Source organism: Streptomyces coffeae (assembly GCF_016741875.1).
GTDB lineage: Bacteria > Actinomycetota > Actinomycetes > Streptomycetales > Streptomycetaceae > Streptomyces > Streptomyces coffeae.
On the sequence record NZ_JAERRF010000006.1, the window covers coordinates 341546 to 397672 of the forward strand.

Below are 56127 nucleotides of genomic sequence, written 5' to 3' on the forward strand. Positions count from 1 at the left end.
CGTTCGGCCTAGCGTGGAGACATGGGACGGGGAACGGAACGACCGGCCCCGGTGCCCGGCGGGCAGCGCGCCGGGCACCCGGTGTCCGCGCACTCCGACAGCGACCGCCGGTGGCGCGGGGACGCCCGGTGCGCGGCATACTGCGCGCTGACGTTCGTGGTGCTGACCACCCTCCTCGACTGGGGCTCGGGCGGGCTCACCGTCGGCCGTGCCGATCTGTGGGCGTTGATCGGCGCCGTGGTGTTCATGGTGCTCCGCCCGGCCCGGGTCACCGCCGGCGACGGCTGGCTCGCCGTCCGCGGACTGCTGTGCGAACGCCGGGTGCGCACCGACGCCCTGGTCTCGGTGATGGAGTACGGATCCATTTCCACCCGGCTGGTGCTGCGTGATGCGCACGGCCACGCGGTGGAGCTCGACCCCGATGTGCTGGTGGCCAATCCCCTGCTGTGGCACCGGCTGGACGCGGGCGCCCGCCGCTCCCGTCAGCGCGGCACCCTGCGGCACGGCGCCGCCGTACTCGACCGGCTGGGCGAGCGCATCGACGGCGGCACCGCCCGCGAGATCCTCAAGGCGTCCGGACTCGACTGAGACGCGCACCGTGCCACGCGGCGGGGGAGACCCGGTCGCGTGGCACGCGCTCTCCGCGTGGATCAGTGCGCCACCGGCTCCGTGTCCGGCTCCGCGGCGGGCAGACTGTCCATGAAGGAGCTCACCGAGAACACCGCCCGGCCCGGCCCCGGCGGACCGTAACCGGGAGGCGAGGTCAGCCCGAAGTCCTCCAGCGTCGCCCGGTAGGTCTCCAGCAGGCGGATGTGGTACTCCAGCGGGGCGCCCTGCGGATTGGCCTTGCCCAGTGGTGTGGTCGGCTCCGGACACCAGGTGGTGAAGCGGGGCACCACCCCGTGCGACATGAAGAACCGCAGTCCTTCGGCGGTCGATTCGATGGCCTCGCCCACCGAGGTGAAGCCGAAGGGCTCGGCCATCTCCACGCCCGCCACGAAGTTGGGGATCACATTGCGGGCGCCGAACACCTCGGTCGAGTCCAGGATGCGGCGGTGCCACTCGTCACGGCCGACGTAGCGTTCCTTGCCCGGGCAGTACAGCTCGAACAGACGCCGGTCCCACACCTCGAAGTTGGGGTGGTAGATCCGGACCCCGTAGTCGTGGAACCGCTGTACGTCCGCCTTGGGCAGCGCCTGCGCCACCACCTTGCCGATCCACCGGCCGGGGAAGCGCTCCTCGATGGCCTTCGCGTACCGGCCGTAGAAGTCGGCCTCGTCCCGGCCGCCCACCTGCGAGGTGATGGCGCCGCCGGTGAGCGTGTACGCCTGGGAGGTGCGGCCGGTGTCATGCCGGTCGATGATCTCCAGCGCCTCCAGCACCTCCTCGACCGGCTTCACCCCGGTGTACGGGCGCCCGGCCGCCTTGTGCTGACGCCAGTTGTGGTTGATGTCGCAGTACTGGCACTCCTCCTTGGCGCCGAAGTACTGGCACACCCGGAACACCGTCAGATAGACGAGGTAGCCCCACTGGATGGTCGGCGCCACCTCCATCACCGACTTGCCGTTCGCCAGCGTGTGGCGGTAGTAGTCCGGCATCGGCGGCAGACCCACGTCCGCGATCCGGCGGCCGTCCAGATACAGGCCCAGTGCCCCGTCCTCCCCGGCCCGCACCACATACGGCGACGCCGGATTGACCCGCACGGACACCACGGTGCGGCGCAGCTCGTAGGGCCCGCCGGTGAGCACGATCTCCTCGGGCGGCCGGTTGAGGGCCGCCGCGCCCAGCTCCGGCAGGGTGCGGTGGTCGAAGGAGAAGATGAAATACGACTTCGGCTTGACATCGCCGTCCTCGTTGCCACTCAGCGCCGACTCGTCGAAGGCCATGCCACCGCGCAACAGGTCCTCTTTGAGGACGGCTTCCCGGGGCACCTGGGGGAAGCGCTCCATCAGGTCCTCGACCAGCGCGGTACGTCCTCGGCTCTCCATCAACTGCACCATCCCTGACTCTGCCTGGCCTCGTCCGGTCCCAGTATCGACGTGGTGGTACCTGCGCAGGTCTCTGTACTCAACACCTTAGATCAGAACATCCGTTCACCTTCGGGAACCCCGGTGTGGCGTCGCGCACCCGGACAGTCGACCCCGCCCAGGACGCCGACCGGGGCGCGCTCCGCGGCGCCCCGCTCTACGGTGGAAGTCATGGCTGTCACCCGGCTCGGCCTGGTGATCCACCGGGCCCGACCCGCTGCCGTCGCGGCGGCCCGTGCCGCGAGTGCGTGGGCCGCCGCCCATGCCCTCCCCTGCACCGAGATCGACGTATGGCGCGGCGACCACCCACGGCGCAGCGCCCAGGAGGAGGCCGACGCGGCCGGGCACCCCGATCTGATCGTCACCTTCGGCGGCGACGGCACCTTTCTGCGCGGCGCCCGCATCGCCGCCAAGGACGGGGGCTCCGCGCTGGGGGTGAACGTCGGCCGGGTCGGCTTCCTCACCGAAATCACCCCCGACCAGGTGGAAACCGCGCTGGACACGGTGCACGCGGGCGGCGCCACGGTCGAGGAACGCATGCTGCTCACCCTGCGCGCCTCGCGGCTCCTGGAACTGCCCGTCGGCATGGAGGCGCTGCTGCGCTATGGCCGCGGCCCCGTCCTGCCACCACCGAAGGTCCGCCCCGGCAGCCCGGAGGAGGTCGGCTGGGGCGTCGCCCTCGATGTGGTCGCCGTCAACGATGTGGTCTTCGAGAAGCTGGCCCGTGACCGGCAGGCCAGCCTCGGGGTGTATGTGGCCGGTCAGTTGCTCGCGTCCTACTCGGCCGACGCGATCATCGTGGCCACGCCCACCGGCTCCACCGCCTACAGCTTCGCCGCGGGTGGCCCCGTCGTCTCCCCGTCCATGGACGCGCTGGTGTTCACCCCGGTGGCCCCGCACATCGCCTTCGACCGCACCGTCGTGGCCGCTGTCGACGAGGCCGTCGCCGTACGGGTGCTGCCCCATTCGGGGCGGGTGGCGGTGAGCATCGACGGCCAGTTGCGCGGTGTTCTGGAGCCGGGGGACTGGGTGGCGGCCTACCGGGCGCCGGACCGGCTGCGGCTGGTGCGGCTGGAGCCCATGGAGTTCTACCGGCGGCTGCGCGAACGCTTCCGGCTTGCCGACTCGCCCGCGGCCGACCCGGCCCCGCCGTTCTACCGCCCGCGCACCCCGGTCCCCGCCGACCTGGCTCATCTGCGGCTGCCCCCGCCACCCGAGGCATGACCGTGGGGCGGCCCGCTGGAGATGCGGGGCCCTCACCCCGGTGCCACGCTGAAGGGTGTGACAGCGCACACGTATCACACCGATCTCACCCTGCGTGTCAACGGTGCTGACCGGGCCCTCACGCTCGACAACCGGGTGACGCTGCTGGACGCCCTGCGCGAACACCTGGCGCTGACCGGGGCCAAGAAGGGCTGTGACCACGGGCAGTGCGGAGCCTGTACGGTCCTCGTCGACGGCGAGCGCGTCAACAGCTGTCTGGTGCTGGCGGTGGCGGCGGCCGGTCATGACATCACCACGATCGAGGGGATCGCCGCCCTGACGGCGACCGGTGAACTCCACCCGCTCCAGCAGGCGTTCCTCGATCACGACGGCTTCCAGTGCGGCTACTGCACACCCGGCCAGATCTGCTCGGCGATCGGCGCCCTCACCGAGGCCGCACGCGGCTGGCCCAGCCATGTCACCGAGGACGTGGCCGCCGGTGTCCCCGCGGCACAGCCCCTGGACACCGATGAGATCCGGGAGCGGATGAGCGGCAACCTCTGCCGCTGCGGCGCCTACCGGGGCATCGTGGACGCGATCCGTGAGGTCTCCGGGGGCAATGGCGGAAGGGCCACCCGCGCCACCGCACCGGGCGGTGCCCGATGAAACCCTTCGCCTACGAACGCGCCACCGCGCCCGAGGCCGCCGCCACACGTGTCACGGACACCGCCGACGCCATGTATCTGGCCGGTGGCACCAACCTGGTGGACCTGATGAAGCTGGGCGTGGCCGAACCCACCCTGCTCGTCGACATCACCGGTCTGCCGTACGACAGCATCGAGCACCGCGCCGACGGCAGCGTGCTGATCGGCTCGCTGGTCTCCAACAGTGTGCTCTCCGGCGACCGCGGTATCCGGAGGCGCTTCCCGGCGGTGGCCGAGGCGGTGCTCGCCGGAGCCTCCGGACAGTTGCGCACCAGAGCCACCACCGGCGGCAATCTGCTCCAGCGCACCCGCTGTGTGTACTTCCAGGACGTCACCAAGGCGTGCAACAAACGCGAGCCGGGGAGCGGGTGTTCGGCCCTCGAGGGCAGCCACCGCGACCTCGCCGTCCTGGGCACCTCCGACGCCTGCGTGGCCACGCACCCGTCCGACATGGCGGTGCCGATGGCCGCGCTCGACGCCGTCGTCCACCTCCGGCGCGCCGGAGGAGACACCCGCTCGGTGCCGCTGACCGACTTCTATCTGCTGCCCGGCGACACTCCGGAGCGGGAGACCGTGCTCGAAGCCGGGGAGCTGATCACCGGTGTGGAGCTGCCACCGCCACCCGCGGGGGCCGCCATGTGCTACCGCAAGGTCCGCGACCGCTGGTCCTACGCCTTCGCCCTGGTATCCGTCGCCGCCGTGGCCGCCACCGGGCCCGACGGCACGCTGAGCGAGATCCGGCTGGCACTCGGCGGAGTGGCGCCGCTGCCCTGGCGGGCCCGCCGGGCCGAGGAGCAGCTCGCCGGCCGCCGTCCGACCGAGGAGGCGCTGCGCTCGGCGGCCCGGGCCGAGTTCGCGTCGGCGCGCCCGCTGCCGAGGAACGCGTTCAAGATCGACCTCGCGGTGGACCTCATCACCGCCACCGTGCTGGAGCTCGTCGGAGGGGAAGGGCGATGACCACGCTCGAAAGGTCCGTGGGCGCCGACGTGACCCGGATCGAGGGACGCGACAAGGTCACCGGCGCCGCGCTCTACGCGTACGAATACCCGGTACGGGACGCCCTCTACGCCTGGGCGGTGCAGTCCACCGTGGCCCGCGGCCGGGTGCGCGGTGTCGACGGCGGCGGGGCGCTGGCGCTGCCCGGTGTGGTGGCCGTACTCGACAGCGGGAACGTGCAGCGGCTGCACCCCACCGAGGACCCCGAACTCTCCGTGCTCCAGTCCACCGACATCGCCTACCGCGGCCAGATCGTGGCGGCCGTGGTCGCGGACACCTACGAGACGGCATGCCAGGCCGCGGCGGCGGTGCGCGTGGAGTACGAGGAGAACGGCCACGACGTCGAACTGCGCGACGACGATCCGAACGCCTTCGTCCCGGACACGGTCAACGCGGGCTACCCCGGGCTGCGGGAGAGCGGCGATGTGGACACCGCCTTCGCCACCGCGCCGGTCACCGTCGACGCCACGTACACCACACCCCCCGAACACGCCGCCCCGATGGAGCCCCACGCCACCATCGCGGTCTGGGACGGTGACGCGCTCACCCTCTACAACGGCGACCAGGGACCCTGGATGACGGCCGAGGCGCTCGCCGAGCTGTTCGGCCTGCCCCGGGGCAGCGTACGGATCGTGGCCGACCACGTCGGCGGTGGCTTCGGCTCCAAGGCGGTGCCCCGGCCGCCCACGGTGCTCGCCGCGCTGGCCGCCCGCGCCGTGGGCCGCCCGGTGAAACTGGCGGTGACCCGGCAGCAGATGTTCAGCATGGTGTCGTACCGGACGCCCACCGTGCAGCGCGTCAGACTCGCCGCCGAGCGGGACGGCCGTCTCACCGCCATCTCGCACAACGCGCTCCAGCAGAGCTCCCGGCTCACCGAGTACTGCGAGCAGACCGTGGCCGCCACCCGCATCATGTACGCCGCGCCCCACCGCCGCACCATCCACCGGCTGGCTCAGCTGGACGTACCCACCCCCTCCTGGGTGCGCGCCCCCGGTGAGGCACCGGGGATGTTCGCGCTGGAGAGCGCGATGGACGAGCTGGCGGATGCGCTGGGCATGGACCCGGTGCGGCTCAGGGTGGTCAATGAACCCGCCGTGGATCCCGAGTCCGGACGCCCGTTCAGCAGCCGCAATCTGGTGGCGTGTCTGCGCGAGGGTGCGGCCCGCTTCGGCTGGGAGGGACGTGACCCGGTGCCCGGCCGCCGCCGGGACGGGCGATGGCTGCTGGGCAGCGGAGTGGCGGCGGGCAACTACCCCGTCTACACCATGCCCGCCACCGCGACCGCCCGTGCCGAACCCGACGGGAGCTTTGTGGTGCGGATCGCCGCGGCGGACATCGGCACCGGCGCGCGCACCATGCTGACCCAGGTGGCCGCCGATGAACTCGGCGTGGCACTGGACCGGGTCACCCTGGACATCGGCCGCAGTGTCTACGGCAACGCCCCGATGGCGGGCGGCTCCATGGGCACCAGTTCCTGGGGGTGGGCGGTCAGCAAGGTGTGCCGGGCGCTCGCCGAACGGCTCGATGAGACCTCCGGCGCCGTTCCGCCCGAGGGACTGGAGCTGAGCGCGGACACCACCGAGGACGTCCAGGCGCAGAAGAAGCTCGCCCGTTGCTCGTTCGGCGCCCAGTTCGCCGCGGTACGGGTCGACGCCGTCACCGGCCAGGTGCGGGTCGACCGGCTGCTCGGGGTGTTCACGGCCGGACGGATCATCAACCCCCGCACCGCACGGTCCCAGTTGCGCGGCGGAATGTGCATGGGATTGTCCATGGCACTGCACGAGATGCTCGACGTGGACCCGCACTACGGCGACTTCGCCAATCACGACTTCGCGACCTACCACGTGGCGGCGAACGCCGATGTGCGCGATGTCGAGGCGTACTGCCTCGAGGAGGAGGACGGCGAACTCAACCCGCTGGGCACCAAGGGCGTCGGTGAACTGGGGATCGTCGGTACGGCCGCGGCGGTGGCCAACGCCGTGCACCATGCCACGGGCGTCCGGGTCCGCGATCTGCCGATCACCCTGGAGCGAGTGCGGGCGGGGCTGCGCAACTGACCGTGGCCCGACCGGTGTTCCGCGGCGGAACGAGTGGTGGGCCGATGTCATCCGGGTGTCCCGCGGTGACGGCGCGGGACACCCGGTGTGTCCGGGGTACGGAGATCAGCCCTTGTCGCCCGCGCCGCCCTGCTTCTTACCCTTACCAGCCGCGCCACCGTTACCGGCCGCGCCGCCCTGATCGTCCGCCGCACCACCGCCGTTGCCGGCCGCTCCGCCGCCGTCGCCTCCGGCAGCGCCGCCGTCGTCACCGATGGTGGCGCCGACCGCCTTCAGCGCGGTCGTCACCGGCTGGAAGAAGGTCTCCCCACCGGAGGTGCAGTCGCCGCTGCCGCCCGAGGTCAGACCGATGGCGCTGCCGTCCTGGCTGAACAGGGGGCCGCCGCTGTCGCCGGGCTCGGCGCACACATCGGTCTGGATGAGCCCGCTGACCGTGCCCTCCGGGTAGTTGACGGTGGCGTCCAGACCGGTGACCGAGCCGTCGTTGAGGCCGGTGGTGCTGCCCATCCGGGTCACCTTCTGACCCACCGTGGCGTCGGCCGCCTTGGCGATGTTCACCGTGTTGCCGTCACCGGTGTTGACCGTGCTGGGGGCCTCGGTGTTGGGGTCGTCGTAGGTGACGAGCGCGAAGTCGCCGTCACCGGGGAAGGTGGCGTCCTGCACGGTGCCGATCGGGGCACCGTTCTGGGAGTCCGACCACTCCTTGGCGGCGACACCGCAGTGTCCGGCGGTGATGAAACCGGGCGCGCCACTGTCCGTGGTGACGTTGAACCCGAGCGAACACCGCGACCCGCCGCCGAAGATGGCGTCACCGCCCTCGGCGAACGGCTTGAACGTGCCTTGGGACTTCTTGATGGTGGCCACGCCCTTGCCCAGCGAGTTGACGGTGGACTCGAGCGTGTCCCACTTCCCGCCGGTGACGGTGCGGTCCGCGGTGACCCGGATCTCGTTGGTCTGGGGATCGACGGACCACGCCGTGCCGGGAATGGTCGCCTTCGTCTTCAGCGTCTTCGCCGCGGACTCGAGGTCGGCGGTGCTGTTCTTGACGCTTCTGGCCACCGCCCCGGCCTTCTTGACCTCCACGTCCACATCGTTGCCGTCCCCGACGACATTCACGATGACCTGCTGCTTGTCCTTGTCGTAGTAGGCCCCGGCGAACGCCTCGCCCAGCGTGGACGCCAGTTGCGAGGCGATGTCCGCCGCGGATGCCGCGTTCACCTTCTTGGGCTGGAGGTCGGTCTTGTCGCCGTCCTGGGAGGCGTTGGCGTTCGGCAGCAGGATCGCCGCCGCGACGACGGCGGCCGCACCGGCCCCCGCGAAGACAACCTTGCGCTTCGGTACGCGTTTATGGCTCAACTCATGACCTCCAGTCAGGGGGGCACCGAGTTCGCTCGCCCGCAACGGACGAGGCTCGACCCGGCAGTTGATACGCGCGGTGCGCGAGTTGCGTTCAGAGTGACGTTGGCCGGGCTTCCGGCGGCGTCCCCGGAACCGCCGCGACCAAGCGGTTTCCCGCAGCGGATCGCGACCGGACGATACGCAGCGTGAGCAATATGGCGCGCTTGCAATTAATTTTCCATGCAAGTATTGTCGGCGCGCATAAGACGCGGATGCCCTCGCTTGGAGTGAACCCCCTATGCCCCTCGCCCTGCTGGCCCTGGCCATCGGAGCCTTCGGGATCGGAACCACCGAGTTCGTGATCATGGGCTTGCTGCCCGAGGTCGCCGGTGACTTCGGTGTCTCCATCCCCACCGCCGGCTTCCTGGTGACCGGCTATGCACTCGGTGTCATGACCGGTGCGCCGCTGATGACCGCACTCGGCACGAAGATCTCCCGCAAGCGCATGCTGATGCTGCTGATGGGCCTGTTCATCCTGGGCAATGTGGTCTCGGCCGCCGCCCCGGCCTTCGGTGTGATGGTCACCGGGCGGATCGTCGCCTCCTTCGCCCACGGCGCGTTCTTCGGCATCGGATCGGTCGTCGCGGCCGACCTGGTCGCCCCCGAGAAGAAGGCCGGAGCCATCTCGATGATGTTCACCGGTCTGACCGTCGCCAATGTCGTCGGCGTACCCCTCGGCACCTCCATCGGCCAGTCGCTGGGCTGGCGGACCACCTTCTACCTCGTCGCCGCCCTCGGTGTGATCGGCCTCGCGGGCATTGCCAAGCTGGTCCCCGAGGTCCCCAGGCCGGAGGGTGTGCGCCTCCGCCACGAGCTGGCCGCCTTCCGCAATGTGCAGGTGCTGCTCGCCATGGCGATGACGGTGCTGGGCTTCGGCGGTGTCTTCGCCGCGATCACCTACATCGCGCCGATGATGACCGAGGTCGCCGGATTCGCCGACTCCTCCGTCACCTGGCTGCTGGTCCTCTTCGGCCTCGGCATGGTCGGCGGCAACCTGGCCGGGGGCAGGTTCGCCGACCGTGCCCTGATGCCGATGCTGTATGTCTCGCTGGGTGCCCTGGCCCTGGTCCTGGGGCTGTTCACGGTCACCGCGCACCACAAGTTCGCGGCCGCGATCACCATCGCCCTGGTCGGCGCGCTCGGCTTCGCCACCGTCCCCCCGCTCCAGAAGCGGGTGCTGGACCAGGCGGCGGGCGCCCCCACCCTCGCCTCCGCCGTCAACATCGGCGCCTTCAACCTGGGCAACGCGCTCTCGGCCTGGCTCGGCGGGCTGGTGATCTCCGCCGGGCTCGGCTACACCGCCCCGAACTGGGTCGGCGCCGCCCTCGCCGCCGCCGCACTGGCGCTCGCGGTGCTCGCCGGTGCCCTGGAGCGCCGTAAGGCCCACCACCTCGCCCCGGCCGTGTCCGGTGCCGTCCCCGAGCCGGTCCGTGTACCCGCCGGACACCGCTGACGGGGCCGTCCGCGCCGCCGCCGCTCTTCCCCGCACCCGCCGTTTCCTGATGTAGTCGGCGGATGAGCATCGCATTGTTCACCCTCGGGGGCACCATCGCCATGGCCGGACAGAGTGGCAGCGGTGTGGTGGCCCGGCTGACCGGCGCCGACCTCACCGCCGCGGTGCCCGGCCTCGCCGAACTCGGTGTTCCGCTGGAGATACGGGATACCCATGCCGTGCCCAGTGCGCATCTGACGTTCCCGCAGCTGTTCTCGGTGGTCGAGGCCGCCTCGGGTGCGGTGGCCGAGGGGGCGGAGGGTGTGGTGGTCACCCAGGGCACGGACACCCTGGAGGAGACGGCCTGGCTCGCCGATCTGGTGTGGGCCCATGACGCACCGCTGGTGTTCACCGGCGCCATGCGCAATCCGACCCTCGCGGGAGCGGACGGCCCGGCCAATCTGCTCGCTGCCGCCCGTGTCGCCGCCGCGCCCGGGGCCCGTGGCCTGGGGGCGCTGGTCGTCTTCAACGACGAGATCCACGCGGCGCGTTGGGTGCGCAAGACCCACAGCACCAGTACGGCCACCTTCGCCTCCCCGAACACCGGCCCGGTCGGCCATGTCATCGAGGGCCGGGTCCGTCTGCTCACCAGGCCACCGCGGCACGCCCCCTGGCCGGTCCCGTCCGGGGCGGCGGTTGGCGAGACCGCCCGGGTGGCGCTGTACACCGTGTCGCTCGACGACGACGGTGTGCTGCTCGACGGGCTCGCCGAGACCCACCACGGCCTGGTCGTCGCGGGGTTCGGCGTCGGTCACGTACCGGGCACCCTCGCACCGGTGCTCGGCGCCCTGGCCGAGCGCATCCCCGTGGTGCTGACCTCGCGGTCCGGCAGCGGTTCGGTCCTGCGCAACACCTACGGCGCGGTCGGTTCCGAGATCGATCTGCGGCGACGCGGACTGATCGACGGCGGACTGCTCGATCCGTACAAGGCACGGGTGCTGCTCCGGCTGCTGCTGGCCTCGGGTGCGGACCGGGACGCCATCACCGCCGCCTTCGCCCAACACGGCTGAGTCTTGCCAAGGAGCGGTCGGGCCTTCGCCACCGGGATGCCGCTCCGGACGGGGTACGCGACCATGTGCGGGGGCGCGGCCGTGCATCGGTGCGGATGCGCTGGGTACGGGGGTGATATGCCCTTGCACATGCCGAGGAGAGGAGCGGCACCAATGAACCAGGACCGTCGACGCGAAGAGCCCGGAGAGGACGGCCGCGCCATTCCGCGGGACCTGCCCGACCAGCAGGCCCAGGACGGACCCGATCCGCTGGACGTGGAGGGCGCGGACCCGGCGCCGGACCACGCCGAGGACGTCCCCGACCTGGACGAGTCCGGCACCGGACGCCGGGGGAAGCCGCAGACCGGAAGTGTCCACCCCGAACAGCCCGTCCCCGACGAACCCTCGGGCTGAGCACCCGCATTCCGGTGGCGGTGCGCGTCAGCTGGCGGAGGGGCGGGCCCGGACATGCATCCGCTCGCCCTGCGCCCCGAACAGGGAGAGGAATTCCACCGGCTGGTCTCCCGCGTTGCCGAAGCCGTGTGGTGTCCGGGTATCGAACTCGGCGGCCTCGCCCGAGGTGAGCACGAGATCATGCTCGCCCAGCGCCAGCCACAGCCGCCCGGAGAGCACATACAGCCACTCATAGCCCTCGTGCACCCGCTGCTCGGGGCGGCCGCGCTCGGCGGGCGGCCGGGGCGGGAGAATGAGCTTGTAGGCGTTCAGCCCGCCCAGATAGCGGGTGAGCGGCACAAACGTCTGGCCGTTCCGGGTGAAGGGCCGGGGATGGACCCGAGGATCGCCGGTGGCGGGCGCGCCGACCAGCTCGTCCAGCGGCACACCGTACGCCTTGGCCAGTGGCAGCAGCAGCTCCAGGGTCGGTTTGCGCTGCCCTGACTCCAGCCGCGAGAGGGTGCTCAGCGAGATCCCGGTGGTCTCGCTGAGCCGCGCCAGGGTGAAGTCACGTGTCCGCCGCAGCGCACGCAGCCGGGGTCCCACGGAGGTCAGCACATCGGCGAGGTCGTCGTCAGCCATACCGTCCATTTGCCGCCTCGGCAAAGACGTTTGTCAAGCGGTCGCCGTGGCGCGCACGCTCCTTCCACGAACGGAGGTACCGCGCATGAACGGATATGAGGAACACGGCGAGCGGGCTTACGACGTCGTGGTGGTCGGCGGTGGCGCGGCCGGGCTGAGCGGGGCGCTCACCCTCGGCCGGGCACGGCGCTCGGTGCTGGTGATCGACGCCGGGCAGCCGCGCAACGCCCCCGCGGAAGGGGTGCACGGCCTTCTCGGACACGAGGGCACACCACCCGCCACCCTGCTGGCCAACGGCCGTGCCGAGGTGCGCGGCTATGGCGGCGAGATCGTGGACGGCACCGTGGTGGCGGCCGAACGCCGGGCCACCGGCGGCTTCCGCGTCACCCTCGCCGACGGCACCGCGGTCCGCGCCGAACGGCTGCTGGTGACCACCGGCCTCGTCGACGAACTGCCCGCGGTGCCCGGGGTGGCCGAGCTGTGGGGCACCGATGTGCTGCACTGCCCGTACTGCCACGGCTGGGAGGTCCGCGACCAGGCGATCGGCGTTCTGGCCGGCGGGCCGCACGCGGTGCGTCAGGCACTGCTCTGGCGGCAGTGGAGCGAGAACATCACCCTCTTCCTGCACACCGGGCCCGAGCCGGGGGACGAGGAGTACGAGCAACTCGCCGCACGGGGCGTCGCCGTGGTGGACGGCACCGTGGCCGCACTGGAGACGGCCGGTGGCAGGCTCTCCGGGGTGCGGCTCGCCGACGGGCCGGTGATCGCCTGCCGCGCGCTGGTCACCGCACCGTACTTCGCCGCCCGCGCGGACTTCCTGGCCTCCCTCGGTCTGGAGCCGACCGGTCAGGAGATGGCGGGCCACGAGATCGCCCGCAGGATCGAGGCCGACGCGACGGGCGCCACCGCCGTCCCCGGGGTGTGGGTCGCGGGCAATGTGGCCGACCCGCTCGAGAAGGTGGCCGGCGCCGCCGCCTCGGGGGTGCACGCGGCCGCGGCCATCAACGCCGACCTGGTGGCCGAGGAGACCCGCCGCGCGGTGGCCGCGCGGCAGTCGTCGTTCTCCTCGTGCTCCTCGTTCTCCGCGGCGCAGGAACGCGAGGTGTGTGCCCGTGTGCTGGGCGACCGCCGCCACGGACTGTGAACGCCCTCGGCTGACCCCCGGCAGCACCTCTGGACCTCGGTTGCGGTGAGGGCGGCGGCGCCGTCCGGCTCGCCCGGCGGGGCCGGCACGTCACCGCCGTGGACATCTCACAGGTGGCTCTCGACCGGGCCGCCGTCCACACCGCGCCCCGTCTCATGTCGACGTGCGCCGGAACACCCAGTCCATCCGAGGTTCCACCAGCGGGCGGAAGACCCGCCGCACCGGCCCGCTGCACAGCACCGTGATCATCGCCACGGTGGCCGCGGTGACCGTCAGTTCACCCCACGGGGTGTGCAGCCACGGATGGTCGTACCAGTCCCAGAAGCGGGACGCCTTGATGAGGAAACCGTGCAGCAGATAGCCGTAGAGCGTTCCCGTGCCGAGCGCGGTGAACCACATCGCCCGCCCCGGCACCCAGGCCAGGAAACAGGCCGTCAGGGCGAGCGCCAGCAGGAACAGCCCGGGGGTGGTGAGCAGACCGGCCCAGCGTGGGACGTCCAGCCCGGCGACGCTCGTGCGGTGGTAGAACCACTCCGCGTCGAACCACGGCGCCGCCGCGTACGCCGCGCAGAGCACGAAGGCGATGAAGGGCAGGGAGACCAGCCGGGCTTTGCGCGTGCGCAGCCGTGCGAAGTGGCCCGGCCGCAGGGTGAGTCCGACCACGAAGAAGGGGAGGAACGCCAGCACCCGTTGCAGCGACAGATCGCCGCCGGAGTCCGGCGAGATGGAGGCAAGCGCGGCCACCGCCAGCGCGACCGGCACCGGATAACGCAGTGCCAGCCACAGGGGTGTGGTGAGCCGCCAGATGAACAGCGCGGCCAGGAACCACATCACATACCAGGGGTCCAGCAGACTGAACGGTTCCCCCGGGTTGTCCAGCACCCACCGGGAGAAGAGGGTGTACGCCACCTCGAAGACCAGGTACGGCACCACCACACTGCTGATGAGCCGTCGCACCCGGCCGGGCGCCAGATCGAAACTCCGCGAGAAGTAGCCCGATATCAGTGCGAAGGCGGGCATGTGGAAGGCGTACACCATGAGGTAGACCGCAGTGGCGGCGCGGCTGTCGTAGGTGAGCGGTTCCCAGGCGTGGCCGCAGGCCACCAGCACGATCGTCAGGTACTTCGCATTGTCGAAGTACGGGTCGCGGGTTCTGGATCCGGACCCGTCACCGCCCTTGGGCCGTGTCGCGGCCGGTGGTGTGGTCACTCGGGCGGTCGTGTCCTGTTGCATGTGTTTCCCGGGCACCTTCGGTAAAGACGGCAACGCGTCCCGTGCGCCTGCCCGGTTCGGCCCGGTCCATGCGGAATCAGCGGTCCGGGAGCCGGTCCAGCACGGTGACCTCCTCGTTCGCGGAGGCGAACAGCAGGGCGACGGCCAGGGCGCCGGGGTCCGGGACGCCACGGGAGTGGTCGCCGGTGTAACTGGCGCGCCCGCGCCGGGCGCGCAGACCGCTGGTGGAGCGGGCCCCCTGGTGGGCGGCGACCGCGGCCAGATGGAGCGCGGCCGCCGGGTCGGCGGTCGGTGGGCATGCGGCGAGTGCCTTTGCGGCCGGGACGAGGGCGTCCACCATCGTCTTGTCGCCGACATCGGCCTCTCCGACGCGCTGGATCGCGGCCACACCGGCGGCGGTCCCGGTGGCGAGCGCGGCGGTGCCGGGGAGGGCGGGGGAGGCGTCGTACAGCGCGTCGGCGAGCTCCTGGAACAGCAGCCCGAACAGCGGGCCGCTGGTGCCGCCGACATCGTCGAGGAAGACCCGTGCGGCGGCGGCCAGCGGTGCCGCCGGGCCGTCGTCGGCGGACCGCGGAGCGGCCGTCAGCGCGTCGAGGGCGCGGCGCACACCGTCCATACCGGTGGCCAGGTTGGCGCCGAAGTCACCGTCGCCCGCCTGCTGGTCCAGGGCGGTGAGTTCGGGTTCGACGGAGCGTACGGTGGCGGCGAAACGGGTCAGCCACTCCGCGACGCTGTCATGGGTCAGGGCGTGTCGGGCGGGGCGGTCGGGCATGGAGAGGCTCCTCGGGGCGGTCGTGGAGGAAGGACGTGGCACCGTGTTCTGACACGGCGCGGTGTTACGCGGGGTCACAGAGGCCAGGCGGGGGTGCGGGCGGGGGCGTCCCACAGCCGCAGGGTCTCGGCGTCGGAGGCGAGCAGGGTCAGTGAGAAGCCACGCATGTCGAGGGCGCTGACGAAGGTGCCGGTGAGCGAGCGGTCCAGGGCGACGTCACGGGTGTCGAGGGCCTTGGCGAGGGCGTGGCGGATCCCGTACAGCTCCAGGGAGGTGATCGATCCGAGCCCGTTGACGAGCGCGAGCACCCGCGACCGCGACCCGTCGGGAAGCGCGGCCAGCAGTTGGTCGGTCATGGTTTCCACCAGCTTGCCCAGCGGTGCGTGCGGAGTGGTGCCCTCGGCGCGTTCTCCGTGGATGCCCACCCCGAACTCCAGGACGCCCTCGGGCAGACCGAAGGCCGGGGCGCCGGACGCGGGCGCGGTGTGCGCGGCGGCGGCCACGGCCAGACTGCGGGCCCGGCCGGTCAGTTCGGCGCCGAGGGCCGCCAGTTCGTCCAGTCCGCGTCCCTCGTCGGCGGCGGCGCCGAGGATCTTCTCGATGAGCAGAGTGGCACCGGTGCCGCGGCGGCCGACCGCGATGTCGTCGGAGTCGGTGGCGAGATCGTCGTCGATCAGGACGCGGGCGCAGGCGATCCCCTCGTGGTGGAGGCGTTCGGCGGCGATGCCGAAGTTGATGCGGTCGCCGGTGTAGTTCTTGACGATGTGCAGGACTCCGCCGGGCCCGGCGACGGCACGGCTGGCCTCGAAGATCTGCCGGTTGTGCGGCGAGGCGAAGATCCGGCCGGGGCAGGAGGCGTCCAGCATCCCCATGCCGATGAATCCGGAGTGCAGCGGCTCATGACCCGAACCACCCCCGGACACCAAGCCGACACGGCGGGTGGGCGCGGGGTGGCGGGCGCGGAGATAGCCGTGGTCGGGGTGGTACGCGACGAGGTCGGCGTGGGCGGCGGCGAAGCCCGCGAGCGCGTCGGGAACGAGGGACTCGGGCGAGTCACGGAAGTACTGGGGCATGAACGCGGCTCCCTGAGCGAGTGGGGCGGACGGGGTGGACTCGGTGGTCATGCGCCGGACCCGGCGATGCGGTGCCTCAGCCAACGATGGTCGCCGCGACACGGCGGCAGGGTGCTCAGGCTGGACAGCAGCGCGACCCCAACGGCCTACTGTCATACGCCGGTCGTGTGCTTTCCGTACTGCTCCGACGGGCCTGCCGGTCCTGGTCCGAAGGGAGCAACAGCAGCGATCCGCGGGCGGGATCGGGGTACCGGACCTCAACCGTGTCCGCGGACGGGCATGGGTGCGAGCATGCTGACGGCAGATGATCGTCCGCGCGAACAGGGAGTCAGGGTGACGGAGACGAGGACCGGGAACGACGGGGGAGCCGGAGGGGCCGACGCCCCGCTGGCGGGGTGCGCTGTGCTGGTGACCGGCGCCTCCAGCGGCATAGGGGCGGCGACCGCCCGGTCGCTGGCCCGGCAGGGCGCCGATCTGGCGCTGGTCGCCCGCCGCACCGACCGGCTCGAGAAACTGGCGTCCGGCATCCGGGAGCAGGGGCGCTCCTGTGTCGCCCTCACCGCCGATCTGCGGGACTCGGCACAGGCCCGTCAAGCCGTCGAGGACGCCGCGGAACGGTTCGGCCGGCTGGATGTGCTGGTGAACAGCGTGGGGTTCGTGGCCACCGGTGATATCGAGGAGGGCGACTCCGAGAACTGGGAGCGGATGATCGACCTCAACGTCAAGGCGGTGCTGCACACTTCGCAGAAGGCGCTGCCGCATCTGCTGCGGGCGGCGGCGGAGGGCCCGCGCGGGGTGGCCGACCTGGTGAGCGTGAGCTCGGTGGCCGGCCGGTTGGCGCGAGCCCACAACGCCGTCTACTCAGCGACCAAACACGCGGTGGGTGCCTTCAGCGAGGCCCTCCGGCAGGAGGTGACCGCGCGGGGGGTGCGGGTCGGGGTGGTCGAACCCGGTATGACGGCCACGGAGATGACGGCCGACAGCACCACCGGGGCCGTGGCCCGCGGTATGCCGCGCGAGCTGTGGCTTCAGGCCGAGGACATCGCCCGGTCGATCACCTTCATGGTCACCCAGCCCCCGCACGCCGCGATCAACGAGATCCTGGTGCGGCCGACGGCTCAGTCGCACTGACCAGGGAGGACGGAGCCGAGGCGGGGGCCTCCGCCTCGGCTGCCCCGGCGGATGCCGGCTCGTCGTCGGGCAGCCGCAGGAAGAGGGCGAGCACCCGCTGACCACATAGAGCCCCGCGAAGATCCACATGACCCCGGCCACCCCGAGCGGCCCGATCGCGAGCCCGACGATGGCCGGTCCGACGAAGGTGCTCAGCCCTGCCCCGAGATTGAGCACGGACATCGCGGCGCCCTTGTGCTCCGGGGACAGCGACGGCATCAGCGCGGACAGCGGTACGTATCCGGCGAGGGTGGCGCCGTAGACCACTCCGACGGCCACGGCCACCCACACCTCGGCGCCCGCGGCCGGCGGGACGTAGTACAGCTTGTGCCGAGGTCCGCCACCGCGCAGTGGCCGTTGCGCTCATCAGGTGACGGATGGCGTCCCGGGAATCACACGAACGCCGTATTCCGGCGGGTGGATCCGCAGGTGTCCGCACAGGGTGGCGGTGTGCTCTCCGGGTGGCGCGCACCGGGTGTCCCCGCCCGTAGCCTGGAGCGCTGACCTGCGTAAACCATCGGTATGGCCGTTGATGGCCGCCGTATGACGAGGTGTCGGAAGGCCGGTGGGTGTACGCCCCGGTGGCGTACTCCGGTGTTCCACGGAGCCGCCGTACGGCCCACGGCACGGGCCGTGCGGGTGCTCGACCTGCCCCGCCTCGGATGACAGCGTGGGCCGACATGGAGCACAGCCCTGGACCGCAAAACGTGCGCGCGAGGCTGCTGCTGGCCAGCGCCACCATGCTCTTCGTCGAGCTGGCGCTGATCCGGTGGACCGGCGCCAATATCGTCCATCTGAGCTATTTCTCGAACTTCATCCTCTTGGGCTCGTTCCTCGGGATCGGCCTGGGATTCCTCATCCCCGCCGGCCGCGGGCAGTGGCTCACCCGCTGGGCGCCCATTCCGCTGGCCGTCCTGGTCGTCCTGGTACGGGAGTTCCCCGTCCAGGTGCGGCAGAGCAGCGGTGAGGTCATCTACTTCACGGCCGTGAAAACCACCGGACTGCCCCAGTGGGTGACGCTGCCCGTCCTGTTCGGACTGACCGCGCTCATCATGATGGCGATCGGGAAGATGACCGCGGACCTGTTCCGCCGTCTGCCGTCGCTGGAGGCGTACCGCTTCGACCTGTTGGGTTCCCTCACCGGATCGTTGTCCTTCGCGCTGCTGTCCTGGCTGCGCGCCCCATCGGTGGTGTGGGGAGTGATCGCCGCGGTGGCACTGCTCGTCCTGGGCGGCCGCCGCAACACCATCCGGTACACCATCCCGCTCGGGGTGATGGTGGCGGTGCTCGCCCTGGAGACGGTGGCGAGCGGTATCTCCTGGTCCCCGTACTACAAGATCGAGACCAAACGCTCGACCTCGACCGCCCGCGACTACAACATCTCCGCCAACGGGGTGCCGCACCAGAGCATCGCCCCGATGAAGGCGCTGACCAAACCCGGTTCACCGTACAACCAGCCCTACCGTGAGACACCGCGCAACCCCCACCGCAACGTCCTGGTCATCGGGGCGGGCAACGGCAATGACGTGGCCCTCGCCCTCGCCCACGGCGCCAAGCGGGTGGACGCCGTGGAAATCGACCCCCGGTTGCAGGAGATCGGCGCCTCGCTGCATCCGGCCCGCCCGTACGACAACCCCCGGGTGCACGTGCACATCAACGACGGCCGGGCCTTCCTGGAGCAGACGAAGACCCGCTACGACCTGATCGTGCTCGCGCTTCCGGACTCCCTGACCCTGGTGTCGGGGGCCAGCAATCTGCGTCTGGAGAGCTATCTGTTCACCCGTCAGGCATTCGAGGCGGCACACCGCCACCTCGCCCCCGACGGTGCGTTCGCCATGTACAACTACTACCGGCAGAACTGGCTCATCGACCGGTTCGGATCCACTCTCGCCTCCGTCTTCGGCCACGCGCCCTGTATCACCCACTACGGCAACAAGCGGGCCGCGGTCATGGTGGCGGGCGTCACCGCGCGCGACCAGTCCTGCGCCCACTCGACGTGGCAGCCCTCGGGCAAGGTGCCCACCGCCGCCACCGACGACCACCCGTTCCCCTATCTGCTGCACCGCACCATCCCCGGCCTCTACATCGGTGTGCTCAGCGCGATCCTGTTGGTGACCCTGGTGTCGGTACGGATGACCGGTGTCCGCATCCGGCGCACCGCGGCCTACACCGACATGTTCCTGCTCGGGGCCGCCTTCATGCTCCTCGAGACCAAGAACGTGATCGGCTTCGCGCTCTACTTCGGCACCACCTGGCTGGTCAACGCCATGGTGTTCGCGGGTGTGCTGATCGCCGTCCTGTGCGCGGTGGAAGTACGGCGCCGGATGCGCAGGGTCAACCAGCTCGCCCTGCAACTGCTGCTCTTCGCCACCCTGGCCATCGCCTGGCTGATCCCGACCGACCTGGTGCTCGGGCTGCCGTTCGCGGGACGTCTCGCCGCCGCGATCGCCCTGGCCTTCGCGCCCATCTTCTGCGCCAACCTCATCTTCTCCGACCGGCTGGCCGCGGCCTCCGATCCCACGGCGGCCTTCGGGGCCAATCTGCTGGGCGCCCTCACCGGCGGTGCCCTGGAGTACCTGGCCCTCCTCACGGGCTACCAGGCCCTCCTGCTGGTGGTGGCCGTGCTCTACGCGGGCGCCGGCATCACCATGCGGTTCACCCGCCCCGGCTCCCAAGAGATCCCCGTCAAGGAACCGCTCACGGTGCCCGCGGCGCCCCGTACCTGATTCCCTTCACCGAACCACTGGCTCACTTCCACCCGCCGCCCCCGCCTCCCGGAACACTCCGGAGGACGGGGGCGGTCCCATGTGGCCACGGGTTTCACTCGTACATGATGTAGTCCGGCCGCGGCCGGAGGGCCAGCACCTCCTTGGGGGTCATCAGCCGGCTGCCCTCGGCGTCCTCGTCGTAGAAGAGCTTGAAACCGGTGCGCAGCCCCTCCGGCTGGTCCTTGACGAGCTTGCGCCAGGTGCTCCGCTTCATACCGGGCGATCCGATCCCGTCCGCGCTCTTGATCACCACCACACCGGGCTGCGGGCGCAGCGCCGACTGGTCGCGTACCACGGAGACGGCCACCTGGTGGTAGACCATCGGCTTCTGTGGCAGATCGTGTTCGGCCACCAGCTTCGACAGATAGCGGGCCACCTCGGTCAGCTCCTTGCCGCTGGTGTGGCCGTAGGTGTCGCCCGGCACCTCCCCGGGACCCATGTCCCACTCCGGATCCAGCGCTATGCCCACATCGGGGTGGACGAGCCAGCTGCGCAGCGCCTTCACCTCGTCCAGGGCGGAGGACCGGCCCGGCTGGATGTTGAGCAGCAACAGGGCGCGATGGCGCTTGGCGGCCTTGTGGAAGCGGCGGATCGTGGTGTCGGGTGTCCGCGAGCGGTAGGTGCCGTCGGGGCCCGCGCTGCTGTTGGCGACGGCGGCGAGGAGCTCCAGCACGGGCTGCGGTTCCCGCCCCGCGGCGTAGGCGCGTGCGGTCTTCTCGATCTCGGCGACCCGGTCGTCGAGATCGCCGGTGCCCAGGCGGCCGAGCGCCGCCGCACCGGGCAGTCCGCAGTAGCCCACCAGCCGGTACCTCGACAGCTCCCGGCCACCGCGGGGGAGTTCGGGACGGCGCTTGGCCGGGTGGGTGGTCCGGGCGTTGCGACCGGACCCCGAGGGAGAGCGTTCGGCACCTCTGGAAGGCCCCGGGGACGTGGACGGCCGGGCGGACGCCGAACCCTTCGCGGGTGCATCCGAGCCGACCGTGCTGTCCTGCTCACCGCATCCGGCGACCAGGCCGAGTCCGGCCGCCGCCGTCGCCGTGAGCAGTCCGCGCCGGGTGGGCGGCGATGTCCGGGGGCGGCCCGCGCCGTCCCCGGGCCGCCGGGCCTCCCGCCGGGCAGACACATCGTCATCCGGTGCGGTCTTCCCCGATGTGCTGTGAGCCACGTTCCCTCCGTCCGCGGTGCCCGGGAGGGGCCGGGCACCGGGTCTGTTCTGCGGGCCGATGGGGCTGTCCGTGCCCTCGAGCCTCTCCGGAACGACCGGAGGCGAAACGGAACGATGGCCACTGTGTGACGAAGAGCAATCGGGGGATACGTACCGTGTGCCACGCCGCGGTTGCGGACCGCCGCTACGCGGTGGCGGGCCGGGCAAAGGGCCGACGGTCGCGGAGTCGGGGGCACCCTGGTGACCAGGAAGACGATCCGGCTCCACGAGAGGCCCCGAGGAACGACATGACCCTGCTGATCGGCATCGACATCGGCACCTCCGGCTCCAAGGGCGTCCTGGTCGGAACCGACGGCGCCCTGCTGGCCCGGGCGTCCCGCGAGCACACCACCGCCACCCCGCGACCCGGCTGGGCCGAACACGACGCCCGGACCGTGTGGTGGCGGGATCTGACGGAGCTCAGCGCCGAACTGCTCGCCGCCGTCCCGGCGGGGGAGCGGATCGGCGCGGTGGGTGTCAGCGGTATCGGCCCCTGTCTGCTGCCCACCGATGCCGATGCCACTCCGCTGCGCCCGGCGATCCTGTACGGGGTGGACACCCGCGCGGGCGAGCAGATCGCCGCCCAGCGGGAACGCTACGGCGAGTGGCAGGTGCTGGAACGCTGCGGCTCACCGCTCACCAGCCAGGCCATCGGCCCCAAACTGGCCTGGGTGCGGGAGCGGGAGCCCGAGGTCTGGGCCCGCGCCCGCCGCTGGTTCATGGCCAGTTCGTATCTGGTGCACCGGCTCACCGGTGCGTACGTCCTCGACCACCACTCCGCCAGCCAGTGCACCCCGCTGTACGACCTGCGGCGCGGCGCCTGGATCGAGGAGTGGTGCGAGGAGATCGCGCCGGGTCTCCAACGGCCGCGTCTGGTCTGGCCGTCGGAGGTGGTCGGCGAGGTGACCCCGGAGGCCCAGCGCACCACCGGCATCCCCGCGGGCACCCCGGTGATCGCGGGCACCATCGACGCCTGGGCCGAGGCCACGGCCGTCGGGGCCACCGTGCCCGGCGATCTGATGCTGATGTACGGCACCACGATGTTCCTGGTCAACGTGGTCGCCGAGGCCGCCCCCGATCCCCGGCTGTGGTCCACCCGGGGCGCCTTCCCGGACACCTACTGCCTGGCGGCGGGCATGGCCACCTCCGGCGCCGTCACCGGATGGCTGCGCGACCTCACCGGCGCGGACTACGACACCCTCGTGGCCGAGGCCGCGGCCATCGCCCCCGGCGCCGAAGGGCTGCTGATGCTCCCGTACTTCGCGGGCGAGCGCACACCGCTCTTCGACCCCGACGCCCGCGGACTCGTCCTCGGGCTGACCCTGCGCCACGGCCGGGGACACCTCTACCGCGCGGCGCTGGAGGCCACCGCCTTCGGGGTGCGGCACAACCTGGCCGCCATGGAAGCGGCGGGCGGGGACATCCGCCGGGTGACGGCCGTGGGCGGCGGCGCCCGGGCGCTGTGGACCCGTATCGTCTCCGATGTGACCGGACGGGCCCAGGACGTCCCCCGGTACACCACGGGCGCGGCCTACGGGGACGCGTTCCTCGCGGCGGTCGGGACGGGCCGTGCGGTGGCGGCGGACATCGCCGGGTGGAATCCGGTCGCGCACACGGTGGAACCCGATCCGGCGACGGCGGGGACGTACGACGAGCTCTACCGCCTCTATCGCGAGCTGTACCCGGCCACCCGTGACGCGGCGCATGCCCTGGCCGCGCGTCAGCACGCCGCAGCGGACGGGCCGCCGTTGTAAGCCCCACGGCGGTGGCACCGCTGTCGGTGCCACCGCCTACCGTGCGGGACATGGGAGTGACCTCGGCCTGGGCCATCAGCGCCCACCACGACACGTTCATCGACACCCTCGCCCCGCGAATGCTGCCGCTGATCGTGGCGGAACGCGCCGCGCCCGAGGCGCAGCGGCAGTGGCGGCGCTGGCAGGATCGGCCGCTGCCCGACTGGCGGGCGTGGGGGGAGAGTTTCGGGTGCCACGACGAGACGGAGCGGGCGGACCTGGACTCCTTCGTACAGCTCACCACCGCCGGAGAGCACATGCAGGAGCTGTACAGCGGCGGCGACCGGGACGACCCCTTCTGGATCGTCGACGATGTGTGGGAGCGCGGTGCGGACCCGGACCGGATGTTCTTCTCGGCGCACAGGAAGGACTACGCGGTGGCGTCCCTCTTCCACGCCATCGGGCCCAGCCGGGCGGCGCTGCTGCCCGGCTGGTGCGGGAACTTCCTGCTCACCTCGGCCCAGATCCGGCAGACCCTGCCCCTGGTGGAGCGCGCGCTCGGCTTCACCCCCGAGGAGCGCATCGCCGCGGAGGAGCAGGACCGGCTCGACTACTCCGCGGACGAGGAGAGCGTGTTGGACGGACCGCTGCGGCAGTGGCGTGATGCCGCCGCGGCCGGACTCGGCCTGTGCGGGGCCGCGTTGCACCTCTACTGACGGCTGACGCGGAACGGCCTACCGCGCGGTGAGCACCCGGACCGGATCGTCCGCGAGGTAGGCGCGGATGTCCTCGACCGCCTGCGTGAAGAACCGCTCGTAGTTGTTTCGCGTGACATAGCCCAGATGCGGTGTGGCCAGCAGATTCGGCAGCGAACGGTAGGGGTGGTCCGGCCCCGGCGGCTCCTCGTCGAAGACATCGACCCCCGCGCCCGCGATCCATCCACCGCGCAGGGCGTCCGCGAGCGCGCGCTGATCCACGATCGCCGCGCGCGAGGTGTTGACGAGGAACGCGCTGGGCCGCATCCGCCGCAACTCCGCGGTGCCCAGCAGTCCGCGGCTGCGGTCGCTGAGCACCAGATGCACCGAGAGGAAATCGCTGCTCTCCAGCAACTCCTCCAGGGACGAGGCGAGCCGGACACCCTCGGCCTCCGCCCGCTCCGCCGTCAGATTCCGGCTCCAGGCGGCCACCTCCATGCCGAACGCCCGGCCGATCCGTGCCACTTTGGCACCGATCTTGCCCAGCCCCAGCAGTCCGAGGCGGCTGCCGTGCAGATCGGTGCCGACCGTGCTCTGCCACGGTCCGCCGTCGCGCAGCGCGGTGCTCTCGGGCACCACATGGCGGGCGAGTCCGAGGATCAGCGCCCAGGTCAGCTCGACGGGCGGCTCCGAACTGCTCGCCGTACCGCAGACGGTCACCCCGTGCCGGGCGGCCGCCGCCAGATCCACGGAGGCGTTGCGCATCCCCGTGGTGACGAGCAGCCTCAGCCGTGGCAGCCGGGCGAAGATCTCGGCGGGGAACGGGGTGCGCTCCCGCATGATGACCACGATCTCGCAGTCCCCGACCGCCTCGACCAGCGCGTCCTGATCGGCGATGTGGTGCCGGTGCACGACCGCGTCCACCGTGTCGCGCAGCTGAGACCAGTCGGCCATCGACAGCGCCACGTCCTGGTAGTCGTCGAGCACCGCGCAGCGCCGCTTCATCGCTGTCCTTCCGCCTGGTAGGGGTATGTCGTTTCTACCACCCGGCTCCACCACCCACCTCTACCACTCGGCTCCACGACCCGGCTCCACCATCCGGCGGAAGCCGCCGGGGCGGGCCGGGGCTCACCCCAGGGTCGCGGACAGCGCCTCGGCGAACTCCGCCGGATGCTCGGCGAGGCCCACATGGCCACCGGGGAACTCCACCACCTCGCCGCCGAATCGCTCCGCGAGCAGCGCGGCCGGACGCCGGAGGAGCTGTCCCCGGGACTCCCGGCCCGCGGCCAGGACCAGCCGGTCCGCCACCCTCTCCAGCGCGGCCACATCCGGCACATGGGTGGTGAACTGGCGCAGGATGTGCTCCAGGAAGTACGGCGTATTGGCATGCATCCGGCTGACCATATGGGTCAGATGCGGCGGCAGTTCATCCACCGGCGGACTCGCGGGCCGGTCCTCCTGCCGTTCCCTCTCCTGGCCCCCGCCGCCGGTTCCGGCGCTCATCACCGCCATGGCCGCCGCGACCCCCTCACGGCGGTACGCCGTGTGCACCTCGGCGAAGAACGCCCGGTGGCGCTCGGCGTCGGGCAGCAGCTCCACCACCGGAGGCTCGTGGGCCACCACCAGCCGCAGCCGCTCCGGGTGGCGGGCCAGCAGGTCCAGCGCGGCGATGGCGCCGGAGCTGGTGCCGAACACACAGGCCGGTGCGCCGTCCGGCGCCACCTCCTCGAGCAGACGGTACGCGTCCTCGCTGTGGCGCTCGACCCGCTGGTCCTCCAGCGGGCCGTCGAGCGAGCTGCGGGACATCCCGCGCGGGTCGTAGGAGACCACCGTCCAGCGGTCGGTGAAGACGGGCGCCACTGTGTCGAAGAGGGCGGCGTCGGCGGATCCGCCCGGTATCAGCAGCAGCACCGGGCCGCTGCCGCGCACCTCGTAGTGGAGGGTCGCGCCGGGTACCCGCAGGCTGCCGGTCAGGGGTTCGCCGCTGGTGTGCGTGCTCATGAGGTGCGTCGCTTTCCGCTCGTTCGGGACCCGGAAGAGGGCCAGTGCTCCAGTGCGATGTGCAGAGCCTCGACGGTCCGCTCCCATGACGCCCGGAGGTCACGGGGGTGTCCGAAGCCGCCGTTGGCCTCAAGGCTGACGAAGCCGTGGAAGGTGCTGCGCAGCAGCCGTACCGCATCGGTCAGATCGGGTTCCGACAGCCCGTAGCCGCGCAGCATCGAGTAGGTGAGGTCGATCTTGCGCCGTCCGCCCGCCGATGCGGCGGCCGTCGCGGGGTCGATCTGGATCTGGGTGGCGGCGTAGCGGCCGGGGCGCTCCAGCGCGTAGTTGCGGTAGGCATCGGCGAACGCCACCAGGGCGTCCCGGCCCGAAAGGCCCGCCACCGCCGCCCCGAAGCGGTCCGCGATCTCGTCCGCGGCCAGCAGGGCGATCCGTGCCCGGAGCTCGGAGACGGATCGGATGTGCGAGTACAGGCTCGCGTCCTTGACGCCGAAACTCCGCGCCAGTGCCGACATCGTGACGTTGTCCAGTCCGACGATGTCCGCCAGATCCGCCGCCGCCCGCACCACGCGCTCGGTCGTCAGACCGGCACGAACCATGCGCCACCTCCGTGTTCCTGGTAGAACCTAGGGATCCTAGGGAAAAGGCTAGGGTACACAGGAAGTGTGAGTGTGCACATCGATTAATCCGCCGATGGGGCGGGGTGGCGACCGATCCACCACGCTGCGTCCACCACCGCAACCTGCGCCGACATCAGGTGTTCTGACGTCTCGTCATCGTGTTTGCGGCGCCACTCTTCCGGATGACATCCGGGGTCCGCACACGGTGTCCGGGGCCCGTTTCTTCACCGGAAGTTGGCCTCTCACGAGGGATCCGGACGGCTCCAGTTGTTTTGCGTCGTTGCACACCGGGCACCGCACACTCCTGACAGCAGGCATAATCGCAGCTGCGATGGGCGCAGAGGCCCAGAAAGGGGACGAACGATGGCGCACGCATTGAGCGCGGACAGCAGTGTCGGATCCACCATCGAGGCATTGGAGGCGGAACTCCCTGAGCTTCAGAAGCAACAGCAGGCCCTCAAGGACGATTTGGACGCCGTCACCAAGCGGCTGGAGGCGGTCAGCACCGCGCTGAGCAGCCTTCAGCTGCTCTCCACCGGAGCGGTGTCCGCGGAGGTGGCCACCACCGTGGCCGTGGCGGCGTCGGTTTCCGAGCCCGCCACCGGTGACACGGCCGCCGCCACCGCGGACGTGGCCACCGAGGTGACCGAGGAGGCCGGTGCCGAGGCGGCCGCCACCCGCAAGGCGGCCATCGGCCGTCAGCGCACCAGGGGCAAGGCGAAGTCGGCCACCGGACGGGCCACCAAGACCGCGGCCAAGAAGACCGCGGTCGCCAAGAAGGCCACCAAGAAGGCCGCGGCCAAGGCCCCGAAGTCCACCAAGGCCGCGGTGAAGGCCACCAAGGCGCCCAAGACCGTCGCCAAGGTCGCCAAGACCGCGGCGAAGGCTGCCGACAAGGCCACGGAAGCGGGCACCGGTTCCGAGCGCGCCAGCGGGCTCACGGACAACGTGCTGGCCGCCCTGCGCAAGGCCGGTCGCCCGATGCGCGCTTCCGAGGTCAACGAGGCGCTGGGGCGCGAGGAAACGCGTACCAACGTGAACTCGGTGCGCAACACCCTCGAGCGGCTGCGCTCGACGGACCGGGCCCAGCGCTCCGGCCGTGGCCTGTACGAGGCCGCGGCCACGAGCTGACGGCCTGGCGTCGCGCCCGGTCGGCACCCGCGTACCGCACAACCCTCCTCACCACCCTGGCCGCTGCGCCACCACTCACCGCCACCCATGGGCCGCGGTGTTGGCGACGACAGGACTCCAGGCAAACCGAGGGCGCGGCTGACGCGGTCCGCGGAGTCGGCGGTCGGCGCGCAGGGCCCCGGGAGAGGGTGGATCCGATACGCTTCGGCGGTCCGGAACCCACCGAAGACACGGGCCATCCTCTCCCGCCCGTATCCGCGCTGCCTTGCCCGCCCGGCCCCGGCGACATCGGCAGCCGTCGGCCACCCCGGTCGCGGGGTGCCGTCGGCACCGCCACACCGCTCGCCACCACAACACCCCCGCGGCCACCGGACTGATGGCCGTCCACGCCCCGGCGCCCCGTCAGCCTGGCGCTGCCGCGTCCCGCACCGTCTCGGCGATCCGTGCGGCGGCGTCGTCCGCGAACAGCTCGCGGGCCGCCGCGATCCGGCGCTCACGTGTCCCGGAGGACACGGTGAGCACATCCAGCAGCCGCAGCAGATCCCATGAGTCCGCCGCATGGTCCGACAGGCCCAGGGCGGCCATCCTGCGGACACCTTCCCGGCCGTGCCCCGGGATCGGGCGGTAGCCCACCACGGGCACACCCGTCGCCAGCGCCTCCAGCGCGGTCTGCCCGGCGGCGTTGTCCACCAGGGCCTGTGAGGCCGCCAGCAACCCGGGCATGTCCGGCTCCCAGCCGAGGGGCAGCACCTCCGGCCACCGCGCCAGCCCATGCCGCAGCCGCTCGTCCCGGCCGCACAGCACCACCGGCAGATATCCGCCGCCGGACAGCAGCCGCGCCGTCTCCGCCACCCGTGTCCCAGCCCCCCACGCGCCGACCGACAGCAGCACCGGTGGCCTCCCGGGCGCCCGGGCCGCGAACCGCCGCCCCCAGTCATCGGCGCCCTCCGCCGGGGCGAAGAACCGCGCCGCCACCACCGGGCCGGTGGCCGTGGCAGGACGCCCCAGCGCCCGGCGCACGGTCTCCGCGGCCTCGGCGGAGACACACAGATACCGGTCGTTGCCCGGATGCAGCCACTGCCGGTGCACCGAGAAGTCGGTGACGACGACCGTGCTGGGCACGGTCAGCGCACCGCGCTTGCGCAGCCGCCCGGTGAGCTGCGCGGCGAGGTGGAACACCGGGACGACCGCGTCCGACCGCAGCCGCTCCACGGTGTCCAGCAAACGGCCCTCGGCGAGCACGGCCAGCGGAGCGGTGCCGGGCCGCGGACCGGGGCCGGGACGGAAGAACGCCCGGTAGATGCCCGCGTACACCACCGGCGCGCGGCGGATCGTCGTCCGGTAGAAGGACCGCAGCCCCGCTCCCACACCGGCGGGCAGCAGATCCAGCACATCGACCCGGTCCGCCCGGTGCCCCATCGCCTCCAGCCTGCGCACCAGCTCGCCCGCCACCGCGTCGTGCCCAGCGCCCATCCCGGCGCTCATCACCAGCAGACGGCGGGGGGAGGGGGCGCCGGAGCGGTCGGGCAGGGGCCGCATGAACACCTCCGATGGTGCGAGGCGCGCCGGGACATGGCTCACTGGAGGTAACCGCTCCGCGTGCCGTCAAACCGCGCACCCGACGGCCGGTGTCCCGACCACCCGCCGGCCCGCAGCGAGACAGGGAGATGCCATGATCCGCCCCCTCCCGGACGCACACCTCCACCACGGCACGGGCCGGGACACCGGGCGCGACGCCGGCACCGGGACCAGGATCGCGCTGGTGACCGGCGCCTCTTCGGGCATCGGCGCCGCCATCGCCGACCGGTTCGCCGCAGAGGACGACTGGCGGCTGCTGGTCAGTGGCCGCCATCGGGAACGGCTGGCCCGGGTGGCCGGGAGGACCTCGGCCATCGCCCTCCCCGCCGATCTGGCCACCCCTGAGGGCAGCCAGGACCTGGTGCGCGACGCCCTCGATGCCGCCGGCCGGATCGATCTGTTGGTGGCGGGGGCGGGCGTGGGCTGGGCCGGATCGTTCGCCACCATGCCCCCGGCCGCCATCGACCGGGTGGTCGGCGTCGATCTGCTGGCGGCCGTACGGCTTGTCCGCACGGCCCTGCCGCAAATGCTCGACCGGCGGCGCGGACACATCGTGCTGATCGGCTCGATCGCGGGCAGTGTGGGCGTCCGTGGCGAGGCGGTGTACTCGGCCGCCAAGGCGGCGCTCGGCGCCTTCGCCGACTCCCTGCGCTACGAACTGCGCGGGGCCGGCGTACGTGTCACCCATGTGGTCCCTGGTGTGGTGGACACCCCGTTCTTCGCCCGCCGCGGGGCCCCGTACACCCGCGCACACCCCCGTCCGCTGCCGCCCGAGCGGGTCGCCGCCGCGGTCTGGGACGCCGTGGCACGGGGCCGCGACGAGGTTTACGTACCCGCCTGGCTGCGGCTGCCCGCACTGATCCACGGGGCGGCGCCGGCGCTCTACCACCGGCTGGCCTCCCGCTTCGGGTGACGCCCGGTGAACGTCCTGACCGTCCTGCTGGCCCTGCTGTCCGCGCTGGGCAACGGAGCGGCGTCGGTGCTCCAGCGGCGGGCCGCGATGGACCAGGAGCGGGAACAGCCGGGCGGACAGGGCCTCGGCCACGCCGTACGGCGGCTCGGCAGGCTGCTGTGCCGCCCCTACTGGCTGGCCGGGGGCGCGGCGATGGTGGTGTCGGCGGTGGCCCAGGTGGGCGCGCTGGCCGTGGGACGGCTCTCCGTCGTCCAGCCGCTGCTCGTCAGCGAGCTGCTGTTCACGCTGGTGGTGGGCAGTCTGGTGTTCCGGCAGTACCCGGACGGCCGCACCTGGCTGGCGTTTGTGATGCTCGCCGCCGGTCTCGCGCTGTTCCTCATCGCCGCCGACCCCTCGCGTGGACAGGCCACGGCGCAGAACGGCCGCTGGCTCCCGGTGGGTGTGGCCGTGGTGCTCGCCGTGGCCGCCCTGGCCGCGGTGGCCCGCGCTCTGCACGGCGCCGCCCGCGCCGCCGTCCTCGGCTGTGCCACCGCCGCGTGTTTCGCCTGCACCGCGGCCCTGATCAAGGAGTTCACCGGCCGGTTCGCCGGCGGAGTGGCCGCGGTGTTCACCAGCTGGCCGCTCTACGCCGTGTGCGTGGTCGGGCTGCTGAGCTTCCTGCTGTTGCAGAGCACGCTGCGCGCGGGCACCCTGGCGGCGTCGCAGCCCGCGCTCACCCTCGGCGACGCGCTGGTGAGCATCGTGCTGGGCTGGGTGCTGTTCGGTGAACGGGTCGAACTGGGGCTGCGCATCCTGCCGGAGGCCGTCGGCGTCGCCCTGATGGCCGTGGGGATCGTCGGGCTGACCCGCTCGCCCGCCATGGCGGGCGGCTGGGACGCCGACGGACCCGCGGCCCCGGAACCGTCCGCCGCCCCCACGACGGACATCCCCGGACGGCGGGACGGGTCCGGGGACCGGGGGAGGGCACCATGAGCGTCCGTCACCGGCCCGGAGCGATGGTGCGGAACACGGCCCTGCTGGTGGCCGCCGCCCACGCCGCCCCGGCCGGTACCTGGCTGGCGGGGCCGCGGCGGGCCCTGTTCCCCGCGCTCGCGGGCTCCGGTCGTTCCGACCATGTGGCCCTCACCTTCGACGACGGCCCTGATCCCCGGTCCACCCCGCGATTCCTCGACGTCCTCGACGAACTGGCGGTACGGGCCACCTTCTTCGTCCTGGGCGACAGCGTGGTGCGCTATCCGCGGACCACGCTCGACATCGCCCGCCGCGGCCATGAACTCGCCGTCCACGGCTGGACCCACAGCCGCCCGTGGCTGCCCACGGTGGCCCGGGACGTCCGTGAGGTCGCCCAGGCCGCCCGTGCCGTGCGGATGGCCACCGGCTCGGTGCCGCTGTGGTACCGGCCGCCGTATGGCATTCTGACCGGCGGCCGCTGGCTCGCGGCGCTCCGGGCCGGTCTCCGGCCGGTGCTGTGGTCGGCCTGGGGGCGCGACTGGTCCGCGGACGCCACCCCCCGCTCGGTGCTCGCCGCCGTACGGCGCGATCTGCGCGGCGGCGCCACCGTGCTGCTGCACGACTCCGACCGGGCGGCAGCGGTGGGCTGCTGGCGCGCCACGCTGGCTGCGCTGCCCGCGCTGGTGGCGGAATGCCGGGCGAACGGCCTGGAGGTCGGGCCGCTGGCCGACCACGGATCGCCCGGGTTCCTTCGGTGAGCCGGGTCCCCGGTTTCATTCGGTGAGCCGGGCCATCTTCCGGGGGTCGACGATGCGGTCGAAGTCCTCGGCGCCGATGTGGCCGCTGGCGATGGCGGCCTCGCGCAGGGTGGTTCCCTCGTCGGCCGCCATGTGCGCGATCTGGCTCGCCCTGTCGTAGCCGAGCTCCGGGCAGAGCGCGGTGACCAGCATCAGGGAACGCGCCACCTGGTCGTCGATCCGCTCACGGTTCAGCTCCGCGCCCTCGACGCAGTGGACCCGCAGCTTCTCGCAGGCGTCGGCGAGGGTCCGGGCGGAGTGCAGCACGTTGTTGATGACGAGCGGCCGCATCGTGTTGAGCTCGAAATTGCCCTGACCGCCCGCCAGGGCCACACTGCTGTCCTCCGCCAGCACCTGGGCGCACACCATCATCATCGCCTCGCACTGGGTGGGGTTCACCTTGCCGGGCATGAGGGAACTCCCGGGTTCGTTGGGTGGCAGGATCAGCTCCCCGATACCGCAGCGGGGGCCGGACGCCATCCAGCGGATGTCATTGGCGATCTTCATCAGCGGAACGGCCAGGGCCCGCAGTCCGGCGGACGCGGCCACCATGGCGTCCAGACTGCCTTGCGCCGCGAAGGAGTTGACCGCCACCCGGAACGGATGTCCGGTCGCCTGTGCGAGCTCCTGGGCGACCGCCGCGCCGAAGCCCTCGGGCGCGTTGAGGCCGGTGCCCACCGCGGTGCCGCCGATGGCCAGCTGGTACAGGCCGGGCAGAGTGGCGCGCAGCCCCTCGATGGCGTCGGACAGCTGGGCCGCGTAGCCGGACCACTCCTGCCCCACGGAGAGCGGGACCGCGTCCTGGAGATGGGTGCGGCCGGTCTTGACCACGTCGTACCAGGCGCGGGACTTGGCGGCGATGGCCTCCTGAAGCAGGCTCACCCGGGGCAGCACATGGTCGTGCAGGGAGCGCACGGTGGCGAGATGCATGGCCGTGGGGAAGGTGTCGTTGGACGACTGCCCCATGTTGACATGGTCGTTGGGATGCACCGGGTCCTTCGATCCCAGCACACCGCCGACCAACTGGATCGCGCGGTTGGTGATGACCTCGTTGACGTTCATGTTGACCTGGGTGCCGGATCCGCTCTGCCACACATGGAGCGGGAAGTGGTCGTCCAGCGCGCCCGAGACCACCTCGTCGGCGACATGGGCGATCAGATCGGCCTGCCAGCCCGCCAGCCGCCCCTCACGGCCGTTGACCAGCGCGGCCGCCTTCTTGATGGAGCCGTAGGCGTGGTAGACGGCCCTGGGCATCCGGTCCTCGCCGATCGAGAAGTGGACCAGCGCCCGCTGGGTCTGGGCACCCCAGTACCGGTCGGCGGGCACCTCGATCGTCCCCAGAGCGTCGGACTCGCGGCGCCGGCCGGTGGCATCGATACGCGTGGGCAGATCCCGCACCTGCGGGGCGCCCTCCCCGCCCTGGGGCCCGGGGCGTTTGGTCATCGCCGCAGCCCACCCATACGCACACACCCCGCATCACAGAGATCCACCTCCCCCTGCCAGTGTCGCCCCGCACCGGCCGGGTCGCATCCGGCCCGCCCGGCGCCGGGTCAGGGGGCGATTCTGGAATTCCCCGCGCTGCGCTGTCATGGCGATGTAATGTGTGCACGGCAAGATTACCTATTACATCCGGGGGATGGTGTGGCGATGTATCAGATGGCGACCGCGCGCGTGGACGCTGGGCCGGTGGACCCGGAGTTGGTGCGGGCCTGGGTCGAGGGCTGGGTCATCTCACGACTGGCGTCACCGCCGGAGCGGACCTTGTACGGGTTTGTCTTCGATGTGGGTACACAGCCCCGTCAGGTGACCCGCCATGTCCTGCCCGAAGCGAACGAAGCGCTGGTGCGCGAGCTCACCAGCACCATCACGGCACCCGGCACCTGGCTGAAGACGCTGCTTCCGAGGGAGGTCGTCGGACCATGGATGGCGCCCGGCTGGGACTTCGACGATCCGGGCTTCCTGATGTCGACACCGCTGGCCCCGGTGTCCGCGCCGGTGCCCGACGGCTATCGCATGCGTACCTGGACACGGGGCGGTCTCACCCGGGCGCTGGTGGTCACCACCGACGGCACCTTCGCCGCCCGTGGCCAGGTGGCGGTTCCGCCGGGCGCCGACACCGCGGTGGTCGACCAGATCGAGACCGCCACGGACCAACGCCGCAAGGGCCTGGGCAGCCTCGTCATGCGCACCTTGGCCCATGAGGCCCTCGCGGTGGGCGCGCGGTCCGCGGTGCTCGGGGCGACGCCCGAGGGGCAGGCGCTGTACGAGTCGCTGGGGTGGCGCACCGACGCCCCGCTCACCGGCCTCATCCGCAACCCCTCGGCCGCGCCGAAGGTCTGATCTACTGTCAGCACAGCTGCACCCGGGGTGAGTTGGCCGGAGCGTCTACGCCCCGGCCACCGCCTCGCGGGCGCGGGCGATCAGGGCACGTCCGGCCGGACCGCTCGGGCCGCCCGCCCGCCAGGCGAAGGCCAGCCGTCCGCGCAGCGCGGGCGGGTCGATGGCGACGGTCCGCAGCCGGTCCGACCGTGCGTCGGCGAACGCGCGGGGCAGGATGGCCGCGCCGAGTCCACGCTCGGCGAGCTGGGCCAGCACTTCGGGGTCGCTGGCCTCGAAGGCGATGCGCGGGGTGAAGCCGGCCGCGGCGCACGCCTCGTTCAGCCGGGTGCGCAGCCCAGTGCCGTACGGCAGGCTGATCAGCGCGCGCCCGCGCAGGGTGTCCAGGGAAATGGCCGAGTGGACGGCCAGTTCGTGATCGTGGCTGACCGCGGCGACGATCGGCTGGTCCGTGATCACCGCCATCTCCAGACCGGCCGGGGCCGTGGGACCCACGCTGACGATCGCCGCGTCCAGCCGTCCGTTGCGCAGTCCGTCGACGAGCTCGTCGGACGTGCCCTCGGTCAGGGTGATCTCCACTGCCGGATGGGCGTCGTGGAACTCCGCCAGCAGCCCCGGCAGATCGACACTGTGCGAGGTCACGGTGCCCACCGCCACATGTCCCCGCAGCAGCCCGGTCAGCTCGTCGACGGCGAGCCGGGCGCCCTCCACCGCGGCCAGCGCGGCCCGTGCGTAGGGGAGGACCGCCGCGCCCACTTCTGTGAGCCGCACCGAGCGGCCGGAGCGGTCCAGCAGCTCCTGTCCGAGCTCCCGCTCCAGCCGCCGGATCTGGGCGCTGACCCCGGGCTGCGCCACATGGACCCGCTCCGCGGCCCGGGTGAAGTTCCGCTCCTCGGCCACCGCCACGAAGTAGGCGAGCTGTCGCAGTTCCATAACAGATGATTCTAGCAACCAGATGAACTATCTCTTGTACTTCTGGTGACGACCGCACGAGAGTGGAGGCAGACGAAAGGAGCCGATCATGACCGAGACCCGTGAACGCGCCACCACCCCCGAGGACCTGGCCCGGCTGTTCGTGGAGCGAGCCAACGCCGGTGACGCCGAGGGGCTGGCCGAGCTGTACGCGCCGGACGCGGTGCTCGCGTATCCGCCGGGGTCCGCGACCGTCGGCCGGGACGCCATCCGCGCGGTGTGCGAGCGGATGCTCGAGCACACCTCCGAGCCCTTCCAGCTCGAGGAGGCGCTGCCGACCGTCCGCCACGGGGACCTCGCCCTCACCTCGACCCGCCCCGCCGACAACACCGGTGGCCGGGTGCAGGTGGCCCGGCGCCAGCCGGACGGCACCTGGCTGCGGATCATGGACCGCCCCGAGGTCCGCTCCCCGGACCGGGGCGAGGGATGACCGTCCTCATCGCCGGGGCCGGGATCGGCGGCGGTCCGTGAGCGACTGGAGGTGCGGACGCGGTCCGCACCTCCATGGTGATCGTGCGCGACGGGGATGGGGAACCGGTCGCGTATCCGATCGGGCGTGACCGCACCAACCGGGTCTGCCAGGTGCGGATGTCCGCACCCGCGCGCCGGCCGGGGACGCGGCCTGGAACCGCGCGGGCCGGGTTGCCGGGGGCGCCGTGCGGGAGCTCAACACCCGCCTCTCCCTGAGCCCGACGCGTCGCCAGGAGCGGCCTCGGGGTCGCGCTCCGTACCGCGTGGCGGCCGTCCGGCTGCGCGCTTAGCGTTGAATCAGACAGCGGTCTTCACAAGGACGGTCCGGCGCGAGGGTGTGGGAGGTCCGAGGTGGAATCTGTCACCTTCCTTCTCATCGCTGTGATTCTCACCGCACTGGCCTTCGACTTCACCAACGGCTTCCACGACACCGCCAACTCGATGGCCACCTCCATCGCCACCGGGGCGCTGTCCCCGCGCGTCGCCGTGGCTGTGGCCGGAGTCCTCAACCTCGCCGGGGCGTTCCTGTCCACCGAGGTGGCCAAGACGATTTCCAACGGCATCGTCGACGATGCCAAGGTCTCCCCAGTGATGATCTTCGCGGGGCTGGTCGGGGCGATCCTGTGGAATCTCATCACCTGGCTTGCCGGACTGCCCTCCAGCTCCTCGCACGCCCTCTTCGGCGGGCTGATCGGCGCGGTGTGGGTGGGGTCGGGCGGTTCGGCGGTGCGGTTCGACGCCATCGCCGAGAAGATCGTGATTCCGGCGCTCGCCTCCCCGGTGGTGGCCTGCCTGGTCGCCGTACTGGCGACATACCTCGCCTATGTGATCACCCGGCGGGTGTCCGGCCGCACGGTGCGCAAGGGCTTCCGCGCCGGACAGGTGGGCTCGGCCTCCCTGGTGGCCCTCGCCCACGGCACCAATGACGCGCAGAAGACGATGGGGGTCATCACCCTCGCCCTCATCTCCGGCGGTGTGCTCAGCCATGGCGCCGGCCCGCCGTGGTGGGTGGTGGTCAGCGCCGGTCTCGCGATCTCGCTGGGCACCTATGCCGGTGGCTGGCGGATCATCCGCACCATGGGGAGGGGGCTGACCGATATCCAGCCACCCCAGGGCTTCGCGGCCGAGACCAGCGCGACCGCGGTCATCCTCTCCTCCTCCCACCTGGGCTTCGCGCTGTCGACCACCCAGGTCTGCACCGGCAGCATTCTGGGCGCCGGGCTCGGCCGCAGGCTGGCCCATGTGCGCTGGGGCGTGGCCGGGCGGATCGCCGTGTCCTGGATGCTCACCCTGCCCGCGGCAGCGGCCGTGGGAGGCACCGCCGCCTGGGTCGCCGGCCGGGGCACCGCGGGCGTGGCGCTGGTGGCGAGCGTGGCCGTGGCGGCGGCAGCGGGTTTCTACGCACTCTCGCGCCGTCGGCCGGTCAACCCGGACAACGTCAATGAGCTGCCCGTTCCCGGCGCCGCCGAGAGCACGGCGCGCTCGGCCGCGTGACACCGGGGAGGTGACACCGGGGAGGGGACACCGGACGGACCGCGGACGACAGGCACACCGGACGACGGGAGGAGTCTGACGGGATGGACATCGAATGGGGCAGCCTCGGCGGGGTCCTCGGAGTGAGTCTGGGGATCACCGTGGTCGTGGTCGTCATGTTCTCGCTCGGTATCGCCGCGTGGAGCCGTGCCGAGGCGTACGGCGAACGCTCCGGCGCCACCCGCCGCGGTGTCCTTCACCGCGGCTCCGGCACGGTGGCCGCGGCCATCGCCATGGTGTGTTTCGCCGCCTGTCTGGCGGTCGCCGCTTATGGAATCGACCTGATCATCCCCGACTGAGACAATGGGTCCTTGTGCCCAGCGCCACCCCAAGCCGTGGCGCACTGTGGAAACGGGAGATCACACACGGTGTCACACCAGCCCGAAGCACCCTCCGGCGAGGTGGACCGCCTCGACCTGCGGGCCGACTGCGGCAGCTGCTTCGCGCTCTGCTGTGTCGCGCTGCCCTTCGCCGCCTCGGCGGACTTCGCGTTCAACAAGGACGCGGGGCGGCCCTGCCGCAATCTGCGTGAGGACTTCCGCTGCGGTGTCCACGCCCGGCTGCGGGAGAAGGGCTTCTCCGGCTGCACGGTCTTCGACTGCTTCGGCGCCGGGCAGAAGGTCTCCCGCCACACCTTCGCCGGACGCGACTGGCGCCGCCACCCGCACACCGCCGCCGACATGTTCGTGGTGTTCCCGGTGATGCGTGTGCTCCACGAACTGCTGTGGTACCTGACCGAGTCCCTGACGCTTCCCGCCGCCCGGCCCCTCCACACCGAGCTGCGCGCGGCGCTGCACGAGACGGAACGGCTCACCCGCGGCAATGCCGACGAGTTGCGGCGACTGGACGTCGCGGCCCACCGGGAGAAGGTCAGTGGTCTGCTGCTGCGCACCAGCGAGCGGGTACGGGCCACGGTCCCCGGAAAGAAGAAGAACCGCAGGGGAGCAGATCTCATCGGAGCCCGGCTCCGCGGTGCCGATCTGCGCGGCGCCAATCTCCGCGGGGCTCTGCTCATCGCGGCCGACCTCACCCGGGCCGATCTGAGCGGCGCCGATCTGATCGGCGCCGACCTCCGCGACGCCGATCTGAGCGGAGCGGATCTCACCGGCGCCCTCTTCCTCACCCAGGCCCAGCTCAACGCGGCACGGGGCGATGCCGCCACCCGGGTGCCCGGCGCGCTCAACCGCCCCGCGCACTGGCAGCGCCCCGTCCCCGGGCACGGTGTGGAATCCTGACTGCCATGCCCGACGCATCCGACGCGCCCCAGATTCTGAGCGACGCGCCCGGATCGTTCGCCCGGAGCGTGCTCGCCGAGCGGCATCCGGCGCTCATCGAGAAGGTGCGCGATGCCTTCCCGTACGGCCCCGAACAGCACCGTGCGCTCGACACCCTGCACCATGAGTGCACCGAGGGTGTCATCGCGCCGCTCCCCGCCACCGCGTACGACCACGACCGATGGCAGGAGTGGGGACGGGAACACTTCGGCCGGTCATGGTTCGATGTGCCCTTCCTGTGGGCCGAGAGCTACTTCTACCGTCAGCTCCTCGAAGCCGTCGGTTACTTCGGGCCCGGCCCCTGGCAGGGCATCGATCCGTTCCGCCCGTTCAAACACGCCGAACTGCACACCCCTGAGGCGGCCGAAGAACTGGCCGCGCTCGACGCCGTGCTGCGCTCACCCACCGAGCGTCAGGCGAACGCGCTGGTGCACGGCTCGCTCTGGGGCAACCGCGCGGACCTCGGGTTCCGGCTCTCCACCACGAGTGACGCGGCGGACGCCGCCGACGCGCCCCTCGTGGCAGACGCCACCGAGGCCCTGTGGTCACTGCTGCCCGGCGGCTCCCCGGCCACCGTGTATCTGGTGGCGGACAACGCCGGGCGGGAACTGCTGCCCGACCTCGTCCTCCTCGACCATCTGCTGTACCACGGCCGCGCCGACCGGGCCGTGCTGGCGGTGAAGCCGTATCCGTACTACGTCTCCGACGCCACCACCGCCGATGTCCTCGACTGTCTGCGCCGTCTGACCCGGGCCGGGGGAGCCGTCGCCGATGTCGGCAGCCGACTGTGGTCGGCGATGGGCAAGGGGCACCTCACCATCGGGGCCCATGACTTCTTCCGCGCTCCGCTGCCCTACGCCGCCATGCCCGGCAGTCTGCGGCGTGCATTCGCCTCGGCCACGGTGACCGTCATGAAGGGCGACCTCAACTACCGCCGCCTGGTGGGCGACCGGCTGTGGCCGCCGACCACGCCCTTCACCGCATGCACCGGGTACTTCCCCGGGCCGGTGGCCGCACTGCGCACCCTGAAGTCCGATGTGATCGTGGGCCTCGACGAACGCACCGTGGCCGCGCTCGACACCGCCCACCCGGAGGGCTGGCGCACCACCGGCACCCATGCGCTGATCCAGGTCGATCCCGGCCCGCGCCGGCGATGAAACACCACCGGCGCGGGACCGGGCCCCTCGGGGCCCGCGGAAACGGCCGCGCCCGTCAGCCGAGGCGGATGCCCACCGCGTAGGCGGTGAGGGTGGCCGGATCGGGCACGTGGTGGTCCTTGGAGGCGGCGGTGAAGCTGGGTGTCTGGGTGGTGGCCGGTTCCAGCTTCCACAGCAGATTGCCCGAGCCGTTCCAGTGCACTTCCGCCCCGCCACCGGTCAGCGCGTATCCGGGCGTCAGCGATGCCACCGCGGCCGGGTGCGGGGACCGTCCGGCATCGGCCCGGGTGAAGGTGTTGAACACCGTCCCGACCCGCAGCCGCCGCCGCAGGGCGATGGCGTACGCACGGATGTTGGCGGGGTCGGAGACCAGATGGTCCTTCGACCGCACCTTCCAGGAGGTCTCGGTGGCGGGGAAGGACGCGGTGGCGAGATTGCCCGCACCGTGCCAGTCCACCCGGAAACCGCCGCCGACCAGGACGTAGTCGTTCGACGACGGCAGCCCTGCCTCGGCTTCCGGATGCGGGGCCAGACCGCTGTCCGCACGCGAGACGTACACCGACCGCAGCAGCTCGTCCCGGCTCATCCCGGCGATCTTCAGACCGATGACGTAGGAGACCAGCTCATACGCCTGTGCGTCGACATGGTCCTTCGCGCTGACGGTCCACCCCGACAGGTCGTCAGTGGGGTACGACGCGGTCAGCAGCGCGCCCTGGGGGTACTCCACCGCGGTGGCCCCGCCGCCGATGGCCACCATGTCCCCGTCGCCGACGAGCACAGTCTCGTCGATCCAGTGCTGCTGCGGCGGATTCCCCCGGTGCGAGAACACCGACACGGTCACCCGGCCCGAGGCGTCGTGGAAGGTGTTCAGGCGCGTCCCCACCGAACTCAGCACACGTCTGGTGTCCTGCGGCCCCCTGGACGCGGCGGCGGCCGCTCCGGCTCCCATGCCGCCGACCGCCGCCGCACCCGCCACGGCTGTTGCCGCCCTGAGCATGTCCCTTCGGCTTCGCATCACTCTGTTCAACCCACCTTCTGTGTAAGCGCTCTGACCTGATGTCAGAGAGAGCAGAAAGCTAGCCGTGACCCGCAAGACACGGATATTCCCCGAAATGACGGATTGACAGAACCCTGCGACGTCGCGCACACGCCCCATGCCACTGCCCGTACCGTCCTCACCTGGAAGAAACCCCGGCGCCGAGGGTGCCGTCACGGTCTCCCACAGCGCTGGAGGATCACTCGGGCTGGGACGCGCGCTCCCAGGTCGTCGCATTCGAGCCCCATGAGGGCATGTCCGTCGGCCAATTTCGAAGCCGGGCACGGGATACCCGGCCCGGGAGCGGGCGGACGGCGAAATCCCGTGGCGAACGGCCCGCCCCTCGCGCATCATCCACGGATGACCTCGTCGCACTCCGGCCCGACGGCCGACTTCGCCACCAAACCCGTCCTCGTCGGCGAGAAGGTGCGCTTGCGCCCGTTCACCGAGGAGGATGCGCCGGAGATGGCCGTCATCCTCGAGGACGAGGAAGTCCGCAGGTTCACCGGTGAGCCGACCGCCCCCGCCTTCGAGGAACGGCGCCTGCGGGAGTGGTACGGAAGCCGCGGTACGCAGCCGGACCGGTTGGATCTGGCGGTCGTCGACCGGGCGAACGGCACGCTGGTGGGCGAGGTGGTGCTCTACGAATGGGACGAGCCCAACCGCAGCTGCGCGTTCCGCACGCTGCTCGGCCCGCGGGGGCGTGACCGGGGGCTTGGCACCGAAGCCACCCGGCTGATCGTCGGCCACGGTTTCGAGCGGCTCGGGCTGCACCGCATCTCGCTGGGCGTCTTCGCCTTCAACCCCCGCGCCCGTCGCGCGTACGAGAAGGTCGGCTTTGTCGCCGAAGGGGTGGAGCGCGAGGCGCTGCTGTACGAGGGCGCATGGATCGACGCCGTGATGATGTCCGTGCTGGACCGGGAGTGGGCGGCGCACCGCGGCCATCCGTAACCGGAACGCCGGGGCGGGGGAGGACACCGCACCCGGCCGGACCGCGCACGGTGGCGCGGCCCGTGCCCCCATGATGGAAGCCGCACACACGCGAAGCCCCGTGTCCCGCTGTCCGGAGGAGAGAGTTCCGATGCCGTCCCCTCGCCAGCTCGCCGATCTGCCGTACGCACGCCATCTGCGCGCGTTCGACGAGCCCCTCACCGACGGAGGCGACTACGACACCGTCCATCTGGACGGCGCCGACTTCGACGGGGCCGAGGGTGGCAACGCCCGGTTCCTCGAGTGCGCGTTCTCCTCCGTGAACTTCACCGCGGGGCACTTGCGCGGTGCCCGGTTCAATGACGTCTGGCTGGACGGAGTGCGGTGGGTCGGCACCGACCTGGCGGAGACGGACTGGCTGGACGCCGAGCTCATCGGCTGTGTGCTCGCCGGTCTGGAGACATTCGGCGCGACGTTGCACCGGGTCACCTTCCACCGCTGCAAGTTCGAGTCGGTCAACCTCCGCACCGCCACCCTGCGAGAGGTCACCTTCGCCGACTGCCTGCTGCGGGACGTCGACTTCAGCGGGGCCGCGCTGACACGGGTGGAATTCCCGGGCTCGGCGCTGGAGGGCGTCCGGTTCGCCGGGGCGCGGATGGACGGGGCCGATCTGCGGGACGCCACCCGGCTGGAGATCACCGACGGCCATGACGCGCTGCGCGGGTCAGTGATCACCGGCGCGCAGTTGCTGGAACTCGCCCCGATGTTCGCCGATGTGCTCGGGGTGAAGGTGGCGGACACTGGAACCGCCTCGTCGCGCCGCACGTCGGATCGGCGCAGCGGACGACGCTGATGGCCGAGCCGGGGATGGGCTGCGAAGGACACCCCGGGGCCATGCACTGGACCGGAGACAGGGGCGGACGGCACGGTAGTGGGGTGCACCCGATGTCTTCGCCCGCTCAGTCTCCCGCCAGGTGGTTCGCCCGGCCCGCCGCCCGGACCTGGCGGTGTGCGGCCGCCCCGGACGGCGTGCGCCGCTTCCACACCGCGCGGCCCGGCTACGCGCCCACTCCGCTGACCGAATGTCCCACGCTCGCCGCAGAGTTGGGCGTCGGCCGCGTCTTCGTCAAGGACGAGTCGTCCCGCCTCGGGCTGCCTGCGTTCAAGGCGCTCGGCGCGTCCTGGGCGGTCCACCGGATCCTGGCGGAGCGGTCGCCGGACGCTCCCGTACAACTGGTGACCGCCACCGACGGCAACCACGGCCGTGCCGTGGCCCGGATGGCGCGGCTGAACGGACGGCCCGCCCATGTCTTCGTCCCCCGCGGTGTGCACCCCGACGCGGTGGCCGCCATCGAGACCGAGGGCGCGCGGGTGACCCGGGTGGACGGGCCGTACGACGCGGCGGTACGGCGCGCGGCCGAGGCCGCGGAGCGCCCTCCGGCCGTACTGGTCCAAGACTTCGCCTGGCCCGGCTACGAGGAGATCCCGGGCTGGATCGTCGAGGGATACGCCACCCTGTTCCACGAGATCGATGAGCAACTGCGCAGCGTGGGAGGAGAGTTGCCGGATCTGCTCGCCGTCCCGGTGGGGGTGGGCTCGCTCGCCCAGGCCGCCGTCACCCACTACCGGAGCCGCCCCACCGGACCCGCTCCCGCCCTGCTGGCCGTGGAGCCGGTGGCCGCGGCATGTGTGCTGGCGAGTCTGGTGCGCGGGGAGCCGGTCGCCGTGGAAACCGGCGAGACCACCATGGCGGGCCTGAACTGCGGCACGCCCTCCAGCCTCGCCTGGCCGGTGCTGCGCGACGGGCTGGACGCCGCCGTCGCCATCACCGATGCCGACAGCGCCCGCGCCTCCCGTGACCTCGCCGCCCTCGGTGTCTCCTCGGGGCCCTGCGGGGCCGCCTCACTGGCCGGGGTGCGCGCCGCTCTCACCGGTGAGGGTGCCGCCGACCGCCGTGGTGCGCTCGGGCTCGGGCCGGCATCCACCCTCGTACTGCTGAGCACCGAGGGCACGGCGGCCAATCCCGCCACGGCACCGGCCACCACGCCCTGACGACTCCGGTGCGCGCGCAACCGCCGACGGTGTCGCGGCGGCCGGTCAGCGGGTCATCAGCCAGGGCTGCTGCGGCAGTGGACTTCCCGTCTCCAGCAGCGACTTCAGATTGGACAGTACCGCGGACCAGCCACTGGCCGCCGCTTCCCGCTCGGCTTCGTCGGCCAGGTTCTCGTGGGTCACGGTCAGCCGGACGATCTCGTTGTGCGGCTGGATGTCGAAGGTGACCCGCGAGGGCCCCGCGGTGGGTTCCTCACCGGGTGCGGCCCAGGTGGTCACCAGCCGCGTCGGCGGCACGCTCTCTTCGACGGTGCCGACCACATCGGCGATGCCCGAACCGTCCGTTCGCCGGTGCTCCCAGGAGGAACCGGCCCGCCAGTCGGCGGACACATTGCTGTGGCCCCAGTACTCGGCCGTCAGATCGGCGTCGGTCAGCGCCCGCCACACCTTCTCCGGTGTGGACTCGATGTAGATGACGTACACGAACGTCGGCTTGTCGGCCATGGCTTCCTCCGCTTGTCGTTTCACCGCGCTCAGCGCGCGCAGCCGCGGGCGCTCGAACGTGGCGATCCACCGCTCCTGGACCTCCTGGAGGGGGACGGGGTTGAGGTAGTGGAGTTTTTCGCGCCCCCGCCGGACCGTGGTGACGAGATGGGCGGCCTCGAGCACGGCGAGGTGCTGGGTGGCGGACTGACGGGTCATCTCCAGACGGCGGCACAGCTCGCCCAGCGTCTGTCCGTTGTGCTCGCGCAGCAGGTCCAGCAGAAAGCGCCGGGTCTGGTCGGCCAGCGCCTTGAAGACCTTGTCCGTCTCTGAGCTCACGTCTCACGTTATGCAGGCAATTGCCTGCATGTCAATCGGTCCTGACTGAGTCGCGTGTTGTACCTACTAGTATGTACAGTCGATCGCGATGACCGCGATCGGCGATCGACGAAGGAGAACCCCGCCATGCCCCTGGTCCGTATCGACGCGTTGAGGGCCGACAGCGAGCGGCTGGACGCGCTCGGCCGCGCCGTACACGACGCCCTCGTGGAGACGATCGGCTTTCCGCCCGACGACCGGTTCCAGATCCTGACCGGCCATGACGGCACCAGCGGCACCCTGCGCTACGACGACTACCTGGGTGTGCGCCGCGACGACGGCATCGTGTTCATCGCCATCACCATGCGCTGCGGGCGCCCGCCCGAGCGGAAGCGGGCGCTGTACCGGCGGATCGCGGAGCTGGCCGAGGAGTACGCGGGGACCGAGCCGCGCAATGTGTTCATCACGGTCACCGAGAACGAGTCGATCGACTGGTCCTTCGGCCACGGGGTCGCCCAGTACGCCGTCTCGCCGGAGGAAACCGTCTCGTTGGCGGACACCGCGAGCGGCGCGCCCTAACGCCGCCGCAGCGCCCCGCGGACGAAGGCCGCCTGTCCGGCGTGTTGCAGATCGTCCGCGATGACGCTGACCAGCCGGACGCCGAGGGTCACCGCCGGGGTCCACGCCTCGTCCACGATGCGGTCGAAGTCGGTGTCCCGAAGCCCCCGCACATACGCGAGCGTGTTCTCGTGGACGGCGTCGTAGTACCCGGTGAGCAGCTCGGCGTCCGCCTGGACCGCCGCCACGTCCTTGCCGCGGTGGCCGTAGCCGGTGGCCGCCGGTGGGAACCGCAGTCCGAACCGCTCGTACCAGCCGTCGGCCGTCCAGAGCTGCTCGGTGCCCGCGGCATCGGCGACGTGGTCGTCCTGAATGCGGGTCAGATGCCACACCAGCCAGGCGATGGAATTGGCCCCGGCGTCGAGCCGTTCGGCCAGCTCGTCCTCGCCGAGGCCGTCCACGGCCATGTGCACGGCCTCGGACACCCGGTCGAAGGCGTCGGCCAGCAGATCTGCGCTTCTCATACGGGGCTCCCTCGTCGCTCGTCGGGCGATCGGTCGCTCGCCCGCTCGGCCCGCGAACCATCGTTGCACCCCGGGGAGGCGGACCCGTGGGCTCAGACCGGTGGCACGAGGGTGAAATACCGGTCGAGCACCGCACGGTTCCCGGTCACCGAGGCGAGGCGGTCCGCGGGGAGGCGCTGCCAGCGAAAGAGCATCAGATCCGAGGCCGTGGCGGTCAGCTCGACATCGCACGGTTCGTCCGGGGCGGCGGGCCCGGTGTGTTCGGTGAGCCGGATGTCATCGCCCTCGAAGCGGACCGACCAGACCTCCGGACCGTCGGCGCGGCGGAACGACCACCTCGACCGGCAGACACTTGATGCCGTTGACGAAGTTGGAGCGCACCCGGGGCACCTCACCGGTCAGCCGGATGTCGGCGATGCGCGGGATCAGCTCCTCGAACATGATGCGCATCTCGGTGCGGGCCAGCAGATTGCCCAGGCACATATGGGGGCTGCCCTTGCCGAACGTGACATGGCTGTTGGACCGCCGGGTCACGTCGAAGCGGTACGGGTCGAGGAAGACGGCCTCGTCCCGGTTGCCCGAGGCGTACCACATCACGACCTTGTCCCCCTCCCTGATGTGCTTGCCGCCCAGCTCCACATCGCGGGTCGCGGTGCGGCGGAAGTGGTGGACAGGAGACGACCAGCGCAGGAACTCCTCGACGGCGCCGGGGATCAGCGACGGGTCGCGGCGCAGCAGTTCGAGCTGATCGGGGTTCTGGATCAGCGCGAGCATGGCGTGGGAGATGGCGTGGCGGGTGGTCTCGTTGCCCGCGACCACCAGCAGCAGGAAGTAGTTGTCGAAGTCCTGCTCGGAGAGCGGGACTCCGTCCCGCGGGGTCTCATTGACCAGCCGGGACACCAGGTCGGTGCCGTCGCCGCCGCGTCGCCTGCGGGCCAGCTTCCGGCCGTAGGCGAACACTTCGAGGGAGGCGGGGGAGCGGAACGGCAGATCGCGGTAGTTCTCGCTCTCCGCGCTGTCGAACAGCACATCGGCGTAGTCGGGGTCGGTGTTGCCGATGATGCGGTTGCCCCAGTCGATGAGCTGCTGGGTGTCGTCTTCCGGGACGTCGAGGAGGCGGGCGAGCACATGGATGGGGAAGTCCGCGGACACCTCATGGACGAAGTCGAAGCGTCCCTTGGCGAGCGCCGTGTCGAGGGTCTTCGCGGTGAGTCCGCGCAGGAAATCGGTGTAGGTGGTGATGACCCCGGCGCCGAACTCGCGCTGGAGCAGCCGGCGCAGCGCCTGGTGGCGCAGTCCGTCCAGTTCGAGGAGGGAGGCGCGGCGGGCGATCTGGTCCTCGTCCACCTCCTCGAGGTTGACGAACATGGTGGAGGTGAACGTCTCGGGGTCGCGGCCCACCCGGACGATGTCCTCGTGCCGGGTCACGGCCCAGAACCCGTGCTGGGGCGCGGCCTCGGGCTGCCAGTGGACGGGGTCCTGGTGGCGCAGGGTGTGGAACATCCGCCAGGGAGTGGCCGCGTCGCGGAACTTGTCGAGGTCGGTCAGGTCCACCTCGTCGAGGGGGAGGGGTTCGGGCACCCCGGTGGGGGCGGTGGCGGGGGAGGTCACACTGACTCCTTCGCGGGCGGGGGCGAACGCGTCCGGCTCGTCGCGGCTGTCAGAGGTGGTAGGCGTACTCGGCGAACTCCCAGTCGGTGACGTGGCGTTCGAAGCGCTGGACCTCATTGCGTTTGTAGGCGAGGAAGGACGCGGTGAAGTCCTTGCCGAGGACACCGGTCAGCGCCTCGTCGGCCTCCAGGGCGTCCAGCGCGGCTCCCAGGGTCCGCGGCAGGATCTGGGACTTCTCGGGGTCGTAGCCGTAGCCCTCGAGCGGGGCGGGTGGCTCCGTAGCGTTCTGGACACCGAGCAGCGCGGCGGCGCACACGGACGCGATGGCGAGGTAGGGATTGGCGCCGGCGTCGCCGAGGCGGAGTTCGAGGCGGGTGCCCGCACCGCGCTCGGGCGGTATACGGACCATGGCGCTGCGGTTGTCCAGGCCCCAGTCGATGAGCCAGGGGGCGAGGGTGTCGGGGCCGAAGCGCTTGTAGGAGTTGACGGTCGGGTTGTGCAGCGCGGCCAGCGCCGGGGCGTGGGCGAGGATGCCCGTGATGGCGTGGCGCGCGGTGTCGGAGAGACCGAACGGAGCCGCGGGGTCCGCAAAGGCGTTGCGGCCCTCGGGGGTGTCGCAGGACAGATGGAGATGGAAGCCCGAGCCGCCCGCGTCATTGCGCGGCTTGGCCATGAAGGTGGCCAACATGCCTTCCTTGCGGGCCAGTTCCTTGATGGCGGCCTTGAAGCGGAAGGCGCGGTCGGCGGCATTCAGTCCGGCGGAGTGGGTCAGATTGATCTCGTACTGACCACCGTCGAATTCGTGGTTGCCGGAGACCACACCGATGTTGAGGTCGCGCAGCAGCCGCAGGGTGCGCAGCAGATGGTTGCCCGGGTCGGCGCACAGTCCTGCGGTGTACACGGCGCCGGGGACCTCCGAGTGGCGGCGCCAGCCCGAGGGAGCGGCCGGGTCCGGCTCCAGCAGGAAGTACTCCAGCTCGGGGCCGACGACCGGATGCAGCCCGGCGTCCGCGCAGTTGGCGAGGACGGAGCGGAGCAGATCGCGCGGTGACTCGGGAGCCGGGGCGCCGGTGGCGGGATCGGTGGTGTCACCGAGACACCAGGCGACCCCGGGCTCCCAGGGCAGGGTGACCAGGGTGTCCAGATCGGGGGTGACGACCACATCGGGCAGCCCCGCGTCGAGTCCGCCCGAGACCGGGACCGTATCTCCCTGCGGGCTGGTGTGGTAGACGGCGCGGCAGAAGGCCAGACCGTGTGCACAGGCGGTGGGCAGGTGTTCCAGCAGGACATCGCGGGACCGGTCGATCCCGATGAGATCGGGGAAGGACACCCGGACCACATCGATGCCCTCGGCGGCGAGCCGGTCCATGTGGTGGCGCACGTGCGCGGGGTCATGGGCGGTCACCGATGCCTCCTTGGGCGGTTCGGATGCCTCAGCATTCATTTGACACCAAACGTTATGGACGGAGGTCTCACCCCGCAAGGGGATTGGGCCACATATTTATCCATCTGGACAGGCATTGACCAGGGTTCCACGGCTGCCTATCTTGTTTGAAGTCAAACGAATGAAAGGGGGCGCCACCCCACTCCCGCCACTGTCTGAGGAGCGAGACCATGTCCGGCCTCCGCGGCTACTTCCACCCCAAGACGGCGACCGGCGCGTCGTCCCTCATCCCCTCCCCGCCCTGGTACTACTCCGGCGATCTGCTGACCGTCGAGTACCGCACCGACCCCGCGCGGGTCCGGGAACTGCTGCCCGGACCACTGGAGCTCGCCGAGGAGGACCCCGGCGCGGTCGCGTTGATCTGGGCCGACTGGCAGTCGTGCTCCGCCACGAAGGAAGAGCTGCTGGACCCGGTGCGCGCCCAGTACAAGGAGGTGTTCGCGGTGGTCCGTTGCGCCTACCGCGGACAGACCTACTCGCGCTGCGTCTACATCTGGGTCGACAAGGACTTCGCCATCGCCCGCGGACTGCACCAGGGCTACCCCAAGAAAATGGGCTCGGTGCACCTCACCCGTCCCCACCCCTACGGCCCGGCACCCAGGATCGCCCCCGGCGCCCGCTTCGGCGCCACCCTGGCCGCCGCGGACCGCCGGCTGGCCCAGGCGGTGCTGACCCTGCGCGAACCCTCGGAGACCGGGGGCTTTGTCAACGGCCACCCCATGGCCCACCACCGCTGGCTCCCCTCCATCGAGAAGGGCAAGGGACTGGCCCTGGACGAGCTGATCGCCTCCGGCGCGGCCGAGTTCGAGGCCGGGCAGGCATGGCGGGGCGACGCCGAACTGGAGCTCTTCGAGGCGCCCACCGAGGAGTTGGCACGGCTGGAGATCCGCGAACCGATCGCCGCGTACTACCGGCGGGTCGGCGTCGTCTGGGACGGCGGCCGACTGCTGGAGTCCGGCACCTCGGGTGCCTAAGCGCTCCGCCGGAAATGCCGCGAGGAGCCGTCGTTCGTCCGCGGCTGCCTCGTGGCTGGTCGCGCCCACGCGGCGGAGCCGCACATCGACACAGCCCCGCGCCCCTTCGGGGCGCAACCCAGCCGCACCGGACTTCAGCGAGTCCGCTGAGCGCGGGCCACCACCCCGCCGTACCCCGCCCCGGGCCGCCCGATCCCACCCCTCGTCACACGGAGCGCAGGATGACCCACCGGATCACCGTCGCCGGAATCCCCGTCGACACCCGGCACTGGATCGGCGGCCGGCGCGTCGCCTCCCCGGACACCTTCACTGATGTCTCACCAATCGACGGCACTCCCCTCGCCGAGATCTCCCGCGGCGGTGCCACCGAGGCGGAGGCCGCCGTGGCCGCCGCCCGCGACGCCTTCCCTGCCTGGGCCGCGACCCCGCACGCCGAGCGGGCCCGGGTGCTGCACGCCATCGCCGACGGTGTCGAGAAGCGGCTCGAGGACCTCGCGGCCGTGGAAACCGCCGACAACGGCGCGCTGCTGCGCTCCCACCGCCGCGGTGTGATGCCGCGTGTCGCCCACAACTTCCGCTTCTTCGCCGACTGGCTGCTCACACTGGACCGGGAACACGAGGACTTCACCACCCGCGGCCACACCAACCACATCACCTGGGACCCGGCCGGACCCTGCGCCCTCATCGCCCCGTGGAACGCGCCGCTGATGCTGGCCACCTGGAAGGTCGCCCCGGCCCTCGCCGCCGGGAACACCGTGGTCCTCAAACCCGCCGAGTGGTCCCCGCTGACCGCATCCCTGCTCGCCGATATCGCCGCCGAGGCCGGTCTGCCGCCCGGGGTGTTCAACGTCCTCCAGGGCTACGGCGCCGAGGCGGGCGGCGCCCTGGTCTCCCACCCCGGGGTGCGCCGCATCAGCTTCACCGGCTCGGTGCCCACCGCCGGGCGGATCGCCCGGGCCGCCGCCGACCATCTCACCCCGCTCAGCCTGGAGCTCGGCGGCAAGTCGCCGCTGCTGGTGTTCGCCGACGCCGATCTCGACCTGGCCGTGGACCTGGCGGTGGAGCAGTACGACAACGCCGGGCAGGTGTGTCTGGCCGCCACCCGGCTGCTCGTCGAGTCCTCCGTGGCCGAGGAGTTCACCCGGCGCTTCACCGCGAAGGCCGCCGCGCTGGTCCAGGGCGATCCGCGCGACGAGGCCACCGACATCGGCCCCGTCATCCACGCCCGCCAGCTGGAGAAGATCGACGGCTTTGTGCGCCGCGCCCTGGACGCGGGAGCGCGCGCGATCGTCGGCGGCGGACCCCACACCGGACTCGGCGGTCTCCACTACCGGCCGACCCTGCTCACCGATGTCGCCCAGGACTCCGAGATCGTCCAGGAGGAGGTGTTCGGGCCGGTGCTCACCCTCCAGACCTTCGACACCGAGGACGAAGCCGTCACCCTCGCCAACGACACCCGGTTCGGCCTCGCCGCCACCCTCGCCACCGGCGACCGCGAACGCGCCGATCGGGTGGCCGACCGGCTCGTCGCGGGCACCGTCTGGGTCAACTGCTTCTTCGTCCGCGACCTCCAGGCCCCCTTCGGCGGCTCCCGCAGTTCCGGTATCGGACGCGAGGGCGGCACCTGGAGCTTCGACTTCTACTGCGACCTGAAGAACACCGTCACGGCCCCGAGGGGATGGCAGAGCCATGGGTGAGATCGCCGGGGCGGGGCTGCTCGCCCATGTGCCGACCATCGTGCTCCCGAAGGAGGACCGGCTGCGGCTGAACGAGGGCCGTGAGATCACCCTTGTCACGGGGCTCGAACGGCTCCGCCGCGAGGTGTTCGAGCGCGACATCTACGACACCGTGGTGGTCCTCGACTCCCACTGGGCCACCACCGTGGAGTTCGTGGTCACCGCCCAGCCGCGCCGCGCGGGCCTGTTCACCTCCGAGGAACTGCCGCGCGGGATGTGCCGGATGCCCTACGACTTCCCCGGCGACCCCGAACTCGCCCACAACGTGGCCCGGTTCGCCGGGAAGCACGGCACCTGGATCACCGCCATCGACGACCCGTATCTGCCGCTCCACTACGCCACCATCAATCTGTGGACGTTCCTGGGCGCGGGCCTCCCCGGCAAACGCTGGGTGTCCATCGGCGTCTGCCAGACCGGCGACATGGAAGACCATCTGCGGCTCGGCCGGGCCCTGGCCGACGGCATCGCCGCCACTCCCGGCCGCCGGGTCCTGCTCATCGCCTCCGGCGCGCTCTCGCACACCTTCTGGCCGCTGCGTGAACTGCGCGACCACGAGTCCAGCGACCCCGCGCACATCTTCACCCCCGAGGCCCGCGCCGCCGACGAGCAGCGCATCGCGTGGTTCACGGAGGGCCGTCACGACGAAGTGCTGCGCACCATGCCGGAGTTCCTGGCCCACAAGCCCGAGGCCCGCTTCTCCCACTACCTGATGATGGCCGGAGCTCTCGGCGGGGTGGAGTGCACCGCCACCGCCCGTCAGTACGGCAGCTACGAGAACTCCGTCGGCACCGGCCAGGCTCATCTCTGGTTCGACCGGCCCGCCGCCGGCTGGATGGCGCCCCACACCCTGACACAGGAGTCCGCCCATGCCTGAGTACCGCCGTATCCTCCTCGACGGTGCGGCCGTCAAGGCCGTTCGCGACGGCGAGGAGCTGGTCGCCGGGGACGGCCGGCGGGTCAAGGCCGAGGAGGCACACCATCTGCCGCCTGTGGTGCCCACCAAGGTGATCGCCGTCCACCTCAACCACCGCAGCCGCGTGGAGGAGTTCCGGACCGCGCCGGCCGCTGCCCCCACCTACTTCCACAAACCCACCTCGGCGCTCAACGCCCACCGGGGCGCCGTGGTCCGTCCCGAGGGCTGCAAGTGGCTCAACTACGAGGGTGAGGTGGCCATCGTCATCGGCCGGACCTGCCGCAATGTGTCCCCGGACGAGGCGGGCGGGTATATCGCCGGATACACCGTGGCCAACGACTACGGGCTGCACGACTTCCGGGACACCGACGCCGGATCCATGCTGCGGGTCAAGGGCTCGGACACCCTCTGCCCGCTCGGTCCGGGGCTGGTCACCGACTGGGACTTCCGCGGCAAGTATCTGCGCACCTATGTCAACGGGCGTGTGGTGCAGGACGGTTCGACCGACGAGATGGCGTGGGACATGCACTACCTCGTGGCCGACATCGCCCGCACCATCACCCTTCACCCCGGCGATGTGCTGCTCTCGGGCACCCCGGCCGGCTCCCGCCCGGTGCGGCCAGGCGATGTGGTCGAGGTCGAGGTGGCGGGACTCGGCAGGCTCAGCAACCACATCGTGGCCGGGCCCACCCCGATCCGTACCGACGTCGGAGCCCAGCCCACGGAGTCGGAGGAGGTGCTGTCCACCGCCCTCGGCGGCGACTGGGAGTACCGCGGCATCCGCCCGCCACGGCGTGGCTGAGCTGTTGACCGGCCCGCGCCCGCTGATCGCCGTTCCGGCCCGCTTCTCGGCCACCACCTCGGCCCTGCGCTTCGCGGGCGAGGTGAACGCCCGCGCCCTCGTCGAGGCGGTCTGGCGGGCCGGGGGCGAACCCGCCACCATCCACCCCCGCGCGCCCGGCGGCACCGCCGACCCCGCCGAGGTGGCTGCCTGTCTCGAACGGTTCGACGGGGTGCTGCTGCCCGGGGGCGGCGATCTGGACCCCCGCCGCTACGGCGGCGGTCCGCCCCACACCAGCATTTACGATGTGGACGCCGAGCAGGACGGCTTCGACCTGGAGTTGGCCCGCCGGGCACTGGACACCGGAGTGCCGCTGCTCGCCTCTGCCGCGGTCGGGCTCCAGATCACCGCCACGGCGGCCGACGGCACCGTGGAGGCGCGCGAACTGCCCGCCGCACGCGGTTGGTTCACCGCCGGCCAGTGGCATCCCGAGAACACCGCCCACCGGGACCCCGCCCAGCAGGGGTTGTTCGACGCGCTGGTGCGCGCCGCCCGCGAGCGCCGCTGAGCCACGCCCGGACCGGGACTACGCCTTCGGACGGCGTCCGCTGCGGCGCGGCGCCGGTTCGGCGCCGTCCAGAAGGGCGAGCCTGCGCTCCTCGCCGTGCGTTTCGACCTGGAGCACCACCTGGCGCAGCGCCTCCGCGGTGCGCAGACACTCCTCGTCGGACAACTGCCCGGCGACGAACGCCTCCTCCTCGTTGAACTCCGGGAAGATGCGTCGCATCAGCGCCTCACCCTCCTCGGTGAGGCTCAGCAGCACCAGCCTGCCGTCGCTGGGGTGGCCGGAGCGCCGGATCAGACCGCGGGACTCCAGCGTGCGGGCGACTCCGGTGAGCGTGCCCTTGGAGATGCCCGCCTCCTCCGCCACGTTGCGGGTCTCCGACTCGCCCCAGATCCACACCACCCAGAGCACGACGAAGGCCGTCCAGGTCAGATCGCAGCCGCGCAGCACCGAGTTCTCCAGATGCTGTCGCACCGCCGACGCGGCCCGGTAGATGTTGGACACCATGGCCATCTGCTCACGGCGGATCGGAATGCCGCCGAGCTTGGCCGCGACCAGCTTCTCGGTGTCGGTAATGGATCGGTGGCCGGACACGGGCGGACTCCTCACATCGGCTGCGAACGCTGACGCGACGGCGAACCGGCGGTTCCATCGTTCGAGGTCAAATGTACCGCGCCAGGGTGAGCGCGGTGGTGCGGGCCCGCCCGTGCCATTCGCTCACCGCCCCGGTTCGGTCAGTGTCGGCGGCACGGTCCCGCGGTACAGCAGCTGGCTTCCGAGCGGAGTGCGCGAGTGCACCACTGTATTACCCACCCGCTTGCTGGTGAGCAGTCCGGCGTTGCGCAGCACCGTGGCGTGCTGGCTGGCCGAGGAGACGAGGATGCCCACACGCCGGGCGAGTTCACCGGTCGTACAACTCCCCTCGGCCGCCTCCAGCACGGCGGCCCGGGTCGGCCCCAGCAGCTTGGCCAGCGAGGGGCGGCCCTGGGCCGCGGGGCCCTCGTCGAGCAGTCGGTGCTGTACGGGATACACCAGCACCGGTGTCCGGTCCTGGTGCAGCAGGGTGATGCTGGTGCGCCGGCAGAAGAACGAGGGGATGAGCAGCAGTCCGCGGCCACCGAGCCGCAGATCGCGGTCGACGGGGTAGTCCGCCTCCAGCACCGGCCGCCGCCAGCGCAGACACGGCGGCAGCGCGGACAGCAGCGCCTCGGTGCCACCGCTGAGCATCGGTGTGGACACCCGTAACCGCTCATGGTCGACCTGGGCCCGGATGCGCTCCCAGTACGGGGCGATGGCGGCCTCGTGGTACGCCTCGATGGCGCGTCCGAGCAGCGCCAGCGCATCGCCGTCGCCCTCGGCCAGCGAACGTGTCCACGGGGGCAGCCGTTGCCCTCCGGCGAGCAGCGTGAGATCGCGCCGCAGCCGGGCCCGCGGAGTGCTCAGCACCGCGTCGAGACCTTCGTCCGCGTCGTACAGCGGGGTCGCCGGGGTGAGAAAGTCCGGAAAATAGCCCTTTGAGGGCACCAGAGCGGTCAACAGCCCGGTTGAGCGGGGCAGTTTGGGGCCGACCGACCGCCGCCACTGCGCGGGGACCAGCCCCCCGTTCTGCTGCCGGAGACTGTGCAGACTCAGCATGGTCTCCCACATCGCGACCGGTCCCGCGGCCACGCGGGTGAGTCCCAGATCCTGACCGGTGAAATGAATGCGTAGCACAGCGCCCCCGTGTGTCCACCGCCTGCTTCCTTTACCTCCGTATCACGTTCAGGCCAGGGGTCGTACCGGGGAGCGCGACGACACGTCGTGTTTCAGTTGTGAATGAACTACCGGTGTACGCACACGAGTCCGCCCGGCGGAAGCCGCCGGGCGGACGCGCGCGGAAGTGCGCCGGGTGCGGAGGTCAGCCCGCGGACAGCGCGGGGTCGCTGGTTCCCGCCCGCCCCGTCTCGACGTGGCCGGACAGCCGTCGCAGATAGCCGCTGTCCGCGTCGGAGGCCACCGACACGTCGTACCACTGGTGGCTGGACCCGGTGTCCACGGTGTGCACGGCCCGGCCACCCGGCCGGAGCCGGTACTCGGCCGTCTTCTGGTGGCGGTAGCCGTCGGTGACGGTCAGCCGCACGGTCTTGTCGCCCTGGTTGGTCAGGGTCAGCTCGACATCACCGGTCGCCCGGTCGTGACGGGCGGTCACCTCCGGACCGCGGCCGGTGATGCGGCCGGTGAAGTGGCGAACGAAGCCGCCCGGCCCGTGCACCTCGACGTCGTAGGTGTCCTTGTCCGCGACGGCCCGCCAGGTGCCGGACAGTTGCTTGCCCGCCTCGACGGTGTAGCCCCACGGCCCGTCGGGGTGGCTCGCGGAGGTGACGTGGAAGTGCGCGCCTGCCTTGCCGCGGTTGGCGAAGTCCAGCCGCAGGCTGCCGTCCGCCACGGTGGCGTTGGCGGACAGGTCGTACGGCAGCGGCCGGGAGCGCCGCAGACCGGACTCCTGACGGGGCAGGGAGCCCTGGGCCGGGGGCGTGGGCACATAGTCCGGGTGCCGCTCGTTGTCCGGCGGCAGATAGCCGTCGGTGTCCGGCAGGGACGGGACCTTGGTGTCCGTGCGCGAGAAGTCGAACGCCGCCGTCAGGTCCCCGGACACCGCGCGCCGCCACGGCGAGATGTTCGGCTCCTCGACACCGAAGCGCTCCTCCATGAGGCGGATGATCGAGGTGTGGTCCAGCGTCTGGGAGCACACATAGCCTCCAGTGCTCCACGGCGACACCACCAGCATCGGCACC

54 protein-coding genes and 1 pseudogene (1 of these 55 running past the window's edge) are annotated in these 56127 nt (G+C 71.6%); 33 read left to right on the forward strand and 22 right to left on the reverse strand.

Annotated features, from left to right (window positions below):
- The first annotated feature begins 21 nt into the window (after positions 1-21).
- Positions 22-588, forward strand: coding sequence for a hypothetical protein (locus JK363_RS12775; RefSeq protein ID WP_307821702.1), 567 nt, complete (start codon positions 22-24; stop codon positions 586-588).
- A 62-nt stretch (positions 589-650) separates the two neighbouring features.
- On the opposite strand, the gene JK363_RS12780 is transcribed toward JK363_RS12775, so the two are convergent.
- Positions 651-1988, reverse strand: a complete 1338-nt coding sequence (locus JK363_RS12780) for a radical SAM protein (RefSeq protein WP_201874929.1) — start codon at positions 1986-1988, stop codon at positions 651-653.
- Positions 1989-2198: 210 nt separating this feature from the next.
- Between JK363_RS12780 and JK363_RS12785 the strand changes: the two genes are divergently transcribed.
- Genes JK363_RS12785 through JK363_RS12800 form a run of 4 tightly spaced genes read left to right on the forward strand, consistent with a single transcriptional unit; the run spans position 2199 to position 6987 of the window.
- The gene (locus tag JK363_RS12785; protein ID WP_201874931.1) at positions 2199-3251 is read left to right on the forward strand and encodes an NAD(+)/NADH kinase; all 1053 of its coding nucleotides are present in this window, start codon (positions 2199-2201) and stop codon (positions 3249-3251) included.
- A gap of 21 nt (positions 3252-3272) precedes the next feature.
- Positions 3273-3896 (forward strand): 2Fe-2S iron-sulfur cluster-binding protein, encoded by a 624-nt coding sequence (locus JK363_RS12790; RefSeq protein ID WP_201874933.1) that lies wholly within the window; start codon positions 3273-3275, stop codon positions 3894-3896.
- Positions 3893-4891, forward strand: coding sequence for an FAD binding domain-containing protein (locus tag JK363_RS12795; protein ID WP_201874936.1), 999 nt, complete (start codon positions 3893-3895; stop codon positions 4889-4891). The genes JK363_RS12790 and JK363_RS12795 overlap by 4 nt, the downstream gene beginning before the upstream one ends.
- Positions 4888-6987 carry a xanthine dehydrogenase family protein molybdopterin-binding subunit gene (locus tag JK363_RS12800; protein ID WP_201874938.1) on the forward strand — a complete coding sequence of 700 codons (2100 nt, stop codon included), beginning with the start codon at positions 4888-4890 and terminating at the stop codon, positions 6985-6987. The genes JK363_RS12795 and JK363_RS12800 overlap by 4 nt, the downstream gene beginning before the upstream one ends.
- A 105-nt stretch (positions 6988-7092) precedes the next feature.
- On the opposite strand, the gene JK363_RS12805 is transcribed toward JK363_RS12800, so the two are convergent.
- Entirely contained in the window at positions 7093-8343 is a 1251-nt protein-coding gene (locus JK363_RS12805) for a S1 family peptidase (protein WP_201874941.1), read from the reverse strand.
- 280 nt (positions 8344-8623) lie between these two features.
- Here JK363_RS12805 and JK363_RS12810 point away from each other — a divergent pair, with 280 nt between their 5' ends.
- The 3 genes from JK363_RS12810 to JK363_RS12820 all read left to right on the forward strand — a co-directional run bounded on the left by JK363_RS12810 (position 8624) and on the right by JK363_RS12820 (position 11280).
- Positions 8624-9838 (forward strand): MFS transporter, encoded by a 1215-nt coding sequence (locus JK363_RS12810; protein ID WP_201874943.1) that lies wholly within the window; start codon positions 8624-8626, stop codon positions 9836-9838.
- Positions 9839-9900: 62 nt separating this feature from the next.
- Positions 9901-10887: an asparaginase gene (locus JK363_RS12815; protein ID WP_201874945.1), complete on the forward strand. Its 987-nt coding sequence runs from the start codon at positions 9901-9903 to the stop codon at positions 10885-10887.
- A gap of 153 nt (positions 10888-11040) precedes the next feature.
- Positions 11041-11280, forward strand: a complete 240-nt coding sequence (locus JK363_RS12820) for a hypothetical protein (protein ID WP_201874947.1) — start codon at positions 11041-11043, stop codon at positions 11278-11280.
- A 27-nt stretch (positions 11281-11307) separates the two neighbouring features.
- Here the strand turns inward: JK363_RS12820 and JK363_RS12825 are convergent, their stop codons facing one another.
- Entirely contained in the window at positions 11308-11901 is a 594-nt protein-coding gene (locus JK363_RS12825) for a helix-turn-helix domain-containing protein (protein WP_201874949.1), read from the reverse strand.
- A gap of 85 nt (positions 11902-11986) precedes the next feature.
- Between JK363_RS12825 and JK363_RS12830 the strand changes: the two genes are divergently transcribed.
- The gene (locus JK363_RS12830) at positions 11987-13045 is read left to right on the forward strand and encodes an NAD(P)/FAD-dependent oxidoreductase (protein WP_201874951.1); all 1059 of its coding nucleotides are present in this window, start codon (positions 11987-11989) and stop codon (positions 13043-13045) included.
- Positions 13046-13074: 29 nt separating this feature from the next.
- On the forward strand, positions 13075-13290 hold the full coding sequence (locus JK363_RS44625) for a class I SAM-dependent methyltransferase (RefSeq protein ID WP_201875067.1): 216 nt from the start codon (positions 13075-13077) through the stop codon (positions 13288-13290).
- Here JK363_RS44625 and JK363_RS12840 read toward each other — a convergent pair.
- From JK363_RS12840 to JK363_RS12850, 3 genes are all read right to left on the reverse strand, one after another.
- A complete protein-coding gene (locus JK363_RS12840) occupies positions 13199-14278 on the reverse strand; it encodes an acyltransferase family protein (RefSeq protein ID WP_201874952.1) in 1080 nt (359 codons plus the stop codon). The two genes, JK363_RS44625 and JK363_RS12840, sit on opposite strands and share 92 nt — an antisense overlap.
- A gap of 76 nt (positions 14279-14354) precedes the next feature.
- Entirely contained in the window at positions 14355-15050 is a 696-nt protein-coding gene (gene dhaL / locus JK363_RS12845) for a dihydroxyacetone kinase subunit DhaL (protein ID WP_201874954.1), read from the reverse strand.
- 74 nt (positions 15051-15124) lie between these two features.
- Entirely contained in the window at positions 15125-16123 is a 999-nt protein-coding gene (locus JK363_RS12850; protein WP_201874957.1) for a dihydroxyacetone kinase subunit DhaK, read from the reverse strand.
- Between the two features lie 333 nt (positions 16124-16456).
- On the opposite strand from JK363_RS12850, the gene JK363_RS12855 reads away from it, so the two are divergent.
- Positions 16457-17254, forward strand: coding sequence for an SDR family oxidoreductase (locus tag JK363_RS12855; protein ID WP_307821704.1), 798 nt, complete (start codon positions 16457-16459; stop codon positions 17252-17254).
- Between the two features lie 57 nt (positions 17255-17311).
- Here the strand turns inward: JK363_RS12855 and JK363_RS42305 are convergent.
- Positions 17312-17584, reverse strand: a pseudogene (locus JK363_RS42305) (hypothetical protein); the annotation flags it as partial.
- Positions 17585-17973: 389 nt separating this feature from the next.
- Here JK363_RS42305 and JK363_RS12865 point away from each other — a divergent pair.
- Complete coding sequence (locus tag JK363_RS12865; RefSeq protein ID WP_201874959.1) at positions 17974-20019, forward strand: spermine/spermidine synthase domain-containing protein; 2046 nt, start codon at positions 17974-17976, stop codon at positions 20017-20019.
- A gap of 94 nt (positions 20020-20113) precedes the next feature.
- On the opposite strand, the gene JK363_RS12870 is transcribed toward JK363_RS12865, so the two are convergent.
- Positions 20114-21226 carry a hypothetical protein gene (locus JK363_RS12870; protein ID WP_201874960.1) on the reverse strand — a complete coding sequence of 371 codons (1113 nt, stop codon included), beginning with the start codon at positions 21224-21226 and terminating at the stop codon, positions 20114-20116.
- A 287-nt stretch (positions 21227-21513) separates the two neighbouring features.
- On the opposite strand from JK363_RS12870, the gene JK363_RS12875 reads away from it, so the two are divergent.
- Both JK363_RS12875 and JK363_RS12880 read left to right on the forward strand, forming a co-directional pair.
- Positions 21514-23019, forward strand: a complete 1506-nt coding sequence (locus tag JK363_RS12875; RefSeq protein WP_201874961.1) for an FGGY-family carbohydrate kinase — start codon at positions 21514-21516, stop codon at positions 23017-23019.
- A 50-nt stretch (positions 23020-23069) separates the two neighbouring features.
- Complete coding sequence (locus JK363_RS12880) at positions 23070-23714, forward strand: hypothetical protein (protein WP_201874962.1); 645 nt, start codon at positions 23070-23072, stop codon at positions 23712-23714.
- Positions 23715-23732: 18 nt separating this feature from the next.
- Here the strand turns inward: JK363_RS12880 and JK363_RS12885 are convergent, their stop codons facing one another.
- From JK363_RS12885 to JK363_RS12895, 3 genes are all read right to left on the reverse strand, one after another.
- Positions 23733-24698, reverse strand: coding sequence for a D-2-hydroxyacid dehydrogenase family protein (locus tag JK363_RS12885; protein ID WP_201874963.1), 966 nt, complete (start codon positions 24696-24698; stop codon positions 23733-23735).
- Positions 24699-24821: 123 nt separating this feature from the next.
- On the reverse strand, positions 24822-25694 hold the full coding sequence (locus tag JK363_RS12890) for an alpha/beta fold hydrolase (RefSeq protein ID WP_201874964.1): 873 nt from the start codon (positions 25692-25694) through the stop codon (positions 24822-24824).
- Positions 25691-26293: a TetR/AcrR family transcriptional regulator gene (locus tag JK363_RS12895; RefSeq protein ID WP_201874965.1), complete on the reverse strand. Its 603-nt coding sequence runs from the start codon at positions 26291-26293 to the stop codon at positions 25691-25693. The genes JK363_RS12890 and JK363_RS12895 overlap by 4 nt, the downstream gene beginning before the upstream one ends.
- A gap of 384 nt (positions 26294-26677) precedes the next feature.
- Between JK363_RS12895 and JK363_RS12900 the strand changes: the two genes are divergently transcribed.
- Entirely contained in the window at positions 26678-27445 is a 768-nt protein-coding gene (locus tag JK363_RS12900) for a prephenate dehydrogenase (protein WP_201874966.1), read from the forward strand.
- Positions 27446-27847: 402 nt separating this feature from the next.
- Here JK363_RS12900 and JK363_RS12905 read toward each other — a convergent pair whose 3' ends face one another.
- On the reverse strand, positions 27848-28984 hold the full coding sequence (locus JK363_RS12905; protein WP_236075714.1) for an MGDG synthase family glycosyltransferase: 1137 nt from the start codon (positions 28982-28984) through the stop codon (positions 27848-27850).
- 133 nt (positions 28985-29117) lie between these two features.
- On the opposite strand from JK363_RS12905, the gene JK363_RS12910 reads away from it, so the two are divergent.
- From JK363_RS12910 to JK363_RS12920, 3 genes are read left to right on the forward strand one after another with little or no spacing between them, the layout of a single operon-like run.
- The gene (locus JK363_RS12910; RefSeq protein ID WP_201874967.1) at positions 29118-29936 is read left to right on the forward strand and encodes an SDR family NAD(P)-dependent oxidoreductase; all 819 of its coding nucleotides are present in this window, start codon (positions 29118-29120) and stop codon (positions 29934-29936) included.
- A gap of 6 nt (positions 29937-29942) precedes the next feature.
- Complete coding sequence (locus JK363_RS12915; protein ID WP_201874968.1) at positions 29943-30908, forward strand: DMT family transporter; 966 nt, start codon at positions 29943-29945, stop codon at positions 30906-30908.
- The gene (locus tag JK363_RS12920; RefSeq protein ID WP_201874969.1) at positions 30905-31645 is read left to right on the forward strand and encodes a polysaccharide deacetylase family protein; all 741 of its coding nucleotides are present in this window, start codon (positions 30905-30907) and stop codon (positions 31643-31645) included. The genes JK363_RS12915 and JK363_RS12920 overlap by 4 nt, the downstream gene beginning before the upstream one ends.
- A 15-nt stretch (positions 31646-31660) precedes the next feature.
- On the opposite strand, the gene JK363_RS12925 is transcribed toward JK363_RS12920, so the two are convergent.
- On the reverse strand, positions 31661-33127 hold the full coding sequence (locus tag JK363_RS12925; RefSeq protein ID WP_201874970.1) for a class II fumarate hydratase: 1467 nt from the start codon (positions 33125-33127) through the stop codon (positions 31661-31663).
- 213 nt (positions 33128-33340) lie between these two features.
- Here JK363_RS12925 and JK363_RS12930 point away from each other — a divergent pair, with 213 nt between their 5' ends.
- Entirely contained in the window at positions 33341-34024 is a 684-nt protein-coding gene (locus JK363_RS12930; RefSeq protein WP_201874971.1) for a GNAT family N-acetyltransferase, read from the forward strand.
- A 45-nt stretch (positions 34025-34069) separates the two neighbouring features.
- On the opposite strand, the gene JK363_RS12935 is transcribed toward JK363_RS12930, so the two are convergent.
- Positions 34070-34954, reverse strand: a complete 885-nt coding sequence (locus tag JK363_RS12935; protein WP_201874972.1) for a LysR family transcriptional regulator — start codon at positions 34952-34954, stop codon at positions 34070-34072.
- A gap of 88 nt (positions 34955-35042) precedes the next feature.
- Between JK363_RS12935 and JK363_RS12940 the strand changes: the two genes are divergently transcribed.
- The 5 genes from JK363_RS12940 to JK363_RS12960 all read left to right on the forward strand — a co-directional run bounded on the left by JK363_RS12940 (position 35043) and on the right by JK363_RS12960 (position 39428).
- Positions 35043-35423: a YybH family protein gene (locus JK363_RS12940; protein ID WP_201874973.1), complete on the forward strand. Its 381-nt coding sequence runs from the start codon at positions 35043-35045 to the stop codon at positions 35421-35423.
- A 392-nt stretch (positions 35424-35815) separates the two neighbouring features.
- Positions 35816-36958, forward strand: coding sequence for an inorganic phosphate transporter (locus tag JK363_RS12945; RefSeq protein WP_201874974.1), 1143 nt, complete (start codon positions 35816-35818; stop codon positions 36956-36958).
- Between the two features lie 83 nt (positions 36959-37041).
- Complete coding sequence (locus tag JK363_RS12950; protein ID WP_201874975.1) at positions 37042-37296, forward strand: hypothetical protein; 255 nt, start codon at positions 37042-37044, stop codon at positions 37294-37296.
- A 69-nt stretch (positions 37297-37365) separates the two neighbouring features.
- Entirely contained in the window at positions 37366-38232 is an 867-nt protein-coding gene (locus JK363_RS12955) for a pentapeptide repeat-containing protein (protein ID WP_201874976.1), read from the forward strand.
- Between the two features lie 5 nt (positions 38233-38237).
- On the forward strand, positions 38238-39428 hold the full coding sequence (locus tag JK363_RS12960; protein WP_201874977.1) for a damage-control phosphatase ARMT1 family protein: 1191 nt from the start codon (positions 38238-38240) through the stop codon (positions 39426-39428).
- A gap of 55 nt (positions 39429-39483) precedes the next feature.
- On the opposite strand, the gene JK363_RS12965 is transcribed toward JK363_RS12960, so the two are convergent.
- On the reverse strand, positions 39484-40311 hold the full coding sequence (locus JK363_RS12965; RefSeq protein WP_201874978.1) for a hypothetical protein: 828 nt from the start codon (positions 40309-40311) through the stop codon (positions 39484-39486).
- A gap of 513 nt (positions 40312-40824) precedes the next feature.
- Between JK363_RS12965 and JK363_RS12970 the strand changes: the two genes are divergently transcribed.
- From JK363_RS12970 to JK363_RS12980, 3 genes are all read left to right on the forward strand, one after another.
- Complete coding sequence (locus JK363_RS12970) at positions 40825-41415, forward strand: GNAT family N-acetyltransferase (protein ID WP_201874979.1); 591 nt, start codon at positions 40825-40827, stop codon at positions 41413-41415.
- A 130-nt stretch (positions 41416-41545) separates the two neighbouring features.
- Entirely contained in the window at positions 41546-42247 is a 702-nt protein-coding gene (locus tag JK363_RS12975; protein WP_201874980.1) for a pentapeptide repeat-containing protein, read from the forward strand.
- Between the two features lie 92 nt (positions 42248-42339).
- Complete coding sequence (locus tag JK363_RS12980; protein WP_201874981.1) at positions 42340-43446, forward strand: diaminopropionate ammonia-lyase; 1107 nt, start codon at positions 42340-42342, stop codon at positions 43444-43446.
- A gap of 45 nt (positions 43447-43491) precedes the next feature.
- Here the strand turns inward: JK363_RS12980 and JK363_RS12985 are convergent, their stop codons facing one another.
- Entirely contained in the window at positions 43492-44268 is a 777-nt protein-coding gene (locus JK363_RS12985) for an ArsR/SmtB family transcription factor (RefSeq protein WP_201874982.1), read from the reverse strand.
- Positions 44269-44394: 126 nt separating this feature from the next.
- Between JK363_RS12985 and JK363_RS12990 the strand changes: the two genes are divergently transcribed.
- On the forward strand, positions 44395-44826 hold the full coding sequence (locus JK363_RS12990; RefSeq protein ID WP_201874983.1) for a tautomerase family protein: 432 nt from the start codon (positions 44395-44397) through the stop codon (positions 44824-44826).
- Here JK363_RS12990 and JK363_RS12995 read toward each other — a convergent pair.
- The 3 genes from JK363_RS12995 to JK363_RS13010 form a co-directional block, all read right to left on the reverse strand.
- Entirely contained in the window at positions 44823-45329 is a 507-nt protein-coding gene (locus JK363_RS12995) for a mycothiol transferase (protein ID WP_201874984.1), read from the reverse strand. The two genes, JK363_RS12990 and JK363_RS12995, sit on opposite strands and share 4 nt — an antisense overlap.
- Before the next feature lie 276 nt (positions 45330-45605).
- The gene (locus JK363_RS13005; RefSeq protein WP_307821706.1) at positions 45606-46940 is read right to left on the reverse strand and encodes a cytochrome P450; all 1335 of its coding nucleotides are present in this window, start codon (positions 46938-46940) and stop codon (positions 45606-45608) included.
- A gap of 49 nt (positions 46941-46989) precedes the next feature.
- On the reverse strand, positions 46990-48309 hold the full coding sequence (locus tag JK363_RS13010) for a glutamine synthetase family protein (protein WP_215910893.1): 1320 nt from the start codon (positions 48307-48309) through the stop codon (positions 46990-46992).
- A 245-nt stretch (positions 48310-48554) separates the two neighbouring features.
- On the opposite strand from JK363_RS13010, the gene JK363_RS13015 reads away from it, so the two are divergent.
- The 5 genes from JK363_RS13015 to JK363_RS13035 all read left to right on the forward strand — a co-directional run bounded on the left by JK363_RS13015 (position 48555) and on the right by JK363_RS13035 (position 53356).
- On the forward strand, positions 48555-49358 hold the full coding sequence (locus JK363_RS13015) for an acetoacetate decarboxylase family protein (RefSeq protein WP_201874988.1): 804 nt from the start codon (positions 48555-48557) through the stop codon (positions 49356-49358).
- 221 nt (positions 49359-49579) lie between these two features.
- Positions 49580-51055 (forward strand): aldehyde dehydrogenase, encoded by a 1476-nt coding sequence (locus tag JK363_RS13020; RefSeq protein WP_201874989.1) that lies wholly within the window; start codon positions 49580-49582, stop codon positions 51053-51055.
- The gene (locus JK363_RS13025) at positions 51048-51968 is read left to right on the forward strand and encodes a 3,4-dihydroxyphenylacetate 2,3-dioxygenase (RefSeq protein ID WP_201874990.1); all 921 of its coding nucleotides are present in this window, start codon (positions 51048-51050) and stop codon (positions 51966-51968) included. Before JK363_RS13020 ends, JK363_RS13025 begins: the two co-directional genes overlap by 8 nt.
- Complete coding sequence (locus JK363_RS13030) at positions 51961-52809, forward strand: fumarylacetoacetate hydrolase family protein (RefSeq protein ID WP_201874991.1); 849 nt, start codon at positions 51961-51963, stop codon at positions 52807-52809. The genes JK363_RS13025 and JK363_RS13030 overlap by 8 nt, the downstream gene beginning before the upstream one ends.
- A gap of 1 nt (position 52810) precedes the next feature.
- Positions 52811-53356: a gamma-glutamyl-gamma-aminobutyrate hydrolase family protein gene (locus tag JK363_RS13035; protein WP_201875069.1), complete on the forward strand. Its 546-nt coding sequence runs from the start codon at positions 52811-52813 to the stop codon at positions 53354-53356.
- Positions 53357-53374: 18 nt separating this feature from the next.
- Here JK363_RS13035 and JK363_RS13040 read toward each other — a convergent pair whose 3' ends face one another.
- From JK363_RS13040 to JK363_RS13050, 3 genes are all read right to left on the reverse strand, one after another.
- Positions 53375-53947, reverse strand: a complete 573-nt coding sequence (locus JK363_RS13040; RefSeq protein WP_201874992.1) for a MarR family winged helix-turn-helix transcriptional regulator — start codon at positions 53945-53947, stop codon at positions 53375-53377.
- 123 nt (positions 53948-54070) lie between these two features.
- Positions 54071-55066 (reverse strand): ArsR/SmtB family transcription factor, encoded by a 996-nt coding sequence (locus JK363_RS13045; protein ID WP_307821709.1) that lies wholly within the window; start codon positions 55064-55066, stop codon positions 54071-54073.
- Positions 55067-55250: 184 nt separating this feature from the next.
- Positions 55251-56127, reverse strand: partial view of a phosphocholine-specific phospholipase C gene (locus JK363_RS13050; RefSeq protein WP_201874993.1) — the end only. The gene runs 1175 nt beyond the window's last position; the window shows 877 of its 2052 coding nt (coding positions 1176-2052); its start codon lies beyond the right edge, outside the window; its stop codon occupies positions 55251-55253.

Coding starts and splice junctions, on each gene's coding strand:
- JK363_RS12905 (WP_236075714.1), bottom strand. CDS start 28,984: ATGCGGCCCCTGCCCGACCGCTCCGGCGCCCCCTCCCCCCGCCGTCTG.
- JK363_RS13010 (WP_215910893.1), bottom strand. CDS start 48,309: ATGGACCGGCTCGCCGCCGAGGGCATCGATGTGGTCCGGGTGTCCTTC.
- JK363_RS12785 (WP_201874931.1), top strand. CDS start 2,199: ATGGCTGTCACCCGGCTCGGCCTGGTGATCCACCGGGCCCGACCCGCT.
- JK363_RS12990 (WP_201874983.1), top strand. CDS start 44,395: ATGCCCCTGGTCCGTATCGACGCGTTGAGGGCCGACAGCGAGCGGCTG.
- dhaL (WP_201874954.1), bottom strand. CDS start 15,050: ATGCCCGACCGCCCCGCCCGACACGCCCTGACCCATGACAGCGTCGCG.
- JK363_RS12890 (WP_201874964.1), bottom strand. CDS start 25,694: ATGAGCACGCACACCAGCGGCGAACCCCTGACCGGCAGCCTGCGGGTA.
- JK363_RS12810 (WP_201874943.1), top strand. CDS start 8,624: ATGCCCCTCGCCCTGCTGGCCCTGGCCATCGGAGCCTTCGGGATCGGA.
- JK363_RS12930 (WP_201874971.1), top strand. CDS start 33,341: ATGGCGACCGCGCGCGTGGACGCTGGGCCGGTGGACCCGGAGTTGGTG.
- JK363_RS12790 (WP_201874933.1), top strand. CDS start 3,273: ATGCGGGGCCCTCACCCCGGTGCCACGCTGAAGGGTGTGACAGCGCAC.
- JK363_RS12995 (WP_201874984.1), bottom strand. CDS start 45,329: ATGAGAAGCGCAGATCTGCTGGCCGACGCCTTCGACCGGGTGTCCGAG.
- JK363_RS12795 (WP_201874936.1), top strand. CDS start 3,893: ATGAAACCCTTCGCCTACGAACGCGCCACCGCGCCCGAGGCCGCCGCC.
- JK363_RS12925 (WP_201874970.1), bottom strand. CDS start 33,127: ATGACCAAACGCCCCGGGCCCCAGGGCGGGGAGGGCGCCCCGCAGGTG.
- JK363_RS12815 (WP_201874945.1), top strand. CDS start 9,901: ATGAGCATCGCATTGTTCACCCTCGGGGGCACCATCGCCATGGCCGGA.
- JK363_RS12895 (WP_201874965.1), bottom strand. CDS start 26,293: ATGGTTCGTGCCGGTCTGACGACCGAGCGCGTGGTGCGGGCGGCGGCG.
- JK363_RS12800 (WP_201874938.1), top strand. CDS start 4,888: ATGACCACGCTCGAAAGGTCCGTGGGCGCCGACGTGACCCGGATCGAG.
- JK363_RS12865 (WP_201874959.1), top strand. CDS start 17,974: ATGGAGCACAGCCCTGGACCGCAAAACGTGCGCGCGAGGCTGCTGCTG.
- JK363_RS12825 (WP_201874949.1), bottom strand. CDS start 11,901: ATGGCTGACGACGACCTCGCCGATGTGCTGACCTCCGTGGGACCCCGG.
- JK363_RS12875 (WP_201874961.1), top strand. CDS start 21,514: ATGACCCTGCTGATCGGCATCGACATCGGCACCTCCGGCTCCAAGGGC.
- JK363_RS12880 (WP_201874962.1), top strand. CDS start 23,070: ATGGGAGTGACCTCGGCCTGGGCCATCAGCGCCCACCACGACACGTTC.
- JK363_RS12775 (WP_307821702.1), top strand. CDS start 22: ATGGGACGGGGAACGGAACGACCGGCCCCGGTGCCCGGCGGGCAGCGC.
- JK363_RS12970 (WP_201874979.1), top strand. CDS start 40,825: ATGACCTCGTCGCACTCCGGCCCGACGGCCGACTTCGCCACCAAACCC.
- JK363_RS12960 (WP_201874977.1), top strand. CDS start 38,238: ATGCCCGACGCATCCGACGCGCCCCAGATTCTGAGCGACGCGCCCGGA.
- JK363_RS12975 (WP_201874980.1), top strand. CDS start 41,546: ATGCCGTCCCCTCGCCAGCTCGCCGATCTGCCGTACGCACGCCATCTG.
- JK363_RS12950 (WP_201874975.1), top strand. CDS start 37,042: ATGGACATCGAATGGGGCAGCCTCGGCGGGGTCCTCGGAGTGAGTCTG.
- JK363_RS13015 (WP_201874988.1), top strand. CDS start 48,555: ATGTCCGGCCTCCGCGGCTACTTCCACCCCAAGACGGCGACCGGCGCG.
- JK363_RS12840 (WP_201874952.1), bottom strand. CDS start 14,278: ATGCAACAGGACACGACCGCCCGAGTGACCACACCACCGGCCGCGACA.
- JK363_RS12780 (WP_201874929.1), bottom strand. CDS start 1,988: ATGGAGAGCCGAGGACGTACCGCGCTGGTCGAGGACCTGATGGAGCGC.
- JK363_RS12910 (WP_201874967.1), top strand. CDS start 29,118: ATGATCCGCCCCCTCCCGGACGCACACCTCCACCACGGCACGGGCCGG.
- JK363_RS12885 (WP_201874963.1), bottom strand. CDS start 24,698: ATGAAGCGGCGCTGCGCGGTGCTCGACGACTACCAGGACGTGGCGCTG.
- JK363_RS12935 (WP_201874972.1), bottom strand. CDS start 34,954: ATGGAACTGCGACAGCTCGCCTACTTCGTGGCGGTGGCCGAGGAGCGG.
- JK363_RS13030 (WP_201874991.1), top strand. CDS start 51,961: ATGCCTGAGTACCGCCGTATCCTCCTCGACGGTGCGGCCGTCAAGGCC.
- JK363_RS12850 (WP_201874957.1), bottom strand. CDS start 16,123: ATGCCCCAGTACTTCCGTGACTCGCCCGAGTCCCTCGTTCCCGACGCG.
- JK363_RS12940 (WP_201874973.1), top strand. CDS start 35,043: ATGACCGAGACCCGTGAACGCGCCACCACCCCCGAGGACCTGGCCCGG.
- JK363_RS12980 (WP_201874981.1), top strand. CDS start 42,340: ATGTCTTCGCCCGCTCAGTCTCCCGCCAGGTGGTTCGCCCGGCCCGCC.
- JK363_RS12920 (WP_201874969.1), top strand. CDS start 30,905: ATGAGCGTCCGTCACCGGCCCGGAGCGATGGTGCGGAACACGGCCCTG.
- JK363_RS12900 (WP_201874966.1), top strand. CDS start 26,678: ATGGCGCACGCATTGAGCGCGGACAGCAGTGTCGGATCCACCATCGAG.
- JK363_RS12830 (WP_201874951.1), top strand. CDS start 11,987: ATGAACGGATATGAGGAACACGGCGAGCGGGCTTACGACGTCGTGGTG.
- JK363_RS13020 (WP_201874989.1), top strand. CDS start 49,580: ATGACCCACCGGATCACCGTCGCCGGAATCCCCGTCGACACCCGGCAC.
- JK363_RS13025 (WP_201874990.1), top strand. CDS start 51,048: ATGGGTGAGATCGCCGGGGCGGGGCTGCTCGCCCATGTGCCGACCATC.
- JK363_RS12820 (WP_201874947.1), top strand. CDS start 11,041: ATGAACCAGGACCGTCGACGCGAAGAGCCCGGAGAGGACGGCCGCGCC.